The sequence below is a fragment of the Meiothermus sp. genome (assembly GCF_026004075.1).
In the GTDB taxonomy this organism is placed as follows: Bacteria; Deinococcota; Deinococci; order Deinococcales; family Thermaceae; genus Meiothermus.
The window spans coordinates 1,328,473-1,381,947 of the sequence record NZ_BPIK01000001.1; the positions used below are offsets into that span (position 1 = coordinate 1,328,473).

Annotated in this window: 64 protein-coding genes and 1 tRNA gene (2 of these 65 cut by a window edge); 37 read left to right on the plus strand and 28 right to left on the minus strand. The window is 60.0% G+C overall.

All coding sequences use genetic code 11. From position 1 onward, the window contains the following. Window positions 1-520 carry the 3' portion of a methylenetetrahydrofolate--tRNA-(uracil(54)-C(5))-methyltransferase (FADH(2)-oxidizing) TrmFO gene (trmFO, locus tag Q0X18_RS06345; RefSeq protein WP_297559906.1) on the plus strand. 812 nt of this gene lie to the left of the window's left edge, so the window shows 520 of its 1,332 coding nt (coding positions 813-1,332); the start codon falls outside the window, past its left edge; it ends in the stop codon at window positions 518-520. Here the strand turns inward: trmFO and Q0X18_RS06350 are convergent. After that, window positions 495-971, minus strand: coding sequence for a hypothetical protein (locus tag Q0X18_RS06350; protein ID WP_297559908.1), 477 nt, complete (start codon window positions 969-971; stop codon window positions 495-497). The genes trmFO and Q0X18_RS06350 overlap by 26 nt on opposite strands. A gap of 77 nt (window positions 972-1,048) precedes the next feature. Between Q0X18_RS06350 and glmM the strand changes: the two genes are divergently transcribed. The 7 genes from glmM (at window position 1,049) to glpX (ending at window position 7,166) form a co-directional block, all read left to right on the plus strand. Continuing rightward, complete coding sequence (gene glmM, locus Q0X18_RS06355) at window positions 1,049-2,359, plus strand: phosphoglucosamine mutase (protein WP_297559911.1); 1,311 nt, start codon at window positions 1,049-1,051, stop codon at window positions 2,357-2,359. A gap of 1 nt (window position 2,360) precedes the next feature. Further along, a complete protein-coding gene (locus Q0X18_RS06360) occupies window positions 2,361-2,768 on the plus strand; it encodes a thioesterase family protein (protein WP_297559914.1) in 408 nt (135 codons plus the stop codon). A gap of 35 nt (window positions 2,769-2,803) precedes the next feature. After that, a complete protein-coding gene (locus Q0X18_RS06365) occupies window positions 2,804-3,124 on the plus strand; it encodes a hypothetical protein (protein ID WP_297559917.1) in 321 nt (106 codons plus the stop codon). A 78-nt stretch (window positions 3,125-3,202) separates the two neighbouring features. Further along, complete coding sequence (locus Q0X18_RS06370; protein WP_297559919.1) at window positions 3,203-4,438, plus strand: aspartate aminotransferase family protein; 1,236 nt, start codon at window positions 3,203-3,205, stop codon at window positions 4,436-4,438. A gap of 189 nt (window positions 4,439-4,627) precedes the next feature. Further along, window positions 4,628-5,410, plus strand: coding sequence for an imidazole glycerol phosphate synthase subunit HisF (gene hisF, locus Q0X18_RS06375; RefSeq protein WP_297559921.1), 783 nt, complete (start codon window positions 4,628-4,630; stop codon window positions 5,408-5,410). A gap of 88 nt (window positions 5,411-5,498) precedes the next feature. After that, window positions 5,499-6,116: a bifunctional phosphoribosyl-AMP cyclohydrolase/phosphoribosyl-ATP diphosphatase HisIE gene (hisIE, locus tag Q0X18_RS06380; protein ID WP_297559924.1), complete on the plus strand. Its 618-nt coding sequence runs from the start codon at window positions 5,499-5,501 to the stop codon at window positions 6,114-6,116. A gap of 81 nt (window positions 6,117-6,197) precedes the next feature. Beyond that, complete coding sequence (gene glpX, locus Q0X18_RS06385; protein WP_297563025.1) at window positions 6,198-7,166, plus strand: class II fructose-bisphosphatase; 969 nt, start codon at window positions 6,198-6,200, stop codon at window positions 7,164-7,166. A 25-nt stretch (window positions 7,167-7,191) separates the two neighbouring features. Here the strand turns inward: glpX and Q0X18_RS06390 are convergent, their stop codons facing one another. The 5 genes from Q0X18_RS06390 to Q0X18_RS06410 form a co-directional block, all read right to left on the minus strand. Further along, the gene (locus Q0X18_RS06390; RefSeq protein WP_297559933.1) at window positions 7,192-7,641 is read right to left on the minus strand and encodes a hypothetical protein; all 450 of its coding nucleotides are present in this window, start codon (window positions 7,639-7,641) and stop codon (window positions 7,192-7,194) included. Between the two features lie 66 nt (window positions 7,642-7,707). Continuing rightward, window positions 7,708-8,706 (minus strand): aspartate-semialdehyde dehydrogenase, encoded by a 999-nt coding sequence (locus Q0X18_RS06395; RefSeq protein WP_297559936.1) that lies wholly within the window; start codon window positions 8,704-8,706, stop codon window positions 7,708-7,710. Between the two features lie 155 nt (window positions 8,707-8,861). Next, window positions 8,862-10,136 (minus strand): serine--tRNA ligase, encoded by a 1,275-nt coding sequence (serS, locus tag Q0X18_RS06400; protein ID WP_297559939.1) that lies wholly within the window; start codon window positions 10,134-10,136, stop codon window positions 8,862-8,864. A 71-nt stretch (window positions 10,137-10,207) separates the two neighbouring features. After that, window positions 10,208-10,495, minus strand: coding sequence for an Asp-tRNA(Asn)/Glu-tRNA(Gln) amidotransferase subunit GatC (gene gatC / locus Q0X18_RS06405; RefSeq protein ID WP_297559942.1), 288 nt, complete (start codon window positions 10,493-10,495; stop codon window positions 10,208-10,210). A 132-nt stretch (window positions 10,496-10,627) separates the two neighbouring features. Then, window positions 10,628-10,978 (minus strand): hypothetical protein, encoded by a 351-nt coding sequence (locus Q0X18_RS06410; protein WP_297559943.1) that lies wholly within the window; start codon window positions 10,976-10,978, stop codon window positions 10,628-10,630. A 129-nt stretch (window positions 10,979-11,107) separates the two neighbouring features. Between Q0X18_RS06410 and Q0X18_RS06415 the strand changes: the two genes are divergently transcribed. Then, window positions 11,108-11,599 (plus strand): Lrp/AsnC family transcriptional regulator, encoded by a 492-nt coding sequence (locus tag Q0X18_RS06415; protein ID WP_297559946.1) that lies wholly within the window; start codon window positions 11,108-11,110, stop codon window positions 11,597-11,599. On the opposite strand, the gene Q0X18_RS06420 is transcribed toward Q0X18_RS06415, so the two are convergent. The 7 genes from Q0X18_RS06420 to Q0X18_RS06450 all read right to left on the minus strand — a co-directional run bounded on the left by Q0X18_RS06420 (window position 11,596) and on the right by Q0X18_RS06450 (window position 17,458). Then, the gene (locus Q0X18_RS06420; protein WP_297559954.1) at window positions 11,596-12,564 is read right to left on the minus strand and encodes a 4Fe-4S dicluster domain-containing protein; all 969 of its coding nucleotides are present in this window, start codon (window positions 12,562-12,564) and stop codon (window positions 11,596-11,598) included. The two genes, Q0X18_RS06415 and Q0X18_RS06420, sit on opposite strands and share 4 nt — an antisense overlap. 48 nt (window positions 12,565-12,612) lie before the next feature. Beyond that, entirely contained in the window at window positions 12,613-13,710 is a 1,098-nt protein-coding gene (locus Q0X18_RS06425) for a bifunctional 3-deoxy-7-phosphoheptulonate synthase/chorismate mutase (protein WP_297559957.1), read from the minus strand. Window positions 13,711-13,760: 50 nt separating this feature from the next. Beyond that, a complete protein-coding gene (tatC, locus tag Q0X18_RS06430; protein WP_297559966.1) occupies window positions 13,761-14,513 on the minus strand; it encodes a twin-arginine translocase subunit TatC in 753 nt (250 codons plus the stop codon). Window positions 14,514-14,524: 11 nt separating this feature from the next. Next, window positions 14,525-14,779: a twin-arginine translocase TatA/TatE family subunit gene (locus tag Q0X18_RS06435; RefSeq protein ID WP_297559968.1), complete on the minus strand. Its 255-nt coding sequence runs from the start codon at window positions 14,777-14,779 to the stop codon at window positions 14,525-14,527. 98 nt (window positions 14,780-14,877) lie between these two features. After that, window positions 14,878-16,257, minus strand: coding sequence for a bifunctional UDP-N-acetylglucosamine diphosphorylase/glucosamine-1-phosphate N-acetyltransferase GlmU (gene glmU / locus Q0X18_RS06440; protein WP_297559971.1), 1,380 nt, complete (start codon window positions 16,255-16,257; stop codon window positions 14,878-14,880). 72 nt (window positions 16,258-16,329) lie between these two features. Further along, window positions 16,330-17,223 carry a prolipoprotein diacylglyceryl transferase gene (gene lgt / locus Q0X18_RS06445; RefSeq protein WP_297559973.1) on the minus strand — a complete coding sequence of 298 codons (894 nt, stop codon included), beginning with the start codon at window positions 17,221-17,223 and terminating at the stop codon, window positions 16,330-16,332. Between the two features lie 13 nt (window positions 17,224-17,236). After that, complete coding sequence (locus tag Q0X18_RS06450; protein WP_297559976.1) at window positions 17,237-17,458, minus strand: glutaredoxin family protein; 222 nt, start codon at window positions 17,456-17,458, stop codon at window positions 17,237-17,239. Between the two features lie 136 nt (window positions 17,459-17,594). Between Q0X18_RS06450 and Q0X18_RS06455 the strand changes: the two genes are divergently transcribed. Genes Q0X18_RS06455 through Q0X18_RS06480 form a run of 6 tightly spaced genes read left to right on the plus strand, consistent with a single transcriptional unit; the run spans window position 17,595 to window position 21,753 of the window. Continuing rightward, window positions 17,595-18,533, plus strand: coding sequence for a GTP-binding protein (locus tag Q0X18_RS06455; RefSeq protein WP_297559979.1), 939 nt, complete (start codon window positions 17,595-17,597; stop codon window positions 18,531-18,533). Window positions 18,534-18,592: 59 nt separating this feature from the next. Then, window positions 18,593-19,291 (plus strand): lipoyl(octanoyl) transferase LipB, encoded by a 699-nt coding sequence (lipB, locus tag Q0X18_RS06460; RefSeq protein WP_297559982.1) that lies wholly within the window; start codon window positions 18,593-18,595, stop codon window positions 19,289-19,291. Further along, window positions 19,288-20,262, plus strand: a complete 975-nt coding sequence (gene lipA / locus Q0X18_RS06465) for a lipoyl synthase (protein WP_297559985.1) — start codon at window positions 19,288-19,290, stop codon at window positions 20,260-20,262. Before lipB ends, lipA begins: the two co-directional genes overlap by 4 nt. Before the next feature lie 6 nt (window positions 20,263-20,268). Then, on the plus strand, window positions 20,269-20,658 hold the full coding sequence (locus Q0X18_RS06470; protein WP_297559987.1) for a DUF3054 domain-containing protein: 390 nt from the start codon (window positions 20,269-20,271) through the stop codon (window positions 20,656-20,658). Window positions 20,659-20,676: 18 nt separating this feature from the next. Then, window positions 20,677-21,063: a RidA family protein gene (locus Q0X18_RS06475; RefSeq protein WP_297559994.1), complete on the plus strand. Its 387-nt coding sequence runs from the start codon at window positions 20,677-20,679 to the stop codon at window positions 21,061-21,063. Window positions 21,064-21,123: 60 nt separating this feature from the next. Further along, window positions 21,124-21,753, plus strand: coding sequence for an MOSC domain-containing protein (locus Q0X18_RS06480; protein WP_297559997.1), 630 nt, complete (start codon window positions 21,124-21,126; stop codon window positions 21,751-21,753). Window positions 21,754-21,800: 47 nt separating this feature from the next. Here the strand turns inward: Q0X18_RS06480 and rplI are convergent, their stop codons facing one another. The 6 genes from rplI to Q0X18_RS06510 form a co-directional block, all read right to left on the minus strand. Continuing rightward, window positions 21,801-22,250 carry a 50S ribosomal protein L9 gene (gene rplI / locus Q0X18_RS06485; RefSeq protein WP_297560000.1) on the minus strand — a complete coding sequence of 150 codons (450 nt, stop codon included), beginning with the start codon at window positions 22,248-22,250 and terminating at the stop codon, window positions 21,801-21,803. A gap of 12 nt (window positions 22,251-22,262) precedes the next feature. Next, entirely contained in the window at window positions 22,263-22,541 is a 279-nt protein-coding gene (gene rpsR, locus Q0X18_RS06490; protein ID WP_374707524.1) for a 30S ribosomal protein S18, read from the minus strand. Window positions 22,542-22,552: 11 nt separating this feature from the next. Then, window positions 22,553-23,386 (minus strand): single-stranded DNA-binding protein, encoded by an 834-nt coding sequence (locus Q0X18_RS06495; RefSeq protein WP_297560002.1) that lies wholly within the window; start codon window positions 23,384-23,386, stop codon window positions 22,553-22,555. A 101-nt stretch (window positions 23,387-23,487) separates the two neighbouring features. Then, window positions 23,488-23,802 carry a 30S ribosomal protein S6 gene (gene rpsF, locus Q0X18_RS06500; RefSeq protein WP_297560005.1) on the minus strand — a complete coding sequence of 105 codons (315 nt, stop codon included), beginning with the start codon at window positions 23,800-23,802 and terminating at the stop codon, window positions 23,488-23,490. Window positions 23,803-23,996: 194 nt separating this feature from the next. Further along, the gene (locus Q0X18_RS06505) at window positions 23,997-25,100 is read right to left on the minus strand and encodes an FAD-binding oxidoreductase (protein WP_297560007.1); all 1,104 of its coding nucleotides are present in this window, start codon (window positions 25,098-25,100) and stop codon (window positions 23,997-23,999) included. A gap of 88 nt (window positions 25,101-25,188) precedes the next feature. Then, window positions 25,189-25,263 (minus strand) — tRNA-Ala (locus tag Q0X18_RS06510). Window positions 25,264-25,434: 171 nt separating this feature from the next. Here Q0X18_RS06510 and rpsB point away from each other — a divergent pair. From rpsB to mqnC, 10 genes are all read left to right on the plus strand, one after another. Beyond that, window positions 25,435-26,166, plus strand: a complete 732-nt coding sequence (gene rpsB, locus Q0X18_RS06515) for a 30S ribosomal protein S2 (protein ID WP_297560009.1) — start codon at window positions 25,435-25,437, stop codon at window positions 26,164-26,166. 55 nt (window positions 26,167-26,221) lie between these two features. Next, entirely contained in the window at window positions 26,222-26,812 is a 591-nt protein-coding gene (tsf, locus tag Q0X18_RS06520; RefSeq protein ID WP_297560011.1) for a translation elongation factor Ts, read from the plus strand. Window positions 26,813-26,939: 127 nt separating this feature from the next. Continuing rightward, entirely contained in the window at window positions 26,940-27,644 is a 705-nt protein-coding gene (gene pyrH / locus Q0X18_RS06525) for a UMP kinase (protein ID WP_297560014.1), read from the plus strand. A 162-nt stretch (window positions 27,645-27,806) separates the two neighbouring features. Then, complete coding sequence (gene frr / locus Q0X18_RS06530; protein ID WP_297563029.1) at window positions 27,807-28,367, plus strand: ribosome recycling factor; 561 nt, start codon at window positions 27,807-27,809, stop codon at window positions 28,365-28,367. 70 nt (window positions 28,368-28,437) lie between these two features. Then, entirely contained in the window at window positions 28,438-29,298 is an 861-nt protein-coding gene (locus Q0X18_RS06535; protein ID WP_297560016.1) for a phosphatidate cytidylyltransferase, read from the plus strand. A 58-nt stretch (window positions 29,299-29,356) separates the two neighbouring features. Beyond that, complete coding sequence (gene dxr, locus Q0X18_RS06540; protein ID WP_297560018.1) at window positions 29,357-30,484, plus strand: 1-deoxy-D-xylulose-5-phosphate reductoisomerase; 1,128 nt, start codon at window positions 29,357-29,359, stop codon at window positions 30,482-30,484. A 14-nt stretch (window positions 30,485-30,498) separates the two neighbouring features. Beyond that, window positions 30,499-31,512 (plus strand): RIP metalloprotease, encoded by a 1,014-nt coding sequence (locus Q0X18_RS06545; protein WP_297560021.1) that lies wholly within the window; start codon window positions 30,499-30,501, stop codon window positions 31,510-31,512. Between the two features lie 44 nt (window positions 31,513-31,556). Next, window positions 31,557-32,189 (plus strand): glycosyltransferase family 2 protein, encoded by a 633-nt coding sequence (locus Q0X18_RS06550; protein WP_297560024.1) that lies wholly within the window; start codon window positions 31,557-31,559, stop codon window positions 32,187-32,189. 48 nt (window positions 32,190-32,237) lie between these two features. Then, a complete protein-coding gene (locus Q0X18_RS06555) occupies window positions 32,238-32,486 on the plus strand; it encodes a hypothetical protein (RefSeq protein ID WP_297560026.1) in 249 nt (82 codons plus the stop codon). A 162-nt stretch (window positions 32,487-32,648) separates the two neighbouring features. Beyond that, window positions 32,649-33,782, plus strand: a complete 1,134-nt coding sequence (gene mqnC, locus Q0X18_RS06560) for a cyclic dehypoxanthinyl futalosine synthase (protein ID WP_297560029.1) — start codon at window positions 32,649-32,651, stop codon at window positions 33,780-33,782. Here mqnC and Q0X18_RS06565 read toward each other — a convergent pair. Genes Q0X18_RS06565 through Q0X18_RS06580 form a run of 4 tightly spaced genes read right to left on the minus strand, consistent with a single transcriptional unit; the run spans window position 33,779 to window position 37,412 of the window. Beyond that, on the minus strand, window positions 33,779-34,966 hold the full coding sequence (locus tag Q0X18_RS06565) for an ABC transporter permease (protein ID WP_297560031.1): 1,188 nt from the start codon (window positions 34,964-34,966) through the stop codon (window positions 33,779-33,781). The two genes, mqnC and Q0X18_RS06565, sit on opposite strands and share 4 nt — an antisense overlap. A gap of 14 nt (window positions 34,967-34,980) precedes the next feature. Then, window positions 34,981-35,703 carry an ABC transporter ATP-binding protein gene (locus Q0X18_RS06570; protein ID WP_297560034.1) on the minus strand — a complete coding sequence of 241 codons (723 nt, stop codon included), beginning with the start codon at window positions 35,701-35,703 and terminating at the stop codon, window positions 34,981-34,983. A 40-nt stretch (window positions 35,704-35,743) separates the two neighbouring features. Beyond that, window positions 35,744-36,571 carry an ABC transporter permease gene (locus tag Q0X18_RS06575; RefSeq protein WP_297560036.1) on the minus strand — a complete coding sequence of 276 codons (828 nt, stop codon included), beginning with the start codon at window positions 36,569-36,571 and terminating at the stop codon, window positions 35,744-35,746. Between the two features lie 28 nt (window positions 36,572-36,599). Further along, window positions 36,600-37,412, minus strand: coding sequence for an ABC transporter ATP-binding protein (locus tag Q0X18_RS06580; protein ID WP_297560038.1), 813 nt, complete (start codon window positions 37,410-37,412; stop codon window positions 36,600-36,602). A gap of 362 nt (window positions 37,413-37,774) precedes the next feature. Here Q0X18_RS06580 and Q0X18_RS06585 point away from each other — a divergent pair, with 362 nt between their 5' ends. From Q0X18_RS06585 to aat, 10 genes are all read left to right on the plus strand, one after another. After that, the gene (locus Q0X18_RS06585) at window positions 37,775-38,107 is read left to right on the plus strand and encodes a cupin domain-containing protein (RefSeq protein WP_297560040.1); all 333 of its coding nucleotides are present in this window, start codon (window positions 37,775-37,777) and stop codon (window positions 38,105-38,107) included. A gap of 16 nt (window positions 38,108-38,123) precedes the next feature. Further along, window positions 38,124-38,894, plus strand: coding sequence for an enoyl-CoA hydratase-related protein (locus tag Q0X18_RS06590; protein ID WP_297560043.1), 771 nt, complete (start codon window positions 38,124-38,126; stop codon window positions 38,892-38,894). Between the two features lie 9 nt (window positions 38,895-38,903). Next, the gene (locus tag Q0X18_RS06595; RefSeq protein WP_297560046.1) at window positions 38,904-39,671 is read left to right on the plus strand and encodes an enoyl-CoA hydratase-related protein; all 768 of its coding nucleotides are present in this window, start codon (window positions 38,904-38,906) and stop codon (window positions 39,669-39,671) included. A 9-nt stretch (window positions 39,672-39,680) separates the two neighbouring features. Then, window positions 39,681-40,262 carry a Holliday junction branch migration protein RuvA gene (gene ruvA, locus Q0X18_RS06600; protein ID WP_297560049.1) on the plus strand — a complete coding sequence of 194 codons (582 nt, stop codon included), beginning with the start codon at window positions 39,681-39,683 and terminating at the stop codon, window positions 40,260-40,262. Window positions 40,263-40,411: 149 nt separating this feature from the next. Then, window positions 40,412-40,963, plus strand: a complete 552-nt coding sequence (hslV, locus tag Q0X18_RS06605) for an ATP-dependent protease subunit HslV (protein ID WP_297560051.1) — start codon at window positions 40,412-40,414, stop codon at window positions 40,961-40,963. Further along, window positions 40,960-42,213: an ATP-dependent protease ATPase subunit HslU gene (gene hslU / locus Q0X18_RS06610; protein ID WP_297560054.1), complete on the plus strand. Its 1,254-nt coding sequence runs from the start codon at window positions 40,960-40,962 to the stop codon at window positions 42,211-42,213. Before hslV ends, hslU begins: the two co-directional genes overlap by 4 nt. A 101-nt stretch (window positions 42,214-42,314) precedes the next feature. Then, window positions 42,315-43,382 (plus strand): lipopolysaccharide assembly protein LapB, encoded by a 1,068-nt coding sequence (locus tag Q0X18_RS06615; RefSeq protein ID WP_297560057.1) that lies wholly within the window; start codon window positions 42,315-42,317, stop codon window positions 43,380-43,382. Window positions 43,383-43,486: 104 nt separating this feature from the next. Then, window positions 43,487-44,431 (plus strand): DNA double-strand break repair nuclease NurA, encoded by a 945-nt coding sequence (locus Q0X18_RS06620; RefSeq protein WP_297560060.1) that lies wholly within the window; start codon window positions 43,487-43,489, stop codon window positions 44,429-44,431. A 15-nt stretch (window positions 44,432-44,446) separates the two neighbouring features. After that, window positions 44,447-46,204, plus strand: coding sequence for an ATP-binding protein (locus tag Q0X18_RS06625; RefSeq protein ID WP_297560063.1), 1,758 nt, complete (start codon window positions 44,447-44,449; stop codon window positions 46,202-46,204). Between the two features lie 43 nt (window positions 46,205-46,247). After that, window positions 46,248-46,856, plus strand: a complete 609-nt coding sequence (aat, locus tag Q0X18_RS06630) for a leucyl/phenylalanyl-tRNA--protein transferase (RefSeq protein ID WP_297560066.1) — start codon at window positions 46,248-46,250, stop codon at window positions 46,854-46,856. Between the two features lie 200 nt (window positions 46,857-47,056). Here aat and Q0X18_RS06635 read toward each other — a convergent pair whose 3' ends face one another. From Q0X18_RS06635 to Q0X18_RS06655, 5 genes are all read right to left on the minus strand, one after another. Continuing rightward, window positions 47,057-48,199: a citrate synthase/methylcitrate synthase gene (locus Q0X18_RS06635; RefSeq protein ID WP_297560068.1), complete on the minus strand. Its 1,143-nt coding sequence runs from the start codon at window positions 48,197-48,199 to the stop codon at window positions 47,057-47,059. A gap of 59 nt (window positions 48,200-48,258) precedes the next feature. Beyond that, entirely contained in the window at window positions 48,259-49,059 is an 801-nt protein-coding gene (locus Q0X18_RS06640) for a molybdopterin-synthase adenylyltransferase MoeB (RefSeq protein WP_297560072.1), read from the minus strand. A 24-nt stretch (window positions 49,060-49,083) separates the two neighbouring features. Beyond that, a complete protein-coding gene (locus Q0X18_RS06645) occupies window positions 49,084-49,476 on the minus strand; it encodes a M67 family metallopeptidase (RefSeq protein ID WP_297560075.1) in 393 nt (130 codons plus the stop codon). Beyond that, window positions 49,473-50,156: a DUF2461 domain-containing protein gene (locus Q0X18_RS06650; protein WP_297560077.1), complete on the minus strand. Its 684-nt coding sequence runs from the start codon at window positions 50,154-50,156 to the stop codon at window positions 49,473-49,475. The genes Q0X18_RS06645 and Q0X18_RS06650 overlap by 4 nt, the downstream gene beginning before the upstream one ends. A gap of 211 nt (window positions 50,157-50,367) precedes the next feature. Next, window positions 50,368-50,874, minus strand: a complete 507-nt coding sequence (locus Q0X18_RS06655) for a TlpA disulfide reductase family protein (protein ID WP_297560080.1) — start codon at window positions 50,872-50,874, stop codon at window positions 50,368-50,370. Between the two features lie 185 nt (window positions 50,875-51,059). On the opposite strand from Q0X18_RS06655, the gene Q0X18_RS06660 reads away from it, so the two are divergent. Together Q0X18_RS06660 and Q0X18_RS06665 are read left to right on the plus strand one after the other, a co-directional pair. Continuing rightward, the gene (locus tag Q0X18_RS06660) at window positions 51,060-52,337 is read left to right on the plus strand and encodes an MFS transporter (RefSeq protein WP_297560082.1); all 1,278 of its coding nucleotides are present in this window, start codon (window positions 51,060-51,062) and stop codon (window positions 52,335-52,337) included. Window positions 52,338-52,351: 14 nt separating this feature from the next. Beyond that, on the plus strand, window positions 52,352-53,475 hold the beginning of the coding sequence (locus Q0X18_RS06665) for a DEAD/DEAH box helicase (RefSeq protein ID WP_297560084.1). 1,183 nt of this gene lie beyond the right edge of the window; the window shows 1,124 of its 2,307 coding nt (coding positions 1-1,124); it begins with the start codon at window positions 52,352-52,354; its stop codon lies off the right edge, out of view.

The following is a 53,475-nucleotide window of genomic DNA, read 5'->3' on the forward strand; positions in this document are numbered from 1 at the left end:
GATGTGGAGCCTGGTGGGCTTCCAGACCGGATTGAAGTGGGGCGACCAGAAGCTGGTGGTGCAGAGCATACCGGGCCTGGAGAACGCCGAGATCGTGCGCTACGGAGTGATGCACCGCAACACCTACCTGTGCGCCCCCCGGCTGATTGAACCGACCCTGCAGTTCCGGGCGTACCCGAATCTGCTGGTAAGTGGGGTGTTGTGTGGGGTGGAGGGTTACCTCGAGTCCGCAGCCACCGGCTTTCTGGCCGGCCTCAACGCGGCTCGGCTGGCCCAGGGTCAGGAAGCCCTGGTTCCACCCGAAGCGACGATGCTGGGGGGCCTGGTGCGGTACCTGGCCAGCGCCAACCCCGACAACTTCCAGCCCATGAACGCCAACTGGGGGCTGGTGCCCACCGAAGGCGGCAAGGGCAAAAAGTCCGAGAAACGGGCCCGGATGTTCCACCGGGGTCTGGCCGAGTTTCGGGCCTGGCTGGCCCGGTCGGTGGGCCTGGTTAGCGAGGAAATACTGGCAGGTTGAGGGCGGCCAGGCTGGCGTAGACCACCTGCCAGCCCTGCTCGCCAAACACCAGCTGGGCCTCGCCGCTGCGCCGCACCGGACTGCCGTCCAGCACGACCAGCAGGCTGAAGCGCAGGGTGGCCTGGTTGCCCGCCAGCCGGGTTTGCAGGTTCTCGAGGCTAAACCCATCCAGCCGAACCCCGCTACGGCCAAATGCCACCGAAGGGTTCTGCAGGAAGCGCTGGCTCCAGACCGGATCGTTGCACTTCAGGCCCTCGAACACCTGGCGCAGGGCGTTCTCGGCCAGCAGGGCCGAAGGCTGGGGGCGCAGGTTGGGGTCGGGGCGGGCAATGGCCTCGAGGGCGGCCCTGGCCCAGTGGCAGGGCGACACATCCACAAAGGGTGAGGAGCCCACCTGGGTTTGTGCTAGCGAAAGGCTCCCCAGGAGCCCCAGAACAACAAGCTTTTTCATAGCCCCCACGCTGACAGATGGAGCGCCCTTCGACAAGGGAACCGGATACCTTTCGGAGTAGGTATAAACTGTGCAAGATGGAGCGTAGATACTTTGGAACCGACGGGGTGCGGGGCGTGGCCGGCGAGCCACCCCTGACGCCACAATTCGTGCTCAAGCTGGGGCAGGCGGCGGGGGCTTACTTCAAAAGCGCACAAAAAAAGCCAGTGGTGTTGCTGGGCAAGGACACCCGCCAGTCCTGCGACATGCTCGAGGCCGCCCTAGCCGCGGGCCTGATGTCCCAGGGCGTGCGGGTCGAGCACCTGGGGGTGCTGCCCACCCCTGGGGTGGCCTACCTGACCAAGGCCCTGGGGGCCACCGCCGGCATAATGATTTCCGCCAGCCACAACCCCTACCAGGACAACGGCATCAAGTTTTTTAGCGCCGCGGGCGACAAGCTGCCCGACGAGGCAGAAAGCGAGATTGAGGGCCTGCTGGAGCGCGAGTTCAAAACCGATGGCATCGGCACGGTCTCCGACTTCCGCGAGGCTGAGCGGATGTACCTGGACTTTCTATCGTCCAAAGGGGGCAGTCTGGAAGGGCTCAAGGTGGCCCTCGATACCGCCAACGGCGCCACTTTCCGCCTGGCTCACCGGCTTTTTCAGCGGCTGGGGGCCGAGGTGTTCGTAATGTTCAACACCCCCGATGGGCGCAACATCAACAAAGGGTGCGGTTCGACCCACCCCGAGTTTTTGCGCCAGCAGGTGGTGGAGATGGGCTTTGACGTGGGAGTGGCCTTCGACGGCGACGGCGACCGGGCCATCCTGGTAGACCGGCAGGGGCGCGAGTTCCACGGCGACCACGTGCTCTACCTGAACGCCCTGGTACGGCGCGAGCCGGGGGTGGTGGGCACTCTGATGAGCAACATGGGCCTCGAGGTCAAACTGCGCGAGGCCGGCATCAACTTCTACCGCACCGCGGTGGGCGACCGCTACGTCTACGAGAAACTCAAGGCCTCGGCCCTGACCCTGGGCGGGGAGCAGAGCGGCCACGTGCTCTTCCTCGACCATGCGCCCACCGGCGACGGCATGCTCACGGCCATCCTGACCCTGAAGGCCATGCGCGAGTCCGGGCGCGACCTTTCCGAGTGGTACGAGGCCCTGCCCATGTACCCGCAGATTCTGAAGAATGTGCGGGTCTCCGATAAGCAAAAGGTCATGCAGCAGCCCGAGCTGCACCAGGCCATCCAGGAGGCCGAGCAAAAGCTATCGGGCCTGGGGCGGGTTAATGTGCGTCCCTCCGGCACCGAGCCGCTGGTGCGGGTAATGGTGGAAGGCCCCGCCGAACTGATCGAGCCGGTTTCTGCGGAACTGGTAGCGCTGGTAGAGCGCCTGGGAAGCGCCAGCTAGTATGAGGGTACGCCTGCCCATTACCGTCCGCTACGCCGAGACCGACGCCATGGGGGTGGTGCACCACAGCAGCTACGTGGTCTGGCTCGAGGCCGCGCGGGTGGAGTGGCTCAACCAGATTGGGCTTCCCTACACCCAGATTGAAGCCCAGGGCCTGGCTTTTGCGGTGGTGGAAATTGGCCTAGTTTACCGCAGCCCGGCCCGGTTCGGCGACGTGGTCGAGATCGAAACCTGGCTCAGCGAGGCCACCTCGCGCACGCTACAGTACCGCTACCGGGTCTGGAAGGGCCAAACCCTGCTGGCCGAAGGCTTCACCCGCCACCTTTGCCAGGACACCAGGGGCAAGGCGGTGCGAATCCCTGCTTCTGTCGCAGAGCCTTTACATAAGCACCTGCTTCCGCTGGACTGAACAAGAGCTGACCCAATCGGCCTTAACATGGGGTCATGGGCGAAGCACGGCTAGAGAAAATCAGCGAGCGGGCCTTGCGTCTGACAGCGGCCGTCTACACCCTGCTGGGCGCCGCCGACTACCTGAAGGTACACGGGCGTTTACCCGAGCGGATTGGCGGCCCCTGGAACTACCTACCGGCAAACTACATCATCGAGCAACGGGGCCTCGAGTTTGAGCTCACCGAGGACGAGCAGCTTGTCTACGAGGCCATCCGGCGCGAGCGCCGGCTACCCGGAGGCTCGGTGGTGCTGCTGGACGAGGAAGAAAAATCATCCAAGCCCACCAAGAAGCCCAGAGGCAAAAAACACGCCTGAAGGTTTAGCGAGGTTGGTGTTGTATCGCTACACAGCAAGCAAGCAGCGCCCAGCGGCGTGATAAACTTAGGGCCGACCATGACCCTTTTCGAACAGTTTGAGCGTCACATCAACCCCGGTCTGGCCGGGCTGCTGCGCTTCACCGGACTGGACAAGGTGGAGTCCCACGCCGAAGGCGTGTACGTCTGGGACACCGAAGGTAAGCGCTACCTGGACTTTTTGGGCCTGTATGGAACCCTATCCCTGGGCCACCGGCACCCCAAGGTGGTGGCTGCGGTCAAGGCCCAGCTCGACAAAATGCCCATGTCGGTGCGGGTGATGGTTTCCGAGCCCACCACCAGGCTGGCCGCCCGCCTGGCCGAGATTACCCCCGGCGAGCTTTCGATGGTCTATTTTGGCAACTCGGGCACCGAAGGGGTGGAGGCAGCCCTCAAATTTGCCCGCTTCTACACGGGCAAGCCTGGCTTTATCACCACCCAGGGGGGCTACCACGGAAAAACCCTGGGAGCCCTGTCGGTTACACCGCGCGAGCACTACCAGCTTCCCGCACGGCCCCTGGTGCCGGGGGTGACGGTGGTGCCCTATGGCGATGCCCAGGCCATTGAAGCGGCCATTGGCCCCGACACCGCCGCGGTGATCGTGGAGCCCATCCAGGGCGAGGGGGGCATCCGGGTGCCGCCCGAGGGGTATCTGCGGGAGGTGCGGCGCATCACCCGCGAGAAGGGCGTGCTGATGATCGCCGACGAGGTGCAGACCGGCCTGGGCCGCACTGGCAGGCTCTGGGCGGTGGACTGGGAAGAGGTAGACCCCGATATCCTGGTGAGCGCCAAGGCCTTAGGGGGTGGGGTGATGCCCATCTCGGCCACCATCTGCCGTCCGGAAATCCTGAGCATCTACAAAACCGAGCCCCTGATTCACTCCACCACCTTTGGGGGCAACCCACTGGCCGCAGCGGCGGCGCTGGCGGCCATCGAAGTCACGCTGGAAGAGGATATGCCCGCCCGGGCCCTCGAGATGGGCCAGTACTTGATGGGGCAACTGGCCGGGCTGCAACAAGCCTACCCCGAGTTCATCCAGGAGGTGCGGGGCCGGGGTCTGCTGGTGGGCCTCGAGTTCACGGACGCCGACATCGGGGCGGTGGTGGTGGCCGAGCTGGCGACGCGCGGTGTGCTGACCGCCTTTGGCCTCAACAACCCCAAGGTGGTGCGCCTGGAGCCCCCCCTGATTGTGGAGAAGACACACATTGACGAGTGCCTCGAGGCCCTGGACGGGGCTTTAAAAGCTACCCAGCTGGCCTTCGAGGGTGTGCTGTAGCCTGGGTGAGCATACCAAGCTGGTTGGGCTTCGGAAGAAACCGGCGTCGGTTGGTTTGTAGTTGATTGGTGGCGAGCCAGCCTATCTGGCATGACGCCGGTCTATTTGAATCAAATGCACCTTGCCCTATGAAGCTCGGTTTGGCCCTGTGCCCTTGCGCTTTGAGCGGTCATCTCTGACAATCGTACTGTGTTGGCCAAACGCATAATTCCTTGCCTCGATGTCCACAACGGGCGGGTGGTCAAGGGTATTAACTTTGTGAATCTACGCGACGCTGGCGATCCAGTAGAGGCCGCTAAAGCGTACAACCTGGCCGGGGCCGATGAGCTGGTGTTTCTGGACATCACAGCTACCCACGAAGAGCGCAGTATTATGCTTGAAATTGCTACTCAGGTAGCCGAGCAGGTATTTATTCCCTTCACGGTGGGCGGGGGTGTGCGAAGCCTCGAGGACGCTCGAGCCCTGCTGCTGGCCGGAGCCGACAAGGTCTCGGTCAACTCGGCGGCCGTCAAACGTCCTGAGCTAATCCGGGAACTCTCCGATCACTTTGGCAATCAGGCTGTGGTACTGGCCATTGACGCCAGGTGGAACGGGGCCTCCTGGGAGGTGTATGTAGCTGGAGGCCGCATCCCCACAGGGCTGGATGTGCTCCGCTGGGCCGAGGAGGGCGCAAGGCTGGGCGCTGGAGAAATTCTCCTCACCAGCATGGACGCCGACGGAACCAAAGCCGGCTTCGATGTGACACTTTACAGAGCCGTGTCGCAGGTGGTGGGAATTCCCGTGATTGCCTCCGGGGGTGCTGGAAGCAAAGAGCACTTTTCCGAAGTGCTGGGCGCAGGCGTTGCCGATGCGGCCCTGGCCGCCAGCGTCTTTCATTTCGGCGAAATTGCCATCCCAGAACTCAAAGCCTATCTAGCCACTAAGGGTATTCCTGTGCGTATTGAGCCCCCCATGGCTATGGTAAACGTTTAGAGAATCGAACCTAAGCTAAGCCTGCGCACCGCGCCTGGTCTTGTTGCAATAAGGAGTACGACTGTCCAGAATAGGCCGTGGGTAACATATGGATCTCACCAGAGTACGATTTGATGCCAATGGCCTGGTTCCGGTTATCGTGCAGGACGCACGCACGGGGAAGGTGCTCACGCTTGCCTACGCCAACCTCGAGGCCCTCGAGCAAACCCTGCAAACCCGCCAAAGCACCTTCTGGAGCCGCAGTCGGAACGAGCTATGGGTCAAAGGTCTTACCTCAGGGCATACCCAGCAGGTGGTAGAGGTCGTGCTCGACTGCGATCAGGATGCAGTTTTGTACAAGGTTATCCCGCGGGGCCCGGCTTGCCACACCGGGGCCGAGAGCTGCTTTCATCATGCCCTAACCTCTGCTCACACCCCCCCCTTGGGCGAGGTGCTGGAGAGGGTGTATCAAACCATCCAACAACGAATAGATAACCTCCCCGAAGGCTCTTACGTAGCCAAAATGCACCAGGCTGGCCTGGATCGCATACTCAAGAAGATTGGTGAGGAAGCCGGCGAGGTGATTATCTCTGCCAAAAACCAGAGCTCAGATGAGCTGGCCTGGGAAGCCTCAGACCTCCTTTTCCACTTGCTGTTCGTGCTGGCCGAGCAGGGGGTTACACCCGCCGACCTGGCCCGTACCCTCTGGGAACGACACAGATCCTAAAGGCAAAAAATTTGGAAATGCTACCAAGGTTCGCATTCAAGCCACACTTGGTATGCTTTAGGCATGCAATTCGACAGCGATATGGACATAGAGCGGCTGCTGGTGCTCGAGGTTGCCCGCGTCACCGAACAAGCAGCGCTGGCAGCCAGCCGCCTGGCCGGTATGGGCAAAAAAGACGAAGTGGACGAAGCCGGAACCGAGGCCATGCGAAGGGTGCTATCGGAGCTACCCATCGTGGGTCGGGTGGTCATTGGCGAAGGCGAGATGGACGAGGCTCCCATGCTCTACATTGGAGAGATTCTTGGCCGGGGGGGGCCCGAGGTGGATATCGCGGTTGATCCGGTGGAAGGCACCAACATTACAGCCAAAGGCCTCCCCAATGCCATTACGGTTATCGCAATTAGCGAAAAAGGGGGCTTGGTGGGCGCGCCCGATATGTACATGCAAAAACTGGTAGTTGGCCCCCCAGCCGCCGGCAAGGTGAGCCTGGATTTTCCGGTAGAGGCCAACCTCCGCATCGTCGCCGACTCGCTCCAGCGCAAGGTAGAAGACCTGGTAGTGGTAATCCTGGATCGACCCCGGCACGAACAGCTCATCCGTGAAGTGCGGGAGGCTGGGGCCAGGGTCAAGCTGATTACCGATGGCGACGTGGTGGCTGCGGTCTCGGTAGCCGTCCGTGGAACAGGCGTGCACGTCATGATGGGCAGTGGAGGAGCACCCGAGGGTGTATTGGCCGCCGCTGCTTTAAAGTGCATGGGGGGTGAGATTCAAGGGCGCTTCTTGCCCAGCAACGAAGCTGAGCTCGAGCGGCTCAGGTCAATGGGGGTAGACGAAAAGAAAATTTATCGCACCAACGACCTCGCGCCCGGAAGACAGATAGTATTTTCCGCTACCGGCATTACCCACGGCGAATTGCTCGAGGGCGTGCGCTACTTTGGTGGTGGGGCCCGCACGCACTCCATTGTTATGGGTTATCAGACCAAAGTCGTGCGCTTTATCGACACCATCCACCTATTTGAAAGCGGTGCACGGGTCAATATCCGGGTATAGGATTTTCGGTCGGGCCGGTGGCCTGCTAGAAGCCGATGTTGACGCCTATTGCACCACCCAGACCAAAAGTGCTCGAGCCACTAAAAAACAGCATAGGATGCACTTCTACAAAAATACCAACGAGTGGCAGGCCTACGTTTAGATAGGTTCCAATGACGCCCCTAGCCCCCAGGCCTCCGCTAGTAGAGCCTTGTGAAATCAGCGAAACAGTAGTCCCGGACGCGTAAAACAGCCCAGCCCCTGCATACAGATCGGTTAGGGGTACCGATACCAGCACATCCGCTCCACCCCCCAGCGAGGCCGGGCCGCCAGTAAAAAAGTTAGCCCCGCCATACACCCGTCCATCCAGCAGTAAGGGAACTAGTGGAAAGCGCACACCAGCGTTAACCCCAAATGGGCTTCCCGCTGTCACCTGCACACTCTGGGCTACAGCCGAGCCTAGCAACAAAGTCAACAAGACGAGCCACTTGCGCATATGAACCTCCGCACCAAGTATAAGGGCCATTACGGCCCGCTTGCGGTTATAAACGGCTGGGCTACCCTAGATAGCTACCGGATTTTGCAGCAACTCCGCAATCTGTACAGCATTTAAGGCGGCCCCTTTGAGGAGTTGGTCGCCTGCAACAAAGAAATCCAGCCCGTTATCGAACACCAGGCTTTTACGAATACGGCCCACTTCTACATTAAATTTGCCGGTCGCGGTAAGAGGCATGGGATAGCGTCTGGTAGTTGGGTCGTCTACCAGATCCACCCCAGGGGCCGTATTTAGCACTTCTCGAGCAGCATCCGGACTTACCGGTTGTTCAAACTCAACCGTTACCGCCTCGGAGTGAACCCGCAACGTAGGAACCCGCACTGCCGTGCAGGAAACCCTAATTTGCGAATCCTCCATGATTTTTTGAGTCTCCCACAGTACTTTCATTTCCTCTTTGGTGTAACCGTTTTCCTGGAAAACATCGATATGGGGGATTACGTTGAAGGGAAGCGGGTGAGCAAAAGTTTTGTGTTCTATGGCGTGTCCAGCCAAAAATTCTTTCGTGCCCTTCAGCAACTCCTCCATTCCGTTTGCGCCAGCTCCCGAAGCGCTTTGATAGGTGCTCACGATCACTCTTTTAGCCCTGAATGCTTTATGTAGGGGGAACAGGGCCATCAGCAAAATAGCCGTGGTGCAGTTGGGGTTGGCGATGATATTTTTGTGGCCCCGAATGGCGTGTGCGTTGATTTCCGGAACAATCAGCGGCACATCCGGCTCGTAGCGGAAGGCCGAGGAATTATCAATCACCACCGACTGCGTAGCCCAGATAGGTGCATACTGCTTGGAGATACTGCCACCCGCGCTTGCCAGCACCACGTCCACCGGCAAAGGGGTTTCGGGCAGGGCCTCTACAGTCAATTCCTGCCCTCGGAAGAACATGCTTCGTCCTGCAGAGCGCGGCGAGGCGTATAGTCGCAGCTCCGAAACTGGAAAATTGCGCTTTTCGAGTACGTTCAACAGCTCTTTACCAACCGCTCCGGTGGCTCCTACGATCCCGACTCTCATAGCTTCACCTTTCTACAAAAAAAACCTGCCAGAGCTGGCAGGTAGCGGCAACTCATGCGAGCCGCCGCTTAACTAGTGGTGGTGGTATACCAAACCATCTGCTAACAAAATATAGACAACTCGAGCAAAAGTCAAATCAGAGACAGCGCAGACCCCTACAATGGCGAAGGCTCGAGTTTTTCTTTACCAAAGTAGGGCTGTACCGCCTTGGGCACATTTACGGTACCGTCTTCGTTTTGGTGGTTTTCCAGCAGCATCACCAGAATTCTGGGGGTAGCCAGGGCAGTGTTGTTGAGGGTATAGGCGTAGTGGATTTTACCGTGCTCGTCACGATAGCGCAGGCTGGCACGCCGGGCCTGCCAATCGAGCAAAGCCGAGCAGGAGTGGGTCTCGCGGTAGCGGTTCTCACTCGGAACCCAGGTCTCGAGGTCTACCTGCCGGTACTTGCCCAGCCCCATATCGCCGGTGGAGACCTCGATCACACGGTAAGGCAGCTCGAGGGCCTGCAAGATGCTCTCAGAAATAGATAGCATGGTCTCGAACCAGCGGTTCGACTCCTCCAGATCGGCTCTGCAAAGCACGTACTGCTCTACCTTGTTGAACTGATGAACGCGCATCAGGCCCCGCACATCCCGCCCGGCCGAACCCGCCTCACTACGGAAGCAAGGTGAGAGCGCACAGTAAGGCTTGGGTAGCTCGGCCTCGGAAAGGATTTCCCCAGCGTGCAGGTAGTTGAGGAGCACCTCGGCGGTTCCCGCAAGGTAGGCATCTTGCCCATCTACCGAGTAGACCTGGTCGCGCGCAGCAGGGAACTGACCGTGGGCATACAGCGCCTCTTCCTTGGTGAGGCTGGGCACGCTCATGGGCGTAAAGCCGGCTTGAATCATTCGATCGAGGGCAAAGCGTAGCAGCGCCTGCTCATACACCATTAGGTCGCCCTTAAGAATGTAGGAGCGCGAGCCTGAGACTTTGGCGGCCCGTTCAAAATCACCCCAGCCGTTTTTTTCCATCAAACTTACATGATCCAGCGGCTCAAACAGGAAGGTACGCGGGTTACCGTGCACGCGGGTTTCGACGTTGAAGGAATCATCCGGGCCAACCGGTGCACCTTCCCACGGGATGGTTGGGGTTAGGTAGAGCAGGTTTTTGAGTCGAGCCTCGAGGTCTCGTAGCTGAGGCTCGAGCTCCGCAAGCCGTCGCCCAATTTCCCTGCCCCTCTCAATCAGGCCCGCCCGTTCGTCTGGCTTGGCACGCACGACAGCTTTGGCGTTGGCGTTGCGTTCGGCCTGTAACTGCTCGATGGTTCGCTTTAATCCCTGTACCTGCCGGTCAAGCTCCAAAAGCTCGTCTAAATTGAGCGATACTCCTTTTTTCTCGATAGCTTGGCGCACGATTTCGGGGTTTTCGCGAATAAATTTGATATCTAGCATAAAGCGTCCAGGGGATCTTTTACTCGAGGTTCTTCAAGCACAGGGTGTTTTGTCGGTGACCAAGGTTTTGGCTACTCGATCACGCGGGGCACCTTGAACTGACCTTCTTGCTGCTCTATAGCTACCGATAAGGCTTCTTGCTGCCCCAGGGAAGGGCGCACCTGATCGTCCCGCAAGCGGTTGATAATTTCGACCGGCCGGGCCATCTCGGGCAAGCCCTCGGTATCAAGCTCACCAAGCTTTTCAAAAAAGCCTACGATTGAGCGCAGCTCGCCCTCGAGCCTGGCCTCTTCCTCCGGCGTTAGCGCAAGCCGCGAAAGCCTGCCCAGATTTTTCACCAGCTCAGGCGTAATCTCCATAGGCGCTATTCTAACGCCCAGGTGCGCGTTAAAGGGAAGCATGGGGCAAGGCGGGAGTAGAATCGTCTGTCAGAGGCGCAAATAGCAGATTTTCTTTCCGACGCCTTGCCGTTCCCCCCTTTTCAGTTCTTGCTATCCCACACAACTCAACATTCGGTGCAAAAGGCGTGGGTTTTGTGTATGGGCCTGTAGCTCAGCAGCCAGCAGCTTAAGGTACTCAGCAAAGAAGGGCTCCAGCTCGGGTTTCCAGGTCTGCAGGGTTGTTTCGGGCAGACCCAGGTGTTCAGCCCATAGCTCTACCAGCTCCGCTGACTTAATCGGCAGGTGGGCCTGTAAACGGTAAAGCAGTGTTGGGGTTAGGTGCTCCACCACAAAATGTTGGTCAAACAGCCAGTCTTGGCGGCCGCCTTTTTTGTGTGTAAACAGGGTGAGGGCAGTAATGGCGCTTTGTTCCAGGGTTTTGGCGTTGAGGGCATGTCTCATATATGGTTCTCCCTGCATCGGCCCTCTAATAGCCGATGATTTTATGTTAGTGGGCACACTTGCGATTGAGAAGAACATATCGAAAATAAAACGGTATCTTTTTGTATGAAATTAAAGTAAATTACGCTTATGTCAGTCGAATCAAAATTGCTGGATGATGTTTCCTGGAAAATCCTCGAGCTACTCCAGCAAAACGCTCGCTTACCCTATAGCGAGATAGGTCGGCAGGTCGGTCTATCGGCCCCTGCCGTAGCCGAACGGGTGCGCCGGATGGAAGAGGCTGGAGTTATCCGTGGTTATCGGGCCGATATCGATCCAGGCCAGCTTGGCTATACCCTCGAGGTCTTCATCCGTGCCGAAATCACTCATAGCAACCACGAAGTGGCCATACGCTACATATCTCAGCTCCCCAACGTGCTCGAGTTCTGGAATCTAACCGGCAGGGACGGGTATCTGATTCGGGCCGTTTTTCGCTCCGTTCAGGAGCTTGAGCAAATGCTTAACCAAAAACTTGGAGTGTACGGTACGACCACTACCGCTCTGGTACTATCTAAGCCGGTTGCTTTTCGTGTTCTCAACAAAGAACAAGGTGGTTTCGGCGAGGAAAGCAAAAGGCTCTAAAAATCGTACCAGGGCGGGATTCCTCGAAAAAGTTCGATGGGCTGGTTCAGAAGCTCGTCACGGCTGGCTTCTACCAGCGATATAACCTGTGGTGGGCAGCTCTCCACGCATGCCCCGCACCCTGTGCAGGCCGACACATTGAGCTTTAGCACGTACTCGTCACCCCCGGTGGCATCGCGCTCGCGCTCAACAGCTTTAGTGGGGCAAACATTAGTACAAACCGGACACAGCGTGCAGCCTTCTTTCACAGCAATGCGTGGCCATAGAACAGCCTGGGCTCGATAAGCAGCAAGCCTGCGCAGTCGTAGCTCGGCTGGCAGTTCCCCGCGCTTGTCTTCATAGGGTTCCGACGGCGGTAGAGGAAGGTTGGGCACCAACTCAGCCGCCGACCGCTTGGCCCCGCCAAACATAGCCCCGAAGAATTCCCGACGGCCCACCTCGGCTCCCCGCAACGCCTCCTGCTGCAGATGAACCTTTAGTTCGGGGAAATACCGCTTGGCTTCCTCTGCTGCCCATCGCACGCGCTCGGGAACCGTAGGGCCTCCAATCTTACAACTCTCGCATGCGCCATGGGCCAAGGTGAGTGTGCCATAAAGCGAGGCTGCCTCAGCCAAAACCCCTGGGGTTAACTGCCCCAAGCAGTGAACCTCATCGCCTGCGCCCGGGGCTTTAGAGCATCGAATCTGACCACGGCCCCGGTGCAATTTCTCTTGAATGGGGCCGAGGGGAAACTCGAGGGCTACACCTGGGCAAACGGCAGTACAAAGGCCGCAGCTTGTGCACTTCACCTCGTCAACCTCGACAGCAAAGCTCTGAAGGTTGATGGCCTCATGGGGGCAGACCTGCTGGCACTTATCGCACCCCCCCACGCTGTTGCGCTCGAGTAGACACCGAGGCCCCGTATACTCCGGCGTGGGGTCGGTTAATTTTAGGAAAGCTCCTATCAGGTTATCGAGTAGTCCCACAATTAACAGCCTACAGCGAACGGGGCAAGCCTAGAACTCGAGGCTTCCCTATTCGGCAGGGATAGCCACAGGCCTCGAGGCCGCCTTCGGCATCAGATCATCAATAGCCTGCATGAACTGCTCAAACTGAGTAAAGTCGAGTTGCTGCTCGTTATCGGAGAGGGCTACCTTGGGGTTTGGGTGTACCTCGATATGAACGCCATCCAGACCTGCCGCCAAGGCCGCTCGAGCCAACGGAGCCAACAAGTCACGTCGCCCAGCCGCATGGGTCACATCAACAATCACCGGTAGGTGCGTGAGCTGCTTCGCCAGTATGGCCGCCGACAGATCAAGGGTGTTGCGGGTCCATTTCTCGTAGGTGCGGATGCCTCGCTCACACAAAATAACCTGGGCATTACCCTGCGATAGTATGTATTCGGCGCTGTAGAACCACTCTTCAATGGTCTGGGCAAAGCCTCGCTTAAGGAGCACTGGCTTGTTGGCCTTACCTACCTCGCGCAACAGGGCGAAATTTTGAGCATTACGGGTGCCCACCTGCAGGATATCGGCGTACTGGGCCACCAATTCAACATCGCGGGTATCCATGACCTCGGTCACAAAGACCATGCCGTGGGCATCAGCGGCCTTACGCCCAATTTGCAGCGCGGGCTCTCCCATTCCCTGAAAGCCGTAAGGCGATGTGCGGGGTTTGTACGCGCCTCCGCGCAAAACCTTGATGCCGTGGCCGGCTAAAAACTTGGCCGTAGCAATCATCTGCTCTTCCGACTCGATGGAGCAGGGCCCGGCCACCAGCACCTTGCCTTGGCCAAAAACGACATCCCCTACCCTAACCGTGGTGTCTTCAGGTTTTACCTGGCGCGAATAAAGGAACTTTTGTTTGTCTTGTTGCTCCTCGAGGTCGAGTGAGGCCTTAAAAATTTCCTTGAATAGCCGCTTGATGGTCTCGGCCGGATACGGGCCGGGGTTCTCCTGGGTTAGGTAGGCCAGCATCTCCTCTTCTCGCCTGGGGTCGTAGTGGGCCAGGCCCAGCTCAGTCTGAACCCGCCCAATTTCACTCACCAGCCTGCCCCGTTCGGAAAGCAATCGGAGCAGCTCACGGTTGATACGGTCTATTTCTTTACGCAGCTCGAGGATACGCTGATCCATGAACTCAATGGTATACCAAAATCGGCCCGCTCTAGCAAGTCTGCCCGGCGTCAGACCGGGCTGGCTTCAGCTTCTTTAGGACGGCCTCGCTCGGCCCACTTGACCAGCAGAATCGAGAAGCCATAGAGCACCATCAAGGGGATGGATACCAGGCTGAGGTTAACGACATCAACTGTCGGGGTTATCAGGGCCGCCAGGGTTATCAGTAAGACCACAGCGATACGCCAGTTATTAATTAAGAAGCGGCTCGAAAGCATACCCAGTTTGGCCAAAAGGTAGCTCACCACCGGCATCTCGAAAAGGATGCCCATCAAGGCCAGGAAGGTAACTACCTGCCCCATGTACATACCGATGGAAATTTGAGGGGTAACCACATCGCCTAAAAAACCCAGCAAAAATGGCACAGCAAAAGGCAGAAGCACAAAATAGGCAAACACCGCCCCCAGGGCAAAGCTAAAGCCCGCGCCCAGTATAAATGGAATTGCCAGCCTGCGCTCGTGGGGATACAAGCCGGGCGCAATAAAGGCCCAAATCTGGTAGACGATAAAGGGCAAGGCCAGGGCCAACCCCCCAAAGGCCGCAACCTTGAATGCAGTCAGGAAAGGTTCAGTAATGTTGAGAACAATCAGCTCGGCTTTGAGCGAGGCCGTAGTGTTGTAGGCGTCCAGAGGTCGCCTCAAGGCCTCGAGGATCTGCACTCGAAAGGTAAAGGCCACCGCGGTCATCACCGCCCAGGACACGATAGCCCAGATTAGGCGGTTACGCAGTTCCTCCAGGTGTTCCATCAAAGGGGCTTCACGCATGCTCACCCCCATCAAGACTTGGGCTCTTCCTTGGCCTCGAGGGGCTTCTTCAGCTCCTCAATAGGTTTAGAAATCTCCTCTTTAATTTCTTTGAATTCCTGCACATCGGCAGCTTTTTCAAACTCTTCACGTATGCTTTTTGCGCCACGTTGAAACTCACGGATGCTCTGGCCCAGGCTGCGCCCAAGCTCGGGAAGCTTGCGGGGGCCAAACAGCAGCAAGGCGATCAAAAGGATAATCAGAATTTCCGTCATTCCCAGGTTCATGACATTCTCCTAAAACACATTTTACTTGGTTGGCTTGGGCAGTCTGAGAGATAGACCACCCAGCTTACTTATGCCTTCAAACCGCAAAAGGGCTGCCCTTATTGATGTTGACCGCGCTTACGCTTCACATAGCCTTCGATATTGCGTTGGCGTTCGCGAGCAATGGCGAGTGCACCCTCGGGCACATCCTGGTTTATACCGCTTCCACCGGCGACAAAAGCGTCGTCCGCCAGGGTCACTGGCGCAATCAGCACACTGTTGGAGCCCACGAACACCCGCTTACCAATGGTGGTCTTGTGCTTGCGCTGCCCATCGTAATTGGCCGTGATCACACCGGCCCCTATATTGGATTCTTCCCCTACTTCGGCATCGCCCAGGTAGGCCAGATGGCCGGCCTTAGCCCGCTTCCCGAGACGGGCATTTTTGAGTTCGACAAAATTCCCGACGTGTGCGCCTTCCTCGAGGTGGGCTTTGGGCCGCAAACGCGCGAACGGCCCGGCGTCGGCCCCGCTCGAGACATAGGCCTCTTCACAAACCGTGTGGGACTTGATCTTCCCCCCCGCCTCGACCACGGTGTCGGTTAGCACAGCATAGGCGCCTATCTCCACCCCTTCACCCAGGCGGGTGCTACCCCGCAAGATCACCCCCGGCCACAAGGTGACGTCCGGGGCTAGTTCTACGCTGGGCTCGATGTAGATGGTCTCGGGTTGAATCATCCGTACCCCCTGGGCCATCCAGTGAGACCTTAAGCGCTCGAGCAAAACCTGCTCCACCTGGGCCAGTTGAGCGCGGGAGTTAACACCCAAAAGCTCTCCGGTATCCTTTGACTCAATGGAGGCTACTTTTTGGCCAGCCTCGCGGTAGATGCGAATTAGGTCGGGCAGATAGTATTCGCCAGCAGCATTCTGGTTGTTCACCAGCTTGAGCTTTTCCCAAAGGCTGGCATCGAAGCAGTACACCCCTGGGTTGATCTCCCGAATTGCGCGTTGCTCTGGGGTGGCGTCTTTTTGCTCTACATTGCCAAGTATTTGACCCTGTTCATCGCGCAAAATCCGGCCGTAGCCAGTGGGATCCTCGAGCCGCATGGTGAGCAAAGCCATTCCAGCCCCTTGGTTCTGCATGGTGCTGACCAGCCCGGTTAAGGTTTCGACTCGGGTAAGAGGCGTGTCGCCCTGGGTCACCACTATAGGGCCAGGAAAATCCGCCAAAACAGGCTGGGCCTGAGCCAGCGCATGAGCTGTGCCCAATTGTTGCTCCTGTACCACAAAGCTCAGGTTTGGGTACCCTTCAAAGGTCTGGCGAACCTGTTCAGCCCCGTGGCCCACGACTACCACAACCTTTTCTGCGCCGCTGGCAAAAGCGGTATCTATGCAATAACCCACCAGGGGCTTGCCCAGTAGGGGGTGCAAAACCTTCGGCAACTTAGACTTCATGCGGGTTCCCAGACCCGCCGCAAGAATCACCACTGCATGCGCCATATCACTCCGATTGTATTGCCAAAATGCTGCTCGAGGTTCAAATGTGACCGGCAGTGCAGGTCATCTATTTGCTTATTTCTTGGCGCCCGGCACCTTACTCAAAGGAGAAGGGGCCAGTGCCTCGCGCTTTCCTTTCCATCGCATCAGGAAAAAGATGGCGACCACAATTAATGGAATAGAAATAATTTGAGTCGCGGTAAAGAGGCCAATACCTGCTTGCTCGTTGAGGTATACCTTGATCCACAGCGGGTTTAGGCGGAAGGTTTCCTCGAACACCGAGCGCAGCATGCTGTACCACAAAACAAACTGCCAGAAAACATAGCCATAGGCTCTATTCTGTCGCAACCAGTAAACCGATAGCAGCAACAAAACCAGACCAATCAAGACCCCATACAACTGGGTGAAGTGCACAGGGCCGCGCACAATTGCGTCCGGCGCACAGCGCACCACCTCGCTGATATCGTTGATACCTGGGCAAACACCCGGAAAACCACTGGCCGAAGCAGGCCAGGTAAAGCCAATGGGCCAGTTGGTCAATCGTCCTACGGTATCGGAACCATTCATGATGTTGCCTAGGCGGCCCGCCATGATGCCAAGGGAAATACCCGGCACTACCGCATCCAGATAGGCCCAAACCGGAATTTTGCTACGGTAATAGTGGTAAACGAATGGAATCAGACCTCCAATGATGGCCCCGTGAAAGGATAGGCCGCCTTGCCATATATAAAGCGCAGAAACCGGATTGCTGCTAAAATCCCCCGGGCTGGTGATCACGTAGCCAACTCGAGCTCCAACCACGCCCCAAATTACGGCCCAAAAAGCTATTTGTTCGAATCGCTCAGGGTCAAGGCCCCAGCCCTTAAGAATCCGCTTGGCAATTTCAAAGGAGGCGAAGATAGCCAGTACCAAAAAAAGCCCATACCAGCGTATTTGCAGCGAACCGATTTCGATGAGTATTGGATCCATTAAAAGCCTCCAGTTACAACGACAGCTTCTTAGACAGGCGCTCGAGGGTAAACTTGCCCTCGAGCAGCACCGTACCCTCCCAGAGCAGAACCGGCACGCGGAAGGTGTATAACTTTTTGAGGTTTTCGTCGGCGTCTACGTCCTTAAGGGTGTAAGTAATGCCCTGAGCCTCCAGTAAGGCCTCGGCTTCCTCGCAGAGATGGCACCCTTTCCGACTGATCAACACATAGCCCATCTGTCCTCCAAGTATAGCCTGGGCAACCTATAATACCGGGCTTTTTCAGAATCTCCATGTATCCAAGCCTCGAAAAGCCCGCCAGAATGTAAAGGCGGTCGCTCGAGGCGGCTGTCCATGCAGTATCGTATGGCCCATGGCTCAGTTTCAAAAACGCATTCCAGTAAGCGTCATCGGGGGGTTTTTAGGCGCAGGCAAGACCACCTTGGTCAATCATCTAGTAGCCAGCGGAGCCCATCGGTTTGGCATTATCGTCAACGAGTTCGGCGAAACCGGCATAGATGGCTCACTGATTGAAAACGTGGACACCGACGGCATCGCCGAGCTTTCCAACGGCTGCTTGTGCTGTGTGGGGCGCGAGGACCTGGTCTCGGCCCTGTTCAAGATTATCTCGCGCAAGGATAAACCCGATTATGTCCTGATCGAGCTTTCGGGCCTGGCCGACCCGGTGCCGGTGGCCCAGACCGTAATGGATCCCTTTGCCCGAACCAGGTTCGAGCTGGACGGCATTATCGGAGTGGCCGACGCCCGCAACCTCGAGCAAACCTTGCGCGACGGCCCCGAAGGCGCGGTGCAGCTCGCCTATGCCAGCACAGTGGTGCTCAACAAAACCGACCTGGCCCATCCAGAGCAAGTAAACGAGGCCGAGGCTTTGATTCGCAAAATCAACCCCCTGGCCCGGATTTTCCGCACCGCACAGGCCAGGGTAAACCCCCAGGACTTGCTCCATCTTCGCGCGTTCGACCTGGACTGGCGACCCCAGAACTACCAGCACCTACACATGCCCAACGTCCAGAGCTTTACTCTCAGCGCCGAGGGTCTGCTCGAGCGCCACAAGGTCAACGAGTTTATTGACCAGTACCTGATCTCCCGGCCCGACGCGGTTTTCCGGGCCAAGGGTTTTCTGAGCGTCAAAGGCTTCGATAAGCAGGTGCTCTTTCAGTCGGTGCGGGAGATTTTCAGCCTCGAGCTGTCCCAGGAGCCGCTGCAAGCCCACTCGAGGCTGGTGGTGATTGGCCGGGGCCTCAATCAGTTCGAATATGAAGAGGCCTTCCGGGCCCTGAGGGTGCGGTAAAAACCCCTCTGTAACTTCGTTCCTATGCAGGCAGCCGGCCAGGAGTATGCTTTAGGGGTATGAGCACCGCCTTCGAGGTGGAACCACTGGGGCTCGTCCCCTACGCAGAAGCCTGGGAATACCAAAAAAAGGTACACGCCGAGGTGGTGGCAGGGCTACGCCGGCCCACCCTGCTGCTCCTGGAGCACCCCCGCACCATCACCCTGGGCCGGGCCGCCAAACCCGAAAACCTGCTCCTGAGCGAGGCCCAGTACCGGGCCCAGGGCATCGAGCTATTTAGCATCGAGCGGGGCGGCGACGTCACCTACCACGGCCCCGGCCAGTTGGTGGGCTACCCCATCTTTCCGGTGGGGCGGCAGGTGCGGGGGTTTTTGCGGCAGCTCGAGGCCGTGATTATGGTGGTAGCCAAGAGCTACGGCATCGAGACCTACGCCACACCGGGCTACGCCGGGGTCTGGGTGCGCAGGGCCGCGCCCGTGGCCGGCTGGCCCGACCTGGAAGAAAAGCTCTGTGCGTTTGGGGTGGCCGTCAAGCAGGACGTAGCCCTGCACGGCTTTGCTCTGAACGTCAATACCAACCTGGACGACTTCAATCTGATTGTACCCTGCGGCCTCAAAGACAAGGGTGTGACCTCGCTCCAGAAAATCCTGGGCCGAGCGGTTAGCATGGACGAGGTGATGGAGCGGGTAGTGCAGGCTTTTGAACAGCAGTTCTCGGCCTTCGACCAGCCCCCCCTACCCTCCAAGGAACTGGCATGAGCAAAATCAAAACCGTTCAACTCGAGGACTTCCAGCACGGCGGCCTGATCGAGCTTAAGGTGATCCCGGGCGGCATCGCCCAGGAGCGCCCCGAGCCGGTGGATCGCAACAAACCTTCCTGGCTGCGGGCCACCGTGCCCACCGGCCCCAACTACCAGCGCCTCAAAGAGATGACCAAGCGGCTACGGCTCCACACAGTCTGCCAGGAGGCCCTATGCCCCAACATCGGCGAGTGCTGGGGCCACGGCACCATGACCATCATGGTACTGGGCAGCGTGTGCACGCGGGCCTGCAAGTTCTGCGCGGTGGACACCGGCAACCCCAGGGGCTGGGTAGACCCCCTGGAGCCCCTGCACGTGGCCCAGGCCGTGGCCGAGATGGGCCTCAAGTACGTGGTGCTGACCTCGGTAGACCGCGACGACCTGCCCGACGGCGGGGCCGCCCACTTCGCCGAGGTGGTGCGGCAGATCAAGCGGCTCGACCCCTCGGTCAAGGTCGAGACCCTGACCCCCGACTTCCAGGGCAACCTGGCGGATGTGGAGACCGTTTTGCAGGGCGGCCAGGACGTATTTGCCAACAACCTCGAGACCGTCCGCCGCCTCACCCCCCGGGTGCGCGACCCCCGCGCCGGCTACGACCAGACCTTGAGGGTGCTCGAGCACGCCAAAAAGGTGCGCCCCGAGGTGCTCACCAAGTCCAGCCTGATGCTGGGCCTGGGTGAAACCGACGAGGAAATCCGCCAGGCCATGCGCGACCTGCGGGCCGTAGGGGTGGACATTGTGACCTTCGGGCAGTACCTGCGCCCCACCCAGCACCACCTGCCGGTCGAGCGCTACGTGACCCCGGCGGAGTTCGCTATGTACCGCGACTGGGGCTATGAGGAAGGCTTCATGGAAGTGTTCAGCGGCCCCCTGGTGCGCAGCTCCTACCGGGCCGAAAAGGTCTTTTTCGAGGCCACCCAGGCCGAGTAGTCGCCTATGGTACGCCCTGACCGCCGCGTAAGCCGAAGGCTGGCCTGGGGTGATGCTTTGTGCATCGTGCTGTTTGCCGTTATTGGCCTGCAAACCCACGGCGAGCCCCTCAGTCTGGCCGGAATCGTCCGCAACGCTCTGCCCATCCTGCTGGTCTGGTGGCTGGTTTCGCCGTTTTTGCGCACCTACACCCGGCCCTCCTGGCAAAACCTGCTCTACACCTGGGCCATTGCCGTAAGCGCCGGGGTCTGGCTGCGCTTTATGGCGCTGCAAAAGCCGTTCGACCTGGGCTACCTGATCTTCTGGGTGGTTGCGCTGGGGGCCACCCTGGTGTTGCTGCTGGCCTGGCGGGGGCTGGCGCTGGCGTGGTTGCGTCAACTGCGCAGCAAACCCTAACCACGCTACACTGGGGTCATGCGGGTCAACATTGCGGGCACTTCGCCCTACGAGCCGGTGGTGGGTTATAGCCGAGCGGTGCGGGTCGGGTCGTACATTCACGTAGCCGGAACCACCGCCACCGATGCCAGCGGACAACTGGTTGGGTTGGACGACCCCTACACCCAGACCGTACAGATTTTGCGCAACATCGAAGCCGCCCTCAAAAAGGCTGGTGCCAGCCTCGAGCACGTGGTTCGCACCCGCATTTATGTTGTCAATATCGAGCGCGATTGGAAAGAGATAGGCCGGGCCCACGGGGAGTTTTTTGCCCACATCCGCCCAGCCTCAACCATGCTCGAGGTCAGCCGGCTGGTCGAACCCGAGATGCTGGTGGAGATCGAGGCTGATGCAATCGTGTCCTAAAGGAATGGCAGACAGTGGCCTTTACCGCTAGGGGTGTGTACAGCTTGTAAAGTGTGGATTATGCGCCTCGTTTCCATCAATCTGGGCCGCCCAGGGCCCCTGCAAATCGGCCCCCGCCCCACCACCACCGGCATCTACAAGAACCCGGTTGAAGCCGCTCAAATTTCCACTCTGGGGCTGGTGGGCGACCACGTCGCCGACCAGGAACACCACGGTGGCCCCGACCAGGCGGTGTATGTCTACAGCGCCCAGGATTACGACTGGTGGATGGAACAGTTGGGCGAGGCATTGCTGCCCGGTACATTTGGCGAAAACCTGACCTTCTCGAGCTTCGGCGAAGAGCCCGTGCGCATCGGCGACCGTTTCAGGGTGGGCGAGGTTCTGCTCGAGGTCACCGCCCCCCGCATCCCCTGCTCGACCCTGGCCGCCCGCATGAACGATCTGGAGTTTGTCAAGAAGTTTCACCAGGCTGCGCGGCCTGGGTTTTATGCCAGGGTGCTGGGGGCGGGTCGGGTGCAGCAGGGCGACCCCATTCAAAAAATTTCAGCCCCCACGGCCTTTCCCACCCTGGCCGATGTATTCCATCTCTGGTACGACAAAACTCCCGAAGCCGCCAAGCTTCGCTGGGTTCTCACAGCCCCCCTGGCCGAACGAGCCAGGGCGGTTTTCGCCGCACGTCTATCCAGTTAAACGAAAAATGCCGCCAAATCCGGCGGCATTGCGAGTACATCGGGCGGTTATCCCTTGTCGGCCACCACCGAGACCTTCAGGGTCATGGGCACTTCGGGGTGGGGCTTGTAGACCAGGGCGTAGTCACCCAGGTCTTTGATGGGCTTTTCCAGGGCCAGCTTCTTGGGGTCAATGGTGATCTGGTGCTGGGCTTCCAGGGCAGCGGCAATCTCGCGGCTGGTCACCGAGCCATAGATCTTCTGGTCGCCGGCCTTCACCTTGAGCACCACGGTGATGGGCTCGAGGAGTTCCTTGAGGCGTTCGGCCTCGGCCTTGCGCTCGGCAGCTTTTTTGGCCTGGGCGCGGATTTTGGCTTCCAGAGTCTTGAGGTTGCTCTCGGTGGCCAGGGTGGCAATGCCACGCGGTAGCAGGTAGTTGCGGGCATACCCCGGCTTCACGTTGACCACGGCCCCCACGTCGCCAAGGTTTTCCATAGGTTCAAGCAGAATTACTTTCATCTTCCACTCTCCCTATTTCCGAACCAGCTTTTCGGTGAAAGGCAGCAGGCCCAGCATACGAGCCCGCTTGATGGTGCGGGCCAGCTTGCGCTGTTCTTGGGCGTTTAGTCCGGTGCGACGGCGGGGTAAAATTTTCCCGGTCTCGGACAAAAAGCGCCGAAGAATATCCACATTCTTGAAGTCGGTGAGGTCGAACACGCCAACGGCTGCAGCCACCTTAGGCTTGCGGCCACGGCGCATACCGCGCTCGCGGTCTTGACGGTCGCCTTTATTGGCGCCGCGGTTGGACATTTTCTTGGTGCTCAAAACGGTAAATCCTCCTCAGGTGGGAAATCGTCTTCCAAGCCTTCTTCAATATCTACCTTGCCCGCACGGCCTTTGGCTGTAGAAGCCATCTGGGAACTGTTTCCACCTGTGCTTTGTCCAGTTCCACGGGCAAGTCGCTCGAGGCGACTAAGCTCTACACGGGTGGTGTAGCGCCTCGTACCATCCTGAGCGGTCCAGGAGTCGTTCACCAAGCGTCCCATTAAGAACGCTCCGTCTCCTTTTTTGAGTTCTGCCGCAAACTCGGCCAGCTCGCGCCAGGCCTGAGCTTCCACGTAGTGCACCTTTTCCTGTTCCCCGCCCTGGCGGGTGGTGAACTTTTCGTTCACCGCCAAGGAAAGGCGGGTAACGGCGGTTCCCTGTGGGGTATAGCGCAGCTCGGGGTCGCGGGTTAGGTTGCCTACCAGCATCACGTGGTTGAGGCCATCTTTGAGGCGCTCCTGCCCACGCGCATCGGTAACGGTTACCTGGCCCCGCTTACCTTCCAGGCTCACGATCTCCATCCGGTCAGCGCGAATCTCCAGGCTGCTCTTTTTCTGGCCATCCTGCTCCCAAGCACGGTACTCGAGCTTGCCGTCCACAAACAACGCCATGCCTGCCTTCAGGGTATCGCCCCAAAACTCCGCGCTTTTACCCAGTAGCTTGACGCGGTGGTACCAGGCCGGTTCGCGGCTCTGGCCCTGTTCGTCGGTGACGATATCGTTGCCAGCCAGGTTTAACTCCATTACGGCCAGTCCGCCGGCGGTGTAGCGCAGTTCGGGGTCTTGGGTCAGGGTGCCTACGAGGGTTACGCGGTTGAGGCCTCGAGCCATGTTGATCAGTCCTTTTTCGTTACGGTCTTTTACTCAGCTTACGGCAATTCTTTGAGTTCCGTTACGGTCTTGGCCTCAGAACTCAATCGAGGGCCAGCAGCCTACTTCTTCTTCTGGCTGTTGCGCCATTCGGGACGGTCGCGGATGATGGTTACACGACGTACGTGGTCGCGCAGGCGCAGTTCGCGCTCGAGCGCGGCGTTGGTGTTGCCGGCCATCTCCACCGTGTAAAAGATCACGTTGCCTTCCAGATCTTTTTGGATGGGGTAGGCCAGACGACGGTTGCCCCAGTCGTCCACGTTTTTGATCTGGGCACCGTGGCGCTCGAGGGCGGCTTTGATAATGTCTTTTTCCAGAGCAGACTGGGCACCATCGAGGTTGGGGTTGAGGATGACGCTAACTTCGTACTGTGGCATATTCACCTCCTTTCTGTTTGGCTTTTATCCCATGGCCTGCCCTGCACAGGGCGGAATGGGGCACAGAACCAAAGGCGATCCTTTCGGATCACGCAAGGTGAGAGTATAACAGATGGATGTGGGTAGGGCCAATTAATATTCGAAGAGCTTACTCTACACCCAGAGCCCATGTAACAACAAAGCAACAGAGGCAATCAGGGCACCAGCACCGCCCCTGGCATCCGGCTTTCATGCAAGACCCAGGCAATTTCGCGCCCAAGTAAAGCCCCCACCACATTCCCGGTTCCACTATATCCCCCCATAGCCCACACACCTGGACGCACTTCCTCGGCAATGGGTAGGCCGTTGGCGCTGTAGCCCACAGAGGCTGCCCAGCGATGGGTAATGGGGGCCCGAATGTCCATTTGGTCTAGCAGGCGCTCGAGCCGCTGTTGAATGGCCTCGGTAGTTTCACTGCGATCGGTCCACTCAGCCTCGCCGCCAGCATCACGCATCCCCCCCAGGGCAATCCGGCCATCGGGCAACTGCTGCCAGTAGTCGTAGCCCCAGCGGCGGTAAACCGGCCGACTAAAGCGCATGGACACCGGAGCCGTAGTCAGCATTTGCAGTCGGGCGGTGCGTACCCGGCCCGCTAATTCGGGCAGTACATACTCGAGCCGACCATCCACTGCTACCAGCACCTTCTGGCAGTACACCCGCCCTTGGGGGGTCTGCACCATCTGACCGCTAATGCTCAGTGCAGGGGTGTTTTCAAAAAGCCGAGCCCCGGCCTGCAGCGCTTGCCGGGCCAGAATCCTACACCGCTCGAGCGGGTTGAAAACCCCATCGCTGGGTATCAGCAAGCCCTGTCCCTCCGGGCCTTCATAGGGTTCCGCCTCGAAACCGTCGGCTCTGAGGGCCTCGAGGTGCGCCATACAGTCCTGTAGCTCCTCTTCCGAGGCCGCAATGCGCAAGGAGCCCACCAGCCGGATGGCCTGGGGTGTCTCTTCTTTCATTTGGGCAATTTGCTCGAGGGTGGCCTGGTACGCGCGCCGGGCAAAGTCGCGCCCGTGCTCGGCTACGCTTTGGTGGTAGAATTTCGCCAGCCCTGCCAGCAAAAAGCCGCCATTACGGCCCGCTGCTCCCCCCGCTACCGGGCCTGCGTCCAGGCCCACCACATTTCGGCCCAGCCGCAGTAGCTCGTGGATTGCAGCCAATCCCGAGCCGCCCAACCCCACCACGCAAAACTCGGCCTCGAGGTCACCCTCCAGGCTTGGCAAACCCGACCAATTTCCATCGTCCCAAACCGGCGTGTTCACTCCATCAGCATAGCCATTTATGCATCTGTAGCCTATCCTGTAAAAAACGGGCTGGACTTTTAGCGTCCAGCCCGTATTACGGTTTTCTTGGTGGAGGCGAAGGGATTTGAACCCCCGACCTTGTCCTTGCAAAGGACCTGCTCTCCCGCTGAGCTACGCCCCCAAGCCAAGCATGAAGTATAGCAGTGGTTGGGGCTTCCGTAAAGAGTCCCACTCCGTTATACTTCTTGTTTGGGTGTGCCAAACGCGGCCCGGGATTAGGGAACGGTGCCCGGGGAAAAGCGCCAGTAGCACAAATTCAACGCCCGCTCCAACCGTCCCGTAAGGAGAAAATATGGCCAACGTTAGCATCAAGGAATTGCTGGAAGCCGGTGTGCACTTCGGTCACGAAACCAAGCGCTGGAATCCCAAGATGAAGCGCTACATCTACGCCGAGCGCAACGGTATTTTCATCATCGATTTGCAGAAGAGCATGGTCGAGCTCGAGCGCACCTTCAAGTACGTGCAAGACCTGGCCATGCGGGGGGCTACCATCCTGTACGTAGGCACCAAAAAGCAGGCCCAGGAGATCATCCAGCAGGAAGCTGACCGGGCCGGAATGCCCTACGTCAACCAGCGCTGGCTGGGCGGTATGCTCACCAACTTCCGCACCATCACCGCGCAGGTCAATCGTCTGGCCGAGCTCGAGGCCCTCTTCGCTTCCGAAGAAATTAAAGAGCGGGTCAAAACTGAGCAGGTCAAACTCCAGCACGAACTCGAGCGCCTGCAAAAGAACCTCGGAGGTTTCCGCAAGCTGCGCCGCCTGCCCGACGCCATCTTCGTGGTAGACCCCACCAAGGAAGCCATCGCCGTCAAGGAAGCCCGTAAGCTGGGTATCCCAGTGATTGCCCTGGCCGACACCGACTCCGATCCCGACGTGTGCGATTACATCATTCCCGGCAACGATGACGCTATCCGCTCGATCCAGCTCATCGTTACCCGCATGACCGATCTAATCGTGGAAGCCCGTGGTGGTGGGCGTGAGGCTCCAGCCCAGTCCGCCGAAGCCGAAGTGGCAGAAGCATAAGGGTACGCTTAGGTAAAAGTTGCCGCTACCCTAATCCCCTCAAAGGAGATACTCGATGACCCAACTTGAGCAGATCAAAAAACTACGTGAGCAGACCGGCGCTGGCATGAGCGACGTCAAAAAAGCCCTGGAAGATGCTGGGTGGGACATGGAAAAAGCCACCACCCTGCTGCGCGAACGGGGTGCACTCAAAGCGGCCAAAAAAGCCGACCGCGAGGCCCGCGAGGGCATCATAGGCTCGTACATCCACCACAACCTGCGGGTTGGGGTGCTGGTCGAGCTTAACTCCGAGACCGATTTCGTGGCCCGCAACGAGGAGTTCCAGCGCCTGGCCAAAGATATCGCCATGCACATCGCCATGGCCAACCCCCGCTATGTAAGCGTTGAGGAGGTTTCGCAGGAAGACCTCGAGAAAGAGAAGGCCATCTACATACAGCAGCTCCTGAACGAAGGCAAGCCGCAAAACATCGCCGAAAAAGCTGCGGAAGGCCGCCTTAAAAAGTTCTACGAGGAGATGGTTCTGCTCGAGCAGCCTTTTGTAAAAGACGATAAAGTCAAGGTGGGCGATCTGATTAAGGCCGCCATCGCCAAGATTGGTGAAAACATTCAGGTCAAACGCTTCTGTCGGTTCGAAGTAGGAGCATAACGTATGCGCAGCAAGGGTCGAGAGTCGAGAGGCTTTCGACCCTTTACTTATACCGAGTTCGAGGTGTAACTCTGGTGGTGCGAAGGTGGCTTTGCAAAGTCGGCATTAGCATAGCAAAGGGGGCTAGATGAAATACAGGCGGGTTTTGCTCAAACTATCGGGTGAATTTATGAGCGGTAATGGCTTTGGTATCCAGCCCGAGGCCACCAAAGCCCTGGCCCAGGAGGTAGCCAAGGCCCACCAGTTAGGGGTGCAGGTCGCCATTGTAGTAGGCGGGGGTAATTTCTGGCGTGGCGCACGGCAGGGGGTAGGCATGGATCGGGCCAGCGCCGATTATATAGGTATGCTCGCCACTATTATGAACGCCCTGGCTTTGCAGGATGCGCTCGAGTTTATCGGCGTGCCTACCCGCGTTCAGACCTCTCTCACCATCCAACAAGTAGCCGAGCCTTATATTCGGCGCCGGGCCATCCGACACCTTGAGAAAGGTCGGGTTGTTATTTTCGGTGGGGGAACCGGCAACCCCTTTGTCACCACCGACACTGCTGCGGCCTTGCGTGGTCTGGAAATGAACGTTGATGCCGTGTTAATGGCAAAAAATAAAGTGGATGGGGTTTACAGCGATGATCCCCGTAAAAACCCAGAGGCCAAAAAGTTCGATGATCTCACCTATCATCAAGCCCTGGTGGAGGGCCTACAGGTGATGGATGCCACCGCCATGGCCCTGTGTCAGGAGCAAAACATGCCTATCGTGGTCTTCGACATGTTTACTGAAGGCAATCTGGAAAAAATCATTAAGGGCGAACAGGTCGGCACCCTGGTTCACAGTTAGCCAGGCTAGCGTCTGATATAGGCCACCTATCATCCAGTACTGCCATAATTTCGGGGCTCATTTAGAAGCAATAACAGTTCCGCTTATGACCAAACCTTGAAGAACTAAGCATGCGCCAATCACGCATAGGGTTGGTATAAGCTATCTCAGACACAGGAGGGAATTATGCTCAAAGACCTGTACAACGAAACTAGACAGCACATGCAAAAATCCCTGGAGGCCCTCGAGCACCACCTCACCACCATGCGCACCGGCAGGGCCAACCCCGCCATTCTCAACAATATCAAGGTTGAGTATTACGGTTCGGCCATGCCCCTTAACCAAGTAGGAGCCGTATCCTCTCCCGATCCGCGCACTCTGGTGGTGCAGTCTTGGGATCCTAATATGCTCAAGGAAATCGAAAAAGCCATCCGTGACTCCGATCTGGGCCTGAACCCCACCAACAAAGGCGACGCTTTGTACATCAACATTCCTCCCCTCACCGAGGAGCGCCGCCGCGATCTGGTCAAATCGGTGAAACATTACGCCGAAGAAGCCCGCATCGCCGTACGCAATATCCGGCGTGAAGCGCTGGATAAAGCCAAAAAACTGGAGAAAGAAAAACATCTCTCTGAAGACGATATCAAGCGCGCTGAGGTTGAAATTCAAAAAATCACCGATGAGTTCATACACAAAATTGATGAGGCCCTGCACAAAAAAGAGCAGGAAATTTTGAAGGGCTAAGCGGCTTCCGCAGCACCTTGGCCAGCCTTTACAAAGTCGCCGCTAAAAACCTGCTGCTATGCTTTAAATCGTGGTGCCCGAAGCCCGACCCGACCCCACACTGCCCACCCGCGTCATCTCCTCGCTCGTCGGGGTGGTGGTGTTGTTTTTGGTGCTATGGGAAGGGCGCATCTTCATGTTTTTGGCCCTGGTATTCATCTTGGTAATGGGTTCGTTTGAACTACGCTACATGCTGCGTAACAAGGGCATCGAGCTTAACATGGCCTTTTTGATTGGGGGGGGGCTGGTGATGCTTCTATTCAGCCTACCCCAGCTTCACGATGCCTACCCAGGCGTACCCTGGCGGGAAATTGCCCTGGGGCTGGTGCTGATTGGCGCGTTCAGTTCGGAGCTGATCGTGGGCGCCAACATCCAGCGGTTCGCCTACAGCCTGATGGCCTTTCTGTACCTGCCCTGGACGCTGGGCTTCTTCCTGCTTTTGCGCCACTCGCCTGACGGCAACGTGGGGTTATGGATTCTGGCCCTGCCGCTCATCACCAGTTTTGCCAACGACATCGGGGGCTATTTTGTAGGGCGCTACCTGGGGAAACGTAAACTGGCCCCCACCATTAGCCCCGGCAAAACCGTGGAGGGCTCGATTGGTGGGATTGCCACCAGCCTTTTGCTGCTCTTTCTCTTTACCACCATCGTGCGCTCGGCCTATCCCGAAAGCCCCTTTGCCCTGTTCAGGCCGGTGGAGCTGTTTGTGGTCAACCTGGTGCTTTCGTTTGCCGCCCAGCTGGGCGACCTGACCGAGTCCATGCTCAAGCGCTACTGCGGGGTCAAAGACTCCGGCTACTTCCTGCCCGGTCACGGTGGGCTCTTGGATCGGCTGGACTCGCACCTGTTCACGGTTCCGCTCACCTACTACCTCCTCACCATTTTTATTTGAGACCAAATCGCCTCGGGTTACAGACCTCACCCGCCAAACCGGTACACTGGCAATGAAGATGAACGATAACCCCAAACGCATTGTGGTGCTGGGCTCGACCGGCTCCATTGGCACCCAGACCCTGGATGTCTGCCGCTGGCGGGGCTACCGGGTGGTGGGGCTGGTGGCCGGGAAAAACCTGGAGCTGCTGGCCCAGCAGATTGCCGAGTTTCGGCCCGAGGTGGTGGCTGCCGACCCTTCCATCCTGCCCGAACTCGAGGCCCGCTTTCCCGGCTTGCGCACCGCCGACGTCCTCGAGGTGGCTGCCTGGCCGGCCGAGGTGGTGGTGGGGGCCATACCGGGCCTGGCCGGTCTGCCGGGGGTGCGGGTGGCGGTGCAGCAAGGCCGCCGCCTGGCCTTAGCCAACAAGGAGAGCATGGTGGCCGCCGGGCCGCTCTTGTGGCAGGAGGCCGAGCAGAGCGGGGCCGAGATTATCCCGGTGGACTCCGAGCACTCCGCCCTGTTTCAGAGTCTGCTGGGGGAGCCCTTTGAAGACCTGGCCGAGCTGATTCTCACCGCTTCTGGGGGCCCTTTTCTGCACGAACCCACCGACCTTTCCAGCGTCACCCCTCAGATGGCCCTCCAGCACCCCCGCTGGAAGATGGGGCCCAAGGTGACCATTGACTCCTCGACGCTCTTCAACAAGGGCCTCGAGGTGCTGGAAGCTGTGCAGTTGTTCAGGGTGCCCATCGAAAAGGTCAAGGTGCAGATTCACCCCCAGTCGTATGTGCACTCCATGGTGCGCTTCCAGGACGGCAACCTCAAAGCCCAGCTCGGCCCCACCGATATGCGTCTGGCCATCCAGTACGCCCTCACCTACCCCCAAAGGCCCCCCACCCCGCTCCGCGAGGCCCCCATTCCCGAGCGGCTGGAGTTTTACCCGCCGGATACCGCCCGCTTCCCGGCCCTGGCCCTGGCCTATGAGGCCGGGAGGATGGGGGGACTGGCCCCGGTGGTGCTCAACGCCGCCGACGAAATCGCGGTGGAGGCCTTTTTGCAGGGGCAGATCGGCTACCTGGAGATCCCAAGGGTGCTGGAAAAAGTGTTGCAGCAGACTCCGGTGGGTGCACTGACCTGGGACAATATTGTTAATGCCGACCTCGAGGCCCGCCGGTGGGCCCGTGAGTACCTGAAGGTAAAGGTCTGATTGCGGAGCAAAGCATGAGCATCCTCTGGTTTCTACTGATTATCTCCATCAGCATCTTCGTACACGAGCTGGGCCACTACCTGGCCGCCCGAGTGCAGGGGGTGGGGGTCAAGAACTTTGGGGTGGGTTTTGGCCCTACCCTGCTCAAGTTTGAGCGCTGGGGCACCACCTGGCGGCTCAATGCCATCCCGCTGGGCGGCTACGCCGAGATCGAGGGCATGATGCCCGGCGACACCCACGGCTACGCGCGGCTCTCGAGCTGGGGCAAATTCCTGATTCTGGTGGCCGGCGTGGTCATGAACCTGCTCCTGGCCTGGGGGGTGCTGGCCGCACTCTCCTCTATTCAGGGCATCCCCCAGACCCGCGCCGAGGTCACCGAGGTGCTGCCCGGCAGCCTGGCCGAGCAGGCCGGTTTTAGGGTGGGCGACCGCATCCTCAGTTTGAACGGGGAGAAGCTCACCGCCTACGACCAGGTCACCCGCTTCCGCCAGAGCACGGGCGAAAAGGTGTTCGTGGTGCTACGCGATGGCGCCGAGGTGACCATACGCTTCAATTGGGACAACACCCAGGCCCGGCTGGGCATCGTCTACCGGCCTGAGCTGGTGGGCTACACCCGCATCAACTTCTTCCAGGGATTCGCTCGAGCCATCGGCGAGACGGTGGTGGCAGTGCCACGCTTCGTGCAGGAGTTCGTGGGCAGCATCGCCCGCATCCTCTCAGGGCAGCAGGCCCAGGGGGTGGCGGGGCCGGTGGGCATCGTCAACATCACCGGGCAGGCTGCCGAGCAGGGGCTTGGCACGCTGGTAGGACTGCTGGCGGCCATCAACCTCTCGCTGGCGGTGTTCAACCTCCTGCCCATCCCTGGGCTGGATGGGGGGCGCATCCTGGTGCTCATTGCCAATGCTTTGAGCGGGGGGCGCATCAAACCCGAGACCGAGGCCCGGCTCTCGTACGGGGGGTTCATTTTTTTGATTCTCCTGATTGTGCTGGTGACCATCAACGACATCCGCAACCTGGTGGGCGGCTAGCATCGCGCTACCTCGCAGGCAAAACCGCGATAGAATAGCCGCCAATGGACGCCACGGTGCTCATTCCGGCCTACAACGAAGCAGCCCACATCGGGGCGGTGGTGGCCGCGGCGCGGGAGGCCGGTTTTCCGGTGCTGGTGGTGGACGACGGCTCAAGCGACGCAACCGCCCAGGCCGCCGAAGCCGCTGGGGCCAGGGTGCTGCGTTTGCCCGAAAACCGGGGCAAAAGTGCAGCCCTGGCCTTCGGCCTGGCCCATGTGCAAACCCCCTATGTGCTGCTATTGGATGCCGATCTGGTGGGGCTAAAACCTCAACACCTGCTGAACCTGCTCGAGCCGGTGCGAAGCGGCCAGCTGGACATGGCCATTGGGGTCTTCAAGTCCGGGGGCCTGATGACCGACTTCGGCAACCGCGCCACCCCGTTTCTCTCGGGGCAACGGGCCTGTAGCACCCAGTGGCTCCGCAGCGTGCCCAACCTGACCGAGCGGCGCTGGCCCGAGCCTGCCATCACCGACCACCTGGCCCGCACCCAGGCCCGCTGGGCCTACGTAGAGCTGCACGGGGCCGGCCAGATTATGAAGGAACAAAAACGCGGCTTCTGGAAGGGCCTGGGTATGCGCCTCAAGATGTACACCGAGCTTCTAAGGTACCGCTTGGGCCGGAAGACTCGAGCTTGAATTTCCCTGACCATAGACCCATAGCTTTGAGAGCACATGGAGGTGGCTATGCGAATCGAAGTGGCTGTGATGATGCAGGTGCACGTACCCGAAGACACCGACCTCGAGGATCTGAGCCTGGAGATTGACGAGGAGGGCCTGCGCTTCGTGAGCAAAGGCCAGGTGGTGGCCGACGCCAGCCAGATCGAGGACTACTACATTGACGATATCGAGTCGGAAGAAGACGATTGGGACGGCGAGGACGACTGGGAAGAAGAGGAAGAGGAAGAGGAAGAGGAAGAGGAAGAAGAGCGGTGAGCTCCAAACACCCTGCCATCTCATTTCCCTTATCCAGGAGCCCCTGCGGGAAATATGCTTTGCTGCAACGGGCCAGGTACAGGGCTTTCCATGGGGTTCACAGGTACATGCAGGGGTTATTTGTCCTACTTTTTCCAAAAAGCCAGTGGGTAGAATAAGCGCATGGACGTTTTGAGCCGTGCAGCGGCGGGCGAACGACTTTCGGCTAGTGAAATACTCGAGCTCTACCGGCTTCCCCTCCCCGAAGTAGCGGCCGTAGCCCACGAACTGCGGCTCCAGCGCAGCAACCCCCAGGTGGTCACCTACCTGATCGACCGCAACATCAACTACACCAACATCTGCAACGTGGCCTGCAACTTCTGCGCCTTCTACCGCACCAAGCGGCAGGGCGATGCTTACGTGCTCTCCTTCGAGGAGATCGGGCACAAGGTTGAGGAACTCATGCAGATCGGCGGGCGGCGCATCCTGATGCAAGGCGGGGTCAACCCCGACCTGCCCTTCGAGTGGTACCTCGAGCTCTTGCGCTACCTGAAGAAACACTACCCCGAGGTGCGCATTGATGCCTTCAGCCCCGAGGAAATTCTGGGCCTGGAGAAGATCACCGGGCGCGACTGCCGCGAGCTGCTGGTAGCGCTCAAGGAGGCCGGCCTCGATGGTCTACCGGGCGCAGGCGGTGAAATTCTGGTGGACGAGGTGCGGGCCAAGGCAGCCCCGGCCCGCATCAAAAGCAGCGACTGGTTCCGCATCCTGGATACCGCCCAGAGCCTGGGGCTTTACACCATCGCCACCATGGTGATTGGCTTTGGCGAGACCTACGAGCAGCGCGTGGCGCACCTGCTCCAGATTCGTGAGCAGCAAGATAAGGCACTTCACACCTATGGACAGGGCTTCGCGGCTTTCGCCATGTGGACGCTGCAAACCGAGCACACCCGCCTGAAGGGCAAGGCCCCGGGGGCCACCGCGCATGAGTACCTGCAGCAGCTTGCCATCGCCCGCCTCGCCCTGGACAACATCCCCAACCTGCAGGCCAGTTGGCCCAGCATGGGCTTCAAGGTGGCCCAGGCCGCGCTCTACTACGGCGCCAACGACTTCGGCTCTACCATGCTAGAAGAAAACGTGGTCAGCGCCGCTGGCGGGCACAACCGCACCCACGCCACCGTGCGGCAGATTGTGCGCCATATTGCCGACGCGGGCTTTATCCCGGCCGAGCGCGACCCCTACTACAACATCAAGCAGTACCCCGATGTACAGGCCATTTTGAACGAGAAGCCCCCGGTAGCCCTGCCGCTGGCCTAGTTTCTGAAAACCACGTCTTCCCGCTGGAAATTGCGATAGGCCAGGTGCAGCGCCAGCGCGCCATAGGCCAGGGTAGAGGCCCAGGTGATGAGCAGTTGGGTGGCAGTGGCCGCGCCTTTGACAATCGCGTCCAGCGCCAGCATTACGTTTACAAGGGGCAGGGCGAAGTACCAGTCCTGCAGTTTGAGAAAATCGGAGAACTGCAGAAAGAGCAAAGGAATCAGCATCACCAGGGATAAGGGGCTCATATAACTCTGGGCCTCCTTGAAGCTGCGGGCGTAAAGGCCCAGGGAAATCATGATGGCGATGATGAGCAGGGCGAATAGCACTGCCGTTACCAAGATAGCCAGATAACCCAGCGGATCGAGGGCCAGGGCACCCCCTAACTGGGCCTGGTTCTCTCCGTTCTGCACGGCCTGAAGCTGGGCAGCAAAAAGGTTGCGGAACACCCCGCCGCCCAGCAAAAGCCCGGCCACGGCCGCAAAGGTCGAGAGCAGCGACATCACAAACACCGCCAGCCCTTTGCCCAGCAGAACCTGGAGGAGCGGGACGGGGGCGGCCAGAAGGGCCTCGAGCGTCCCCTTCTCCTTCTCCCCTGCCGTGGCGTCCACCGCCACCGGCATACCGCCCGCCTGAATAAACGAAACCAAAAAGAACGGAATCAGGAAGGCAAAGAGGCCAGCGGCCCGCTCCTGCTCGCGCGAGGCGTCCTGGGTCTCGACGCTGAAGGGCTCCAGAATATCGGTTCCAATCCCCCGGGCTCGCAGTTGCTCGGCCACCACCTGGTCTTTGTAAGCGCGCAGCGCCGCCTGCACCTTCTCCACCACCAGCGCACTCTGGGTGGCCCCGCCCGAGAGCCGGCCATAGATGATGTAGCGCCCATTCTCGAAGACCAGGGCCGCCTGCACCTCGCGGTTCTGCACGGCCCCCTGGGGGTTGGCTACCTCGATGGGCTCGACCCTGGCTTTGCGGAGTTCCTCCAGCACCACCGTCGGAACCCCCACCACCCCCACTTTCTGCACGGACTCCTGGGTCTGGCGGGCGGCGTTGCCGAAGAGCAGAATGGGGCCAAACATCAACAGCGGCATGATCAGGATGGGCAGCACCAGGGTGGTAAAGAGCACCCGGCGCTCGCGCACCACGCTAAGCAGCTCTTTACGGGCAATGATCAAGATTTCGTTCATGGGGCACCCCACCTTTAGGCGGCCTCTTCCAGGCGACGGATAAAGGCCCGCTCGAGGTTGCCCGAACCGAGCTCGAGGGCCTCCTGCAGGCTGCCCTCAAAAACCAGCAGGCCGTGGTCAATAAAGCCCACCCGGTCGCAGACCTCCTCGGCCTCGCTCATCACGTGGGTGGAGTAGACGAGGGTCTTGCCCAGCCCGGCGTACTGCTTGACGAAATCCAGCAAAGCCCGGCGGGCGAACACATCCAGGCCAGCGGTGGCCTCGTCCAGCAATAAGACCTGGGGCTGGTGCAGGATGGCCCGCGCGATGACGATTTTCTGCTGCATACCGGTGGACATCTGCCTGACCTGCTTGGAGAGCACAGACGGCTCGAGGTGCAAAAGCTCGGCGGCCCAGGCGATGCGTTCCTTGAGTTTGGGCCCCCACAGGTCGTAGAAGCTCCCGAAGAAGTCCAGCACCTCGTAGCCGGTGAGCTTGTCGTAGACCTTCATCCCACCGTTGACGATGCCCAGGTTGCGGCGCACCTCGAGGGGTTGCCTTAGCGCATCAAAACCTGCCACTTTAGCGCTGCCCCCGGTGGGCTTGAGCAGGGTGGCCAGCATCCGCAGGGTGGTGGTTTTGCCGGCCCCATTGGGGCCCAAAAGGCCATACACCTCACCCGGCTGCACGCTGAACGAGATGCCCTTAACAGCTTGAAGCTTCTGGTAGCTTTTTTGTAGGTTGACCACCTCAATCATGTAACCTCCTGCCAATCGAAGCGGTGGCGTATCCCGCCCGCTAGCCCGTCCGCTTGAGCTTGCCGGTGCGCTTGGCCCACATCTCGGCGGTGTGGAAAACCCACAGGCCCAGCGGAATTAGAACCACCCCCATCAGCAACAGGATACCCAGTTCCGGTAGCACCGAGGAAAGCGGCGCACCCACCAGTTTGTCGGATGTAGAGTCGGGGTGGTTAATCCCCATCAGCTTACGGCAGGCCTCGAGGGCATAGGTGGCCGGGCTCAGGTAGGCCAGGGGCTGCACCCAGCTCGGCAGCACGCTAACTGGATAGTAGATGCCCGAGACCAGAAGCAGAATGCCCTGGAAGATGTTGGTGGCCTGGGCCCCGTTCTCCGGCGACATTACCGGCAAAATGGCAGCCATCAGGCCCAGCCCCATAAAGGCCAGGCTGGCTACCAGCAACACCACCAAGACCCCCAGCAGGTTGGCCCCGTTCACCGAGACCTGGATAAAGAGCACCAACCCCACCAGGATCACGATGGTGCGAATCACGCTGAAAATGACCGCAAAGAGCGAGACCCCCGAAAGGTGGATGAGCCTCGAGACCGGGGCCATAAAGGTGTACTCGAGCGTCCCCTCCCAGCGCTCGTAGGAGATAGAGTTCGCGATCTCGTTGTACATGGCCGATAAAAAAGACCACAAGAGCACGCCCAGCAACAGCGTCAGGGTCAGGCGGAAGTCGTCCTGGGCCTTGCCAATCAGGGCAATGGTGGCCGAGTTGACGATGGCGTAAAACACGAACACCACCACCCAGCTCATGTAGCGCCGGGTCAGGTGCCAGTCGCGGAAGACAAAGGCCCACATGGGGCGGATATAGCGTTCAAACATAGTGTTCCCTTAGGTCGTGCAACAACCATTAACTTTCGAGCTCTTCCTCATCGAAGGCCTCGCCGGTGAGGGCGATGAAGGCCTCCTCGAGGCTCTCGGTTCCGGCTTTTTGCTTGAGTTCGTTGGCGGTGCCCTCGGCCACCAGGCGGCCATGGGCCAGGAAGCCGATGCGGTGCGAAAGGCGCTCGGCCTCGGCCATGTCGTGGGTGGTGAGCAGGATGGTGGTGCCTTCGCGGGCCCGCAGGTCTTCCAGGAAGGCCTGCACGTCGCGGCGGCTTTTGGGGTCGAGGCCGGTAGTGGGCTCGTCCAGTAGCAGGAGGGGCGGGTTGATGAGGAGGGCTCGGGCAATGGCAATCTTCTGCTGCATGCCGCGGCTCATCTCCTCGATGGGGTCGCCGAAGCGGCGCGACTCCAGGCCCAGTTGCTCCAGAATCTGCATGGCCCGCTTTTCGGCTGTGCGGGGCTCGAGGCCGTAGAGCTGCGCGGCGTAGAGCAGGTTCTCACGCGGAGAAAGCTTCTTGTAGAAGGCCGCGTCCACGCTTACACGGCCCATTTTGCGCCGCAGTTCGCGCTCACCCTCGGGTAGGGTGTGACCCAGCATTCGCACCATGCCGCCATCGGGGGTGAGCAGGGTGGACAAAATGCGAATCAGGGTGGACTTTCCCGAGCCGTTGGGGCCCAGTAGGCCGTAGGTCTCCCCTTCCCGCACCTGGAAAGACACCCCTTTGAGGGCCCATTCCTCCTTGAGGGGCGCACGAAGCCCATCGCGCTTGCGGAAGACTTTTTTGAGGTCGGAGACCTCGATGGCGAGTTGGGTTTTGGTGGACTCGAGGGTTAGCATAGTGGATCCTGCCTTGAATCAGTCGGGGGGCTTGGGGACTTGGGGCAGTTGGTTCTGGGTAAAAGCATCCTGGCACTCCAAACAAATCGGCGGCCCGAAGGCCGCCGAAAAACGCAAAAAGCGTAACAAATGCGGGTCGGGTGGGGCTTGGGTTCAGGCAAAAAACCTGCTCATCCTGATAAGAATGCGGTTGCTCATGGTTCACCTTCCAGCACCAAGTGTACGCGCTGGCCGGGCCAAAGCGCAAGGGCATGCGGCGGAAATCACCACTAAATAGCGTGCTGCAAAAAATGAGCCTGGCCCTGCAGACGGTATGTTTTAGGGTAGAATCGGTCTGCTGTTCGACTACACGAGGTCAGAACATGAACGTCTTTCCCGAGTGGTTTAAGGCCTTTAAGCAGGTGGAAATCTGGCCCGGCATGGATATGGCGGTGCTTTCGGGCTACAAGGGGCAGGTGGGGTTTGCCCAGGTCTCCGAAGAAACCTTTGTGCCCGAACACGCCCACGACGGCCAGTGGGGGGTGGTGCTGGAAGGCCAGGTCGAGTTCGTAATCGGCGGCGAGACCCAGGTGTTCCGCAAGGGCGACTACTACCATATTCCCGCCGGCGTTCCGCACAGCGCCAGGCTGGCAGCGGGCACCGCCTTTATTGATGTGTGGGAAAACGAGCGCTTCCCGGCCGACCGCCTTAAGTAGGGCTCGAGGGGGTTTTATGTACGAGAACATTCTGGTGGAGACCCACGGGGCAGTGGGGCTGGTGCGGCTCAACCGCCCCAAACAGCTCAACGCCCTCAACAGCGCCACCCTGCGCGAGCTGGCTACCGCCATTGCTGCGTTCGAGCAGGATGCCGCCATCGGGGCCATGGTCATTACCGGCAACGAGCGGGCCTTTGCCGCCGGGGCCGATATCGCCGAGTTCCAGCAAACCAGCCTGGCCGAGCTGATGAAAGGCCTGCGGGCCGACCAGTACGAGGTTCTGCGCAAGGTGCGCAAGCCGCTGGTGGCCGCGGTCTCGGGCTTTGCCTATGGGGGCGGCTGTGAGCTGGCCATGCTCTGCGACCTGATTGTGGCTTCCGATACCGCCAAGTTCGCCCAGCCGGAAATTAACCTGGGCATCATCCCCGGCGGCGGGGGCACCCAGCGCCTCACCCGGCAGGTGGGCAAGTACCTGGCCATGGAGGTGATTCTGGCCGGACGGGTGCTCTCGGCCTGGGAAGCCTTGCAGCACGGCCTGGTGAACCGTGTGGTGCCGGTGGAGCTGTATCTGGAAGAGGCCCTCGAGCTTGCCCAGACCCTCGCCGAACGGGCCCCCCTGGCCGCGCGGCTGGCCAAGGATGCCGTCCTGCGGGCCCAGGACATGAGCCTGGAGCACGGGCTGGGCCTCGAGCGCAGCAACTTCCTGGTTGCCTTTGGCAGCGAGGACAAGCAGGAAGGCACCACCGCCTTTTTGGAAAAACGCAAGCCCCAGTGGAAAGGGCGCTAGGGAGGAAGCATGGAGGTACTTCTACGCGATCAAAACAACGGCGTTCTAACCCTCACCCTGAACCGGCCCGAGGCCATCAACGCCCTCACCACCGAGATGCTGCGGGAGCTTAGCAAAGCCCTCAAAGAGGCCGCCGCCCCGGAGGTGCGGGTGGTGGTGCTGCGAGGAGCGGGCCGCGGCTTCTGCTCCGGTCAGGATTTGCGCGAGTTTGAGGGGCAGCGCATCTCGTACAAGAATCACCTGCGCAACTACCGCTCGGTGGTGGAGGGTCTGGCCGGTTTGGAAAAGCCGGTAATCGCCGCTATTCACGGGGCCGCCGCCGGGGCCGGCCTGTCGCTGGCCCTGGCCTGTGACCTGCGTATTGCTTCTACCGACGCGGTGCTGACCACCGGCTTTAGCAGGATTGGCCTGATCCCCGATGCGGGCATGAACTACCACCTGCCGCGCATGGTGGGCTACGCCAGGGCCTTCGAACTCGAGGTGCTCTCAGAGCGCCTCAAGGCCGAGGAGGCCCTGGCCCTGGGCCTGGTAAACCGGGTGGTGCCCGCCGAAAGCTTTGCCGAGGAGGTGGCCCGGCTGGCGGGTGAGCTGGCCCTGGGCCCCACCAAAACCTACGGCCTGATTAAGCGGGCCCTGCGGCGCAGCGCGGGGGCCAGCCTCGAGGAGATGCTCGAGTACGAGGCCCTGCTGCAGGAGGTGGCGGGCCGCACCGAGGATCACCAGGAGGGCGTGCAGGCTTTTTACGAGAAGCGCCCCCCGCGCTTCCAGGGCAGGTAGACTAGCGGCGTGGTTCGCTACCTCAAGGGAACGGTACTGAAAAAAAGCCCCAGCAGCGTGGTCTTGCTGGTGGGGGGGGTGGGCCTCGAGGCGAGCTGTCCGGCCTCGACGCTGGCCCAGCTCATCGAGGGGCAGGAAGCCGCTTTGCACACCAAGCTGGTGGTGCGCGAGGACGACCTGTCGCTTTTTGGCTTTGCCGATGAACGCAGCCTGGAACTGTTCGAGCTTTTGCTCTCGGTCTCGGGGGTGGGGCCCAAAGTGGCCCTGAACCTGCTTTCCTCCCAGACCCCCGCCCTGCTGGCGCGGGCCCTGGCCGAAGGCGACCTGCGCCTGCTCACGGCGGCCCAGGGGGTGGGCAAGAAGCTGGCCGAGCGCATCGCGCTCGAGCTGCGCAGCAAGGTGCCGGCCCACCTGATGGGCGAAGGAGGCCATCTGGTCCGTAGCAGCCAGACCGAGGAAGCTGAGCTGGCCCTCATCACCCTGGGCTTCCGCGAGGGCCAGGTGCGGAGCGTGGTGGCCGAGATCGCCCAGAAAAACCCCGAGGCCGGCACCCAGGAACTTATCAAGCTAGCCCTAAAAGCCCTGCGCTAGCACATCTGGATCAGACGCTAAATCGACTTGAGCTCTTTTCAGAGCGCTCGTCCCGGCACTTTTTTTAGGTCATTGTGCTGCCTGCAGGGCAGTAGCGCGCCAGGGTGCTCTCATACCAGATTCACCGTGCGGCGCTAGATTCCGTAGGAATGGAGCGAATGCACGGCACCACCATTGTGGCAGTTCGTCGAGACGGTGTCACGGCAATTGCAGGCGACGGGCAGGTCACCCTCGGTCAGACCATTATGAAGACCGGGGCTGTTAAGGTTCGTCGCCTCGAGCAAGGCGAAGGCATTCTGGTTGGTTTTGCTGGCGCTGTGGCCGATGCCCTCATGTTGCTGGAAAAGTTTGAAGGTGCGCTCTCCAGCGCCAAGGGCAACCTCCAACGGGCTGCTATTGAAACCGCCAAGCTCTGGCGGAGCGACCGCATCCTAAGGAACCTCGAGGCCATGCTGGTTCTAGCCGACCGCGACAACCTGCTGCTGCTCTCCGGCAACGGCGAGGTGCTGAGTCCCGATGAGCCGGTGCTGGCAGTAGGCTCTGGGGGCCCCTATGCCCTTTCAGCAGCAAAAGCCCTGCTGCGCTACTCGAGCCTTCCGGCCCCCCAGATCGCCGAGCAGGCCATCCGCATTGCTGGTGAGATAGACCTGTACACCAGCGGACAGGCCACACAGGTCTTGAGCGTAGGGGGTGCGTCATGAACCTGACCCCCGCCGAAATTGTGCGCGAGCTGGATAAGCATATCGTTGGGCAGGCCGCCGCCAAACGCGCGGTGGCGGTGGCGCTCCGCAACCGGATACGCCGCAAGAAACTACCGCCTGAGCTGGCACGTGAGGTCATGCCCAAAAACATCTTGATGATCGGCCCAACGGGCGTGGGCAAGACCGAGATTGCCCGGCGGCTGGCCCGGCTGGCGGGTGCACCCTTTCTGAAGGTAGAGGCCACCAAATTTACCGAGGTGGGCTATGTAGGTCGCGACGTGGACTCCATCGTGCGTGACCTGGCCGAGGCTTCCTACCAGCTGGTGATGCAGGAGATGAAGGCCAAAGTGGAGGGGCGGGCTCAAAGCCTGGCCGAAGATGAGATAGCCTCGCTTTTACGCATTCAGCCCCATGAGCTGCGAACAGGTCGCTACAACGACCAGATGGTTGAAATTGAGGTGTCCGAGGAAGCCCGCCTGCCCATGATGGGTATGTTTGGCGGCGAGCAAATGCAAGGCCTGCAAGACATGCTCAAAGGGCTGATGCCCCAGCGCAGGGTGCGGCGCAAGCTGCGGGTCAAAGAGGCCCTGGAGATCCTCAAAAACCAGGAAGCGGAACGCCTCGTAGACAAGGAAGAAGCCACTCAAGAGGCCCTGCGACGGGCTCAGGAAGAGGGCATCGTGTTTATCGATGAGATGGATAAGATCGCTCGTAGCAAGGGTGCGGTCGGCGGGCCGGATGTCTCAGGGGAAGGCGTACAGCGGGATCTGCTTCCCATCGTGGAGGGAACCGTGGTCTCGACCCGCCTGGGGCCGGTCTCAACCGATCATGTGCTGTTCATTGCCGCCGGGGCCTTTCACGTTTCCAAGCCCTCCGATCTGATTCCAGAACTACAAGGCCGCTTCCCCATCCGGGTGGAGCTCGAGCCTCTGGGGCCACAGGAGTTCGAGCGTATCCTGCGCGAGCCGGAAAACTCGCTCATCAAGCAGTACTCCGCCTTGCTCGCCGCCGACGAGACCGAGCTTCATTTCACCCCCGAGGCCATCCAGGCAGTGGCGCGGTTTGCTCACCAAGCTAACCAAGAGTTAGAGGATATTGGCGCCAGGCGACTCGCCACGGTGCTGGAGCGGCTTTTGGAAGAAGTCTCGTTTCAAACCGGTTTAGGCCGAGTCGAGGTAACGAAGGAGTATGTGGAAGCCCGGCTCAAAGATGTGCTTGCCTCCCCCGATCTTTCCCGTTACATCCTATGAAGCCCTGGGGCATTTTGTGAAACCTTGGCCAACACAATCTTGCACAGCCGTGCCGTCCAATAAACTACAGCAACCTACAAGTTGTACGATTTAGGAGGAAGATGATGCGTTTTTGGTTCTTTGTGCTGGCGCTAACAATGGGAAGCGTTCTGGCGCAGCAAAACCCCGCCCAACCTGCGCCTAAACCACAGACCCAGGCCAGCTTGTGTGCTTTGCTCTACGAGGCCGGGCGTCCGGAAGCAGCGCTGCCGGCCTGTGAACGAGCTGTAAAAGACGCCCCCAGCGCCGAAAATCTTTACCTGCTGGCCCGGGTGCAGTCTGAGTTGAACCGCTTCACTGCGGCCACTGAAAACTTGCGTCGCTCGATTACCCTCAACAGCAGCTTCATCCAGTCGTATGTGGCCCTAGCGCAGGTATACGTGCGTCAGTATCTGCTGTCGGAAAGCCGCGAAGCAGCCAAGGGTTTACTGGATCAAGCCCTGAGCATCCTGCGTGAAGCCGAACGGGTCAATCCCAAGTATGCCCCCATCTATGCAACGCGTGGAACCGTCTTGGCTTATCAGAACAAGTTAGATCAGGCAGTAGAATCCATCAATCGCGCTCTGGCCATCAAGGATGAACCGGTGGTGCGGGCTTTACTGGCCGACATCTACATTCGGCAGGGTAAGTGGGATGAGGCCCTCAAGAATTACGACGAAGCAGTGAAGGCAGCCCCCAAGAACTCGAGCTTGCGTATCAAGTACGGTAGCCTGCTGCTGCTCAGGGGCAATGTAGATCTAGCCATTGAGCACCTAGACCAGGCCGTAATCCTGAGCCCTGGCAACGCCGAAGCCTGGTTACGACGGGGCGATGCTTACTACGAGAAAAAAGACTGGCAGCAAGCCGGGGTTTCCTACCAGCAGGCCGTAGCCCTCTCACCGGTGCGTTATCCGGATGCCTATATTGGCCTAGGTCAGGTGCTGATTGAGCTAAAGGACTATCAAAAGGCTCGCTTCAACTTCACCAAGGCCGTGGCCCTGGAGCAGGACAATCCGGTCTACCGCTTCTGGCTGTGCCGCGCCAACGAGCTGCTGGGGGATAAAGCCGGCGCGAAGGCACAGTGCGAACATGCCCTCAAGCTGCGGCCCGACTTCAAAGAAGCGCAGGACGTACTAAACCGCTTGAAGTGAGTTTACTGGGCTTGAAGGCCAATTGGAGCTTTTTTATTTTAGTATGCTACCAACATTAGATAGACAACATTTACGTAAAAAGCTAAATGTTGTAGATTGATTCTATGGCCTGGAAGCTGGAAGCCTGGAACCCCGATTATGCACTGCCCGAACGGATCGGTAGCGATGAAGAGGCTGGCGGCCTCGAGGACATCAAAATCCATTATGAAGGCGACTGGGTAGCCCATACGCCCCCAAAAGTCGAACCCCAGGACTGGCCGATTGTGTACCTGGTGGATGGCCGCCAGCGCATAGACGCCCAGATCGCCGATGCCAGAGGGCGGCGGGCCTTGCTGGCAACAGTGATCGCGGGGGCTGTGTTGCGAGATGGGGCCGGCATTCGCCCGGTAGGAGACCCAACAAAGCGCCACATCCTGCTGCACAGCAGCGAGCTCGAGGAACCCCTACCCCCTGGCCTCAGGCACTACGAACCCATCCAGACCGAAAAATCCGACCCCACCAGCCTGCGCAGCAAGGTTATCGAGGTGATGCGCCACCTGGAGGCCAGTCTGGTGAACAGGCTCGAGGGCGGCCTGGTAATCGTGGATGGGCAGATATACCTCGGCGCACAAGACTACAAAAAACCTGGGCGGCTGCTGGGCTACACCAAGACCCAGGCCACAACCTACCTGGGGCCCGATCAGCAAACCTTGCTATATAACCTTCAACCCTACCAGCGCACCCCCATATTTCTGATTCCGGGCTATGCCTTGCGACGTCCGCTGGACGTGTTCTCGTGGTACGTGCGCCTGCCCCTGGAACCAAACAGCACCTTTTACAGCGGCGCGGCCCTCCTGCGCATCGAGACCCCCACCGAGGAGCCCAGCGAGGCAGTTCGACTGGCCGATCTTTCGGTCAGCCTTTTTTGTACCCTGGCCTCCTCACCGGCCAAGGATCCGCGCGCACCGCAAAACCTGATCCCCATAGGGGGCCTGGAGCAGTGGCTGGGGCGGCACCTGGGGCAGGCCGAGGTAGTTCGGCGTAGAATCGTGCAGGCGCTATTTGCTTAGAGTTGGGAGGAAGCTGTGAGTCAGGTAGGCATGGTATTGGGTAGCCGCGAAGCAAAGGCCCTGGATTTCTGGGTTGCCGTCGAGGAGGGGCAGTACCTGCGCCTCGATGATCTGGTCTATGTCGAGTTTCCGCATCCCGACCCGCGTAAGGGCAGCGTGCGCTACTACGGCATGGTGGATCAGGTGATCAAGCTCTACGAAGGGGCTCAGTTCGATACCGACGTGTTCCTGGCCCGGCGCGACCTGCTGCCGGTGAGCCTCTCCTACGCCGCGCACGTGCAGGTCACCCGGATCATGCCGGAGGAATACCTACCCCCCGACCCCGGCGCGCCGGTCTATCTGGCTCAGGAAGAAATCCTGGGGCTGGCCCTGTACTACGACCGGATGCAGGAACAAAAACTCCCGGTGGGCCTTTTGAAAAACGGCGAGGTAGCTTACATCAACTTCGAATTTCTCAACGGCTTCAAGGGGGGGCACGTCAACATCTCGGGGGTCTCAGGGGTAGCGGCCAAGACCAGCTACGCCACCTTCCTGCTGCACGGCATTTTCCAGTCGTCGGCCAACCGGCAAAAAGCCAACACCAAGGCCCTCATCTTCAACGTGAAGGGGGAAGACCTCTTCTACCTCGATAAGGACAACAGCGGCCTGAACGACGAGGCTAAAGCCGCCTACCAGAAGCTGGGCCTGCCCGCTCAGGCCTTCCAGAGCGTGGCTTTTCTGGCCCCGCCCCGTAAAACCCCTGGCGATATTCTGGCCGATGTCGGGCGCCCCGACGCCAGCGCTTACTACTGGGACTTGGTGCAGTTTTGCCGCGAGGGGCTGCTCCCGTTTTTGTTCACCGACCGTGGGGCCATGAGCAACCTGGGCTTTCTGATTGACCAGGTGACCGAGCGCCTGCGCCGCCTGGTGGGCGATGAGAACGATAAGCAAGGGCAGCGGGGCCCCCATATTTTAGTGGAGGACTGGTCGGATGAGCTTTCGACCAGCGAAGCCCATGTGCCATTTGACGAGCTGGGCCGGCAAAAGATTGTCACCTTTGCCCAGTTGGTGCGCTACATCGAGTTCAAGCTGTTGGGGCCGGAGTCTGCCGACGACGAAGAGAAGCAGAAGGGCGACCCACGCTGGACAGCCCGGCAGGCTCGAGGCACGCTCGAGGCCTTCGTGCGGCGTCTGCGCGCAGCCATTGGCAACGTCGAGCACCTCGTCCGAGGAGATAAACCCGGCAAAAGGCCCAACCCCCTGGGCGGCCAGGCCCAGGTAAGCGTGGTGGACATTCACCAGCTCTCGGCGCAGGCACAGATGTTTGTGGTGGGCTCCATATTGCGCGAGGTGTTTGGCCGCAAGGAGCGGGGCGATTATGCAGGCCGGGTGTTTGTGGTGCTGGACGAGCTCAACAAGTACGCCCCCCGCGACGGCGAAAGCCCCATCAAAGACATTCTGCTGGACATTGCCGAGCGCGGGCGCAGCCTGGGTGTAATTCTGATTGGTGCACAGCAAACCGCTTCCGAGGTGGAGAGCCGGATTGTCGGCAACGCCGCCATCCGGGTGGTGGGCCGGCTCGATGCCGCCGAGGCCGAGCGGCCTGAGTACCGCTACCTGCCCCCATCCTTCCGCCAGCGGGCCATGATTTTGCCGCAGGGAACCATGATTCTGCACCAACCCGAGGTGCCGGTGCCACTGGCCCTCACCTTTCCGCTGCCGGCCTGGGCCATGAAAAAAGACGAGGTGCAGGAGGATGTATCGGCAGAAAAGTTATCCAGGCTGATAGATTAGTCTGGGCAAATCCATTGTGTCCAACCCCTAAAAACTTTCCTTTGTGGACAGGATCAACCTACAAGCTGTACTGAACATGTATGCCCAGGGATATTTTCCCCTTGGGATCGAGCAGGGGATTGGCTGGTTCGACCAGCGGGCCTACGGCACACCCTACCGGGCCTTGATACCGCTGGATGAGCGCTTCCACATTCCCAAAAGCCTGCGGCGGGCGCTCAACTCCGGGCGATTCGAGGCCCGGATCAACGCCGATTTTGCGGGGGTGCTCGAGGGTTGCGCAACCAGGGGTTGGACCTTCAAAAGCGAGACCTGGATTACCCCCGAAGTGGCCCAGCTTTACCTGAGCCTACACCGCTACGGCTTTGCTCATAGCTTTGAAACCTGGTACGAGGGCAGGTTGGCCGGCGGTATTCTGGGTGTTGCATTGGGGGCTGCTTTTATTGGCGACAGTATGTTTTACAGTGTTCCCAACGCCTCCAAGGTGGCCATGGTGCGGTTGGTGGAGCATCTGCGCCAGAGGGGCTTCGAGATTTTTGACGTACAGGTGCAAAACCCGCACCTAGCCCGGTTTGGTGCTATAGAGGTAGACCCGATTGAGTTTCGCCAGCGATTATTCCAGGCCATCCAGAAACCCGCCCGATTTGTAGGCTAGAGCCGTCGGCCCGTTTTCGTTTAGAGCGGTTCTCAGAGCGAATTCCAGCAATCTTCAAAAAGTCAAAAACAGTGCTGGAATCGTTCTTTGTCGCCAGTCCTAGCAGCAAGAGTAGGGGGAGTCGCATTATGCACTGCTGTAAAAATCACAATAAAAGCGGATGGCCTTTTGAAGCCATCCGCTGTATCTAGCGGAGAGTTTTAGCGTTTGGACAAAGGCTTGTAGGGAAGATCCAGCTTCCCGGTGTAATGGGAATCAGGGCGCAACAAGCGGTTATCTACCTTGGTGTACTCGAGGATGTGCGCACACCAGCCCGAGATACGGGCCACCGCGAAGATGGGCGTGAAGAACTCGAGGGGGTAGCCCAAATCGGAGTACACCACCCCCGAGTAGAAGTCCACGTTGGGGTAGATGCCCTTGGGGTTGTAGATGGCCCCTGCCTGGCGCTCGAGCTCCTTCAAGATGGCATACTCCTTGCTGTGCCCGTGTTTGGCCGCCACCTCTCCCGCGTATTTATCGAGCACCCCGGCCCTGGGGTCGTAGGACTTGTAGACCCGGTGGCCCATGCCCATCACACGGCCCTTCTTGGCCTGCAGGTCGGCCAGCCAGGCCGAGACGTTCTCGGGGGCGCCGATCTCGGCAATCATCTTCATCACCGCTTCGTTGGCGCCGCCGTGCCGGGGGCCCTTGAGCGCCCCTACCGCGGCAACGATGGAGCTGTAGATGTCGGCCTGGGTGGAGTAGGTGGCAATGGCGGTAAAGGTGGAAGCATTGAAGCCGTGCTCGGCCTGCAAAATCAGGGCCACGTCCATCAGCTTGGTTTCTTCCTTGCTGGGCACTTTGCCAGTGGACATGTAGAGGAAGTTGGCCGCGTGGGACAGGCCTTTGCGGGGGGCAAGAATTTTTTGCCCTTCGCGGTGGCGCTTGGTGGCAGCCACGATGGTGGCAAACTTGGCGATGAGCGAAAGCGATTTCTCGTACAGCGCCTCGGGTGAGACATCGCTTTCGGTGGGGTCTACCATGCCTAGCTCACTCACCGCGGTGCGCAGCATGGACATGGGGTGGGCATCGCGGGGGAATTGCTTGATTTGCTTGATGATGGAAGGTGGCAAAGCCCGCAGCGAGGACAGCCTGGCGCTGAAAGCCTTTAGCTCGGCCTTATTCGGTAAGTGACCGTGCAGAAGTAGGTAGGTCACTTCTTCGAATGTGGAGTACTCGGCGAGGTCTTGGATTTTGTAACCGGCGTAGTACAGGCGGCCCTGGTCGCCATCGATGAAACACAGGCTACTTTCGGTGAAAATAACATCTTCCAGACCTCGAGCAATCGCAACAGTTGCACTCATAATCGCTCCTTTAGTGCCCTGACCGTGGTCGGGGCTAGCCTGTGTATTCTATCGCGTTTCTACACCGAATTACCGCACCAAAGCTCATAATCTTGCAGTGTAGATACACTAGGCTGTGCCCCACACACCGGGCAGTCCGGGCGGCGCGGGAAGCTCAGGCGGCGGAACTGGGCCTGTAAGCCGTCGTAGAGCAACAGCTTGCCCGACAGCACCTCACCCAGCCCCAGCAACACCTTGATGGCCTCGGCCGCCATCAGACTCCCAATCACCCCCGGAAGAACGCCAAACACCCCGGCCTCTGCGCAGTTGGGGACGGTGCCAGGCCGGGGTGGCTGGGGGAACAGGCAGCGGTAACAGGGCCCGCCCTGATGGTGAAATACCGAGAGCTGGCCCTCGAACTGGTGGATGGCCCCATATACCAGCGGTTTGTCCAGTAACACACAGGCGTCGTTGACCAGGTAGCGGGTAGGGAAATTATCGGTGCAGTCAATTACCAGATCGTAGGGTTGCAGCAGCCTAAGGGCGTTTTCGGAGGTAATCCGCTCGGCATGGGCTTCGATCTGGATATGGGGGTTGAGGTTTTCCAGGCGGCTTTTGGCTACCTCGGCCTTGGGTTGCCCCAGCGATGGGGTGTCGAACAGCACCTGCCGCTGGAGGTTGGAAACGTCCACCCGATCCATCTCGACCAGGCCCAGCCGGCCCACCCCCGCCGCGGCCAGGTACATCAAGACCGGTGAACCCAGCCCGCCGGCCCCCACCACCAGCACCGCACTCTGCTTGAGCCGGGCCTGGCCGGCCCCCCCCACCCCCGGCAGCACGATGTGGCGGGCGTAGCGATCCAGCTCCTCTTTGCTCCACATACCAGCACTATAGCAATTGGAACCTTAGAGCGCCTCGAGCCCAACCGGCACCTCCTCCCCTTGAGGTAGCCAGAAGGCCCGAAACTGCTCGGTTTTCATATCGAAAATTACATATGGAACCCGCCAGAAGGCCTGGGAGCGGTCGGTTTCGCTGGGCGCAGCCGGCCCGTTGGGATGCGCGTGCACAATAGCGACCAGCTCGAGGCCCATTTGCTCGATGCGGCGAACGGCCTCAACCAGGGACTGCGGATCGGCCTCGTAGCGTTCGCGGGGTCGTGGGTGAATGTTTTGCAGGGGCCAGAACTCCACCACCCGCCCGGCCCGGCCTACCCAGAGGCCCAGGCCTTCGTGGGGCAGGGCGGCCCGCAGATGGGCAAGGGTTTGCTTGAGGCAGGCCTTGGGCAGCCGCAGCATCATGGCTCGGAAGGAAGCAGCAACACCTCGCTCAAAAACTGATTGAGCGGCAGCAGTTCACGAAACACTTTTTCTACGATTGGGAGCAGTTCGCCCGAGGTGACCAACTCTTCGGCAATACCGTACGACACCGTAAAGCTCCGCTGCTTGAGGTCTTCGATGAGGGGATGATCGGCGCTGTAGCCCCTGGGCGGGCGGGTGAGCTTGCCTTCCCCGTCGAGCTCGTGCTGCCTGCGCAGCCGCAGCCAACGGGAATCCTGGCGGGCAATGGCGGCCCGAATGCGCCGCAGGTTCTCCGGCTCGGGCATCCAGATACCAGCGCCTATGAAGCAGTTGTCGGGCTCGAGGTGGATGTAAAAGCCCGGCATATGCACGTCCCGCCCCCGTTGGTGGCGAAACTGGGCTGCGGCGTGGGTCTTGTAGGGGGTTTTGTTGGCGCTGAAGCGGGTATCGCGCTGGATGCGAAAGAGGCTCCGGGGGCCTGCTACATAATCGGGGCTAATTTTCTCAAGGCGCGGAGCGAAATCGGCAATAAAGCGCAAAAACGGCTGCCGCACCAAGGCCTCGTAGCGGGGTTTGTTGGCCTGAAACCAGTCGCGCCGGTTGTTGAAACGCAGCTCAATCAGAAAATGGAAAAGCTCGGGGGAAAAATACGCTTGCTTTCTGGTAAGCACAGCCGCCATATCAGTCACAGTACCCAGGGTGGGGTCTGGCAATTGTTGGGGAAGCTCGAGTTGACGCTCTACGCACCACCAGCTAGACACTTACCCGTTTCCGGCTAAGAAGTTCGGCTTCGACAGGCAGATCCTTGGCCCTAGCGGATAGAACCGGGAACGGAGCATTGCTAGGAACCCCGTGCCTGACCTTTTGACGCCCCATCTTTGGGGTTCGTAGTTAGTTTAGCTGGGCCAGCGCGGCCTGGAGCTGCTCCGGGCTCATATAGCCCCGCACCTCCCCTACCAGCCTGCCTCTGGAGTCGTAGAAAAAGTTGGAGGGATAGCCGTTCACTCTGAGCGACCTGGAAACGGTACGTAGCGCATCCTGATAGATCACCGCGCTGGAAAAGCCCCGCATATCGTGGAACTGGCGCACCAGCTGGGCCGGCTCGCCGTCGTTGACAAAGGCGAATTGCACATCGGGCCGCTGGCGGGCCATCTCTTCGAACTCGGGGAGCTGCCGCTGGCAATAGGTACACCAGGTCGCCCAGACCGTGAGCACGGTAGGTTTGCCACTGCGCAAGACCGCGCTGCTACCGTCCAGGCGAACCAACTGGGCCTGGGGCAGATCGCCCGCCCGCTGCGGCGGAGCGGAAAATAGCGCCAGGGCCACCAATCCAACGGCGATCAGACCGACGATGCCCAGTTGCAGAGCCGGGGAAAGTTTTTTGGGGGCTGCTTCCATCGAATTCAAGTTTAGCAGGGCCTGCCCATTCGGGGTGTGCAGGGTCACAGTGCCCCGCAGATGAACTGCTTCAATCCGAAACCCCGCTGGGCCACTCCCAAACCGATGCTTCTCAAACGCTACCGGATTGAACCTTCGAGGGTTGTTTCGGGTGAGGCTTGTGAAGCCGGGCGTATACTGCCTTTGTGTCCGCTCATTCCTCCGCACCATCCAGTGACGGCTTAGCCCCCATTCCCGCACAGGTACGCAAGAACACCTGGTTGCTCGCCATCACCCAGGCCATTAACGGCGCGGGTATGCAGTTGGTACCCACCTTTGGGGCCATCCAGGTGGTGATGCTGCTGGGCAATGCCGCATTTGCAGGCTTAGCCACCAGTCTTTTATCACTGGCTAGGGTCATGACGGCCTTTTACGTTGGGCGCATGACCGACCGGCGTGGGAGAAAAGCGGGGCTGTATCTGGGTTTGTGGCTGGCTATGGTGGGGGCCTTGCTGATCGGTACCGCCACCCTGCTGGGGTCGTTTGCCTTGTTCTGCGCAGGTGCTCTGGTTTTTGGCAGCGGGGTGGGGGCGGTGCAGCAGATGCGGGTGGCGGCAGCCGACATGTACCCCCCCAGCCGCCGGGCCGAGGGGCTGAGCCTGGTGGCCATGGGTTCTTTGTTTGGGGCGGGCCTCTCGCCCCTATTGGTCTGGGTGGCCGAGCACCTGGGCCTGGCCCTGGGCATCAACGAGATCGCCCTGGCCTGGCTGCTGGTGCCCATGCTGATTCTGCCGAGCTTTTTGCTGGTGCGAAGCATCCAGCCCGACCCCAAGCAGATGGCCCTCGAGCTCGCCCGGTATTACCCGGCCTGGGCCTTGCAGGGTACAGCCTCGGCTTCGGAGCACCTCGAGCAAAAAGACCTGGCCCGCGTCCGGATGGCGGCCATTCTCACGGCGGTCACGGTGCAGGGGCAGATGGTCATGATGATGTCCATGACCGCGCTGGCCCTCAAGGCCCTGGATTGTAGCCTTTCGCAAATCTCTTTCTCAGTAGCCCTGCACGTAATGGGGATGTTCGCCTTTTCCTGGCCTATAGGCCGCCTGGCCGACCGGCTGGGCCGCAAGCCGGTGATTATGGCGGGGCTGGCGGTGGCGGGGCTGGGGGCCCTATTGGTGGGGCTGGGTGAGGGCTACTGGGTGATCACCGCCGGCACTTTTCTAGTGGGGCTGGGCTGGTCGGGGGCTTTTCTGAGCGCCAATACCATGCTCACCGACGTGACACCCCCCACCCGGCGCGGCCAGGCCATTGGGGTGCTCGACCTCTGGTCCAACGTCGCCGGCATGAGCCTGCCCATCCTGGGCGGGCTGATTGTGGAGGGGTTTGATCTTCACATGCTGGGCTTTTTTGGCGCGCTCTTGGTACTGTTTCCGCTTTACAATTTGCTTCAGGTGCGGGAGCAACAGCCCGGCGACTACCGCCCCTAACCCACGTTTGCAGCATGTCGTTGCCCAAGGCACTACTTCCCTACACAACCTACGCTGAATGGCTGCGCGACCTCGAGGGCTATGCGGGGCAGCTTGCCTTTGTGCGGCTGCTACCTGCCGCACCGCCGCAAAAAGTGCCCTACAACGGGGTTTTCTCGGGGGTACTGGCCGCGCTCGAGCTGCAACCCTTTAGCTTTCAGGCCGAGGCTTTTGCCACCATTGAGCAGGGCCGGCACCTGGTCATGGCCACCTCCACCGCCTCGGGGAAGAGCCTGGTTTTTCAGGCCCCGGTGCTCAAAGCGGTGCTCGAGGGCCAGACCGCGCTGCTGCTCTACCCCACCAAGGCCCTGGCCCACGACCAGTTGGGGCGGTTGCGCCGGATGGGCCAGGTGCTCGAGGTCGCCGACCGAATCTATGCCTACGACGGTGATACCCCCGACTCCCAGCGCAAAAAAGCCCGGGAGCAGGGGCGCGCCCTCCTCACCAACCCCGATATGCTGCACTTTGGCCTGCTGCCCCGTCACGGCGAGTGGGCGGAGTTTCTGGCCAGGCTGCGCTACATTGTGCTGGACGAGCTTCACGCCTACCGGGGGGTGTTTGGCACCCACACCGCCCTGATTCTGCAACGGCTTTTGCGGCTGGCCTGGCACTACGGGGCCAGGCCGCAGGTCATCGCGGCCAGCGCCACCATTGCCAACCCCGCCGAACACGCCCAGAGCCTGACTGGCCTCGAGTTCGTGCAAATCACCGCCAGCCCCCGGGGGGCCGAGCGCGAGTTTGGGGTCTGGGTGCCCAAGGCCCTGGACAGGGAAGGCAAAAACCGCCGCAGCCCCAACCTCGAGGCCGCCCTGCTGGCCCGCCACGCCGCCGAGCAGGGGCTGCGCACCCTGATCTTCACCAACGCCCGCCGCACCGCCGAGCTGGTCGCCCGCTACGCCGCCGACGATCGGGTGCGCCCCTACCGGGCCGGCTACACCGCAGCCGAGCGCAGAAAGCTGGAACAGGCCCTGCAGGAAGGCACGGTTCGGGTTTTGGTGAGCACCAGCGCGCTCGAGCTGGGGGTGGATATCGGGGGGCTGGATGTGGTGGTGCTGCTGGGCTATCCGGGCTCGGTGAGTTCGTTCTGGCAGCGGGCCGG

Coding starts and splice junctions, on each gene's coding strand:
- lgt (WP_297559973.1), bottom strand. CDS start 17,223: ATGGATCCAATACTCATCGAAATCGGTTCGCTGCAAATACGCTGGTAT.
- Q0X18_RS06435 (WP_297559968.1), bottom strand. CDS start 14,779: ATGAACCTGGGAATGACGGAAATTCTGATTATCCTTTTGATCGCCTTG.
- rpsF (WP_297560005.1), bottom strand. CDS start 23,802: ATGCCACAGTACGAAGTTAGCGTCATCCTCAACCCCAACCTCGATGGT.
- hslV (WP_297560051.1), top strand. CDS start 40,412: ATGGAGCGAATGCACGGCACCACCATTGTGGCAGTTCGTCGAGACGGT.
- Q0X18_RS06595 (WP_297560046.1), top strand. CDS start 38,904: ATGGAGGTACTTCTACGCGATCAAAACAACGGCGTTCTAACCCTCACC.
- Q0X18_RS06450 (WP_297559976.1), bottom strand. CDS start 17,458: ATGGGCTATGTGTTGATCAGTCGGAAAGGGTGCCATCTCTGCGAGGAA.
- Q0X18_RS06360 (WP_297559914.1), top strand. CDS start 2,361: ATGAGGGTACGCCTGCCCATTACCGTCCGCTACGCCGAGACCGACGCC.
- glpX (WP_297563025.1), top strand. CDS start 6,198: ATGGACATAGAGCGGCTGCTGGTGCTCGAGGTTGCCCGCGTCACCGAA.
- Q0X18_RS06455 (WP_297559979.1), top strand. CDS start 17,595: ATGGCTCAGTTTCAAAAACGCATTCCAGTAAGCGTCATCGGGGGGTTT.
- Q0X18_RS06590 (WP_297560043.1), top strand. CDS start 38,124: ATGTACGAGAACATTCTGGTGGAGACCCACGGGGCAGTGGGGCTGGTG.
- Q0X18_RS06555 (WP_297560026.1), top strand. CDS start 32,238: ATGCGAATCGAAGTGGCTGTGATGATGCAGGTGCACGTACCCGAAGAC.
- serS (WP_297559939.1), bottom strand. CDS start 10,136: ATGCTAGATATCAAATTTATTCGCGAAAACCCCGAAATCGTGCGCCAA.
- Q0X18_RS06480 (WP_297559997.1), top strand. CDS start 21,124: ATGCGCCTCGTTTCCATCAATCTGGGCCGCCCAGGGCCCCTGCAAATC.
- rpsR (WP_374707524.1), bottom strand. CDS start 22,541: ATGTCCAACCGCGGCGCCAATAAAGGCGACCGTCAAGACCGCGAGCGC.
- Q0X18_RS06585 (WP_297560040.1), top strand. CDS start 37,775: ATGAACGTCTTTCCCGAGTGGTTTAAGGCCTTTAAGCAGGTGGAAATC.
- lipB (WP_297559982.1), top strand. CDS start 18,593: ATGAGCACCGCCTTCGAGGTGGAACCACTGGGGCTCGTCCCCTACGCA.
- Q0X18_RS06390 (WP_297559933.1), bottom strand. CDS start 7,641: ATGCGCAAGTGGCTCGTCTTGTTGACTTTGTTGCTAGGCTCGGCTGTA.
- hisIE (WP_297559924.1), top strand. CDS start 5,499: ATGGATCTCACCAGAGTACGATTTGATGCCAATGGCCTGGTTCCGGTT.
- tatC (WP_297559966.1), bottom strand. CDS start 14,513: ATGCGTGAAGCCCCTTTGATGGAACACCTGGAGGAACTGCGTAACCGC.
- Q0X18_RS06645 (WP_297560075.1), bottom strand. CDS start 49,476: ATGATGCTGCGGCTGCCCAAGGCCTGCCTCAAGCAAACCCTTGCCCAT.
- glmM (WP_297559911.1), top strand. CDS start 1,049: ATGGAGCGTAGATACTTTGGAACCGACGGGGTGCGGGGCGTGGCCGGC.
- Q0X18_RS06475 (WP_297559994.1), top strand. CDS start 20,677: ATGCGGGTCAACATTGCGGGCACTTCGCCCTACGAGCCGGTGGTGGGT.
- Q0X18_RS06545 (WP_297560021.1), top strand. CDS start 30,499: ATGAGCATCCTCTGGTTTCTACTGATTATCTCCATCAGCATCTTCGTA.
- Q0X18_RS06615 (WP_297560057.1), top strand. CDS start 42,315: ATGATGCGTTTTTGGTTCTTTGTGCTGGCGCTAACAATGGGAAGCGTT.
- Q0X18_RS06580 (WP_297560038.1), bottom strand. CDS start 37,412: ATGCTAACCCTCGAGTCCACCAAAACCCAACTCGCCATCGAGGTCTCC.
- Q0X18_RS06570 (WP_297560034.1), bottom strand. CDS start 35,703: ATGATTGAGGTGGTCAACCTACAAAAAAGCTACCAGAAGCTTCAAGCT.
- Q0X18_RS06565 (WP_297560031.1), bottom strand. CDS start 34,966: ATGAACGAAATCTTGATCATTGCCCGTAAAGAGCTGCTTAGCGTGGTG.
- rpsB (WP_297560009.1), top strand. CDS start 25,435: ATGGCCAACGTTAGCATCAAGGAATTGCTGGAAGCCGGTGTGCACTTC.
- Q0X18_RS06550 (WP_297560024.1), top strand. CDS start 31,557: ATGGACGCCACGGTGCTCATTCCGGCCTACAACGAAGCAGCCCACATC.
- pyrH (WP_297560014.1), top strand. CDS start 26,940: ATGAAATACAGGCGGGTTTTGCTCAAACTATCGGGTGAATTTATGAGC.
- Q0X18_RS06650 (WP_297560077.1), bottom strand. CDS start 50,156: ATGGCGGCTGTGCTTACCAGAAAGCAAGCGTATTTTTCCCCCGAGCTT.
- Q0X18_RS06655 (WP_297560080.1), bottom strand. CDS start 50,874: ATGGAAGCAGCCCCCAAAAAACTTTCCCCGGCTCTGCAACTGGGCATC.
- Q0X18_RS06470 (WP_297559987.1), top strand. CDS start 20,269: ATGGTACGCCCTGACCGCCGCGTAAGCCGAAGGCTGGCCTGGGGTGAT.
- Q0X18_RS06415 (WP_297559946.1), top strand. CDS start 11,108: ATGTCAGTCGAATCAAAATTGCTGGATGATGTTTCCTGGAAAATCCTC.
- Q0X18_RS06495 (WP_297560002.1), bottom strand. CDS start 23,386: ATGGCTCGAGGCCTCAACCGCGTAACCCTCGTAGGCACCCTGACCCAA.
- mqnC (WP_297560029.1), top strand. CDS start 32,649: ATGGACGTTTTGAGCCGTGCAGCGGCGGGCGAACGACTTTCGGCTAGT.
- Q0X18_RS06635 (WP_297560068.1), bottom strand. CDS start 48,199: ATGAGTGCAACTGTTGCGATTGCTCGAGGTCTGGAAGATGTTATTTTC.
- Q0X18_RS06410 (WP_297559943.1), bottom strand. CDS start 10,978: ATGAGACATGCCCTCAACGCCAAAACCCTGGAACAAAGCGCCATTACT.
- hslU (WP_297560054.1), top strand. CDS start 40,960: ATGAACCTGACCCCCGCCGAAATTGTGCGCGAGCTGGATAAGCATATC.
- Q0X18_RS06365 (WP_297559917.1), top strand. CDS start 2,804: ATGGGCGAAGCACGGCTAGAGAAAATCAGCGAGCGGGCCTTGCGTCTG.
- Q0X18_RS06575 (WP_297560036.1), bottom strand. CDS start 36,571: ATGTTTGAACGCTATATCCGCCCCATGTGGGCCTTTGTCTTCCGCGAC.
- Q0X18_RS06350 (WP_297559908.1), bottom strand. CDS start 971: ATGAAAAAGCTTGTTGTTCTGGGGCTCCTGGGGAGCCTTTCGCTAGCA.
- tsf (WP_297560011.1), top strand. CDS start 26,222: ATGACCCAACTTGAGCAGATCAAAAAACTACGTGAGCAGACCGGCGCT.
- Q0X18_RS06640 (WP_297560072.1), bottom strand. CDS start 49,059: ATGTGGAGCAAAGAGGAGCTGGATCGCTACGCCCGCCACATCGTGCTG.
- glmU (WP_297559971.1), bottom strand. CDS start 16,257: ATGGCGCATGCAGTGGTGATTCTTGCGGCGGGTCTGGGAACCCGCATG.
- gatC (WP_297559942.1), bottom strand. CDS start 10,495: ATGGAGATTACGCCTGAGCTGGTGAAAAATCTGGGCAGGCTTTCGCGG.
- lipA (WP_297559985.1), top strand. CDS start 19,288: ATGAGCAAAATCAAAACCGTTCAACTCGAGGACTTCCAGCACGGCGGC.
- Q0X18_RS06620 (WP_297560060.1), top strand. CDS start 43,487: ATGGCCTGGAAGCTGGAAGCCTGGAACCCCGATTATGCACTGCCCGAA.
- Q0X18_RS06370 (WP_297559919.1), top strand. CDS start 3,203: ATGACCCTTTTCGAACAGTTTGAGCGTCACATCAACCCCGGTCTGGCC.
- dxr (WP_297560018.1), top strand. CDS start 29,357: ATGAACGATAACCCCAAACGCATTGTGGTGCTGGGCTCGACCGGCTCC.
- rplI (WP_297560000.1), bottom strand. CDS start 22,250: ATGAAAGTAATTCTGCTTGAACCTATGGAAAACCTTGGCGACGTGGGG.
- Q0X18_RS06425 (WP_297559957.1), bottom strand. CDS start 13,710: ATGGATCAGCGTATCCTCGAGCTGCGTAAAGAAATAGACCGTATCAAC.
- Q0X18_RS06395 (WP_297559936.1), bottom strand. CDS start 8,706: ATGAGAGTCGGGATCGTAGGAGCCACCGGAGCGGTTGGTAAAGAGCTG.